Origin of the sequence: Acinetobacter sp. KAM396 (assembly GCF_021602765.1) — a bacterium.
Taxonomy (GTDB): Bacteria; Pseudomonadota; Gammaproteobacteria; order Pseudomonadales; family Moraxellaceae; genus Acinetobacter; species Acinetobacter towneri_A.
The window spans coordinates 1-50,259 of sequence record NZ_BPPH01000017.1; the positions used below are offsets into that span (position 1 = coordinate 1).

The window sequence follows — 50,259 nt, forward strand, 5'->3', positions numbered from 1 at the left end:
GGCAGAAGAAATTATTTAGACCAATCATCAAAGACTTCATTGATGACTTTATTCTCGATAAAAATCATCTGCTACCACAGAGAATCTATAAATGATAGTGCGTAAGTCCTAATGTATTAATTAGAAATTTTGTCAAATATCTTTGCTTACAAATTCTATTTTGTGCCGATATTTTCTGCATTAGACTTAAGTCTTGCCTTTCATAACAAAAATACATGCATTGGCAATATCTGCCATTTTATTGCAAAGTTTTGATGCTTTTCAGCTCAAAGTAACCGCATAAGTTTCAGACAACATATTATCTGCTATCAGTTCAGCCAATGCTTTTAAGTGTTTTTGCATTTAAAATTAAAATATAAATGAATTTCTAGGCACCCTTCATTTTTGCAAACAATGCTGGGTTGGCTGTTTTTCAGATTTTTTTGCTGTTTATCTCGTCGATTTTTTCGTCATCATTTATACACAAGCCTTACGGCTTATGGCATAATCCCAATAATTTAGTGATTTTATTTTCGGTATTTATTTTATGAATCTGGAGCGGGTTGATCTTAATCTATTAATTTATCTTGACGTATTACTTCGTGAAAAAAATGTAACCCGTGCTGCAGAACAATTGGGTGTTACCCAACCTGCAATGAGTAACATTTTACGTCGTTTGCGCAATTTATTTAATGATCCCCTGCTGATTCGATCTTCTGAAGGTATGACACCAACTGAACGCGCTCTTGAATTACAACCGCGTATCCGTGATGCTTTATCTGACCTTTCTATGATTTTGGAACCTCGTACCGAGTTCCGTCCTTATACTTCAAATCGTGTATTTCGGATTATGACTTCCGATTACGCAGAAGCCACATTAGTACCACGCTTGGTTAAAGCTTTACGCTCTGAAGCACCCAATGTGGTATTGGACTTTTTAACACCAAGTGATGTGTCTTACCGTGACATGGAGCAAGGTAAAGTCGATTTAGCGATTAACCGTTTTAATGAAATTCCTCAAAGTTTCCATCAAGTTTTAGTTTGGCGTGATAGTTTCTCTTGCCTGCTCAATCATAAACACCCTGCTGCCAATAACCTCAATTTAAAAAGCTACTTAGATGCACAACATATTTGGGTTTCTAAAACAGGTATGGGCGTTGGTTTTGGTGTGAATCCTGAAAAACAAGCAGGTCTCGGCTGGATTGATCAAGCTTTAGAGCGTATTGGACAAAAACGTAAAATTTCGGTATTTACCCGTCATTATCAAATGCCTGCACTACTCGCATCTAATGTGGATTTAGTCGCAACCTTGCCTACCCGTATTGCGCTTTTACAGGCCAAAAGCCAGAATTTACTGATTAAAGACCCGCCATTTTATATTCCAGAATTTGAATTAAAGATGGCATGGTGTCCGTTGTTACATCATCACCCTGCACACCGTTGGTTACGCCAATTAATTTTATATGTAGCGCGCCAAATGATTGAAGAAGAAAACCGTGAGTTTTTATTGAATAACTCTCAATTTTCAGCCTATTAATTAAAAATTCACTGAACTTATCGGCACAAAAGCTTATACTCAAATGAGGAATATTTAGATATTCCTCATTGTTTAATCATGATTGAATAAAGATTCAAATTGTTATATTTAAAATAATATAATCCACAGGTGGATTCGTGAGCCTCTTCCAGAATATTGTTATTATCTTCATCCTCATTGTCGGAGCTGGTTTTTTATCGCTCACTGAAATTGCGTTGGCTGGTGCACGTAAAGTTAAACTGAAAATTCTAGCCGAATCAGGCGATGAACGTGCTCAAAAAGTTTTAGACCTGCAAGAAAATTCAGCTGACTTTTTTGCTGCCTCCCAAATTGGCTTAAATGCAGTTGCCATTTTAGGTGGTATTTTAGGTGAAGGTGCTTTTCGTCCTTATTTCTACAATCTTGTAGTACGCTTTTATCAAGGGCCATGGGCTGAAACGCTTAGTTTTGCCTTGTCATTTACCTTAGTGACTTCCCTATTTATTTTATTTGCTGACCTGATGCCTAAGCGTTTGGCAATGATTGCCCCTGAAAAAATTGCGATATCGGTGATTAACCCGATTCAAATTTTTATTCGGGTATGCAAGCCTTTGGCATGGATGATTAATGCGATTGCCAATGTGTTGTTCCGCTTATTTAAAGTCAATACCACGCGCGAAGACAATATTACGTTTGATGATATCTCTGCAGTCATGGATGCTGGTGCTCAAGCAGGTGTTTTACAAAAGCAGGAACATCACTTTATCGAAAATGTGTTTGAACTTGAAGAACGTAACGTACCTTCGAGTATGACCACACGTGAAAATGTGGTGTTTTTTACTCTAAAGGAATCAGAAGCCAGTATTCGTCAAAAACTTGCAGAATATCCTTATTCGAAATTTTTAGTCTGCAGTGAAAATATTGATGATGTGATCGGCTATGTTGATGCTAAAGATATTTTGGTCAGAATCCTGAATAATCAATCTTTACTACAACTGAATGAAAGCACCATCCGTAATGTATTAACCATTCCAGATACACTCACGCTGTCTGAAGTATTAGATCGTTTCCGCTCGACCAAAGAAAAATTTGCCGTAGTGATTAATGAATATGCATTGGTTGTAGGCGTAATTACCCTGTCTGACATTATGATTACTGTGATGGGCGATTGGGTAACACCTATTGAAGAAGATCAGCAAATCATTAAACGTGATAACCACTCTTGGTTAATTGATGGCAGTACGCCAATTGAAGACATTAAACACGCGCTGCAAATTGATGAAATGCCAGATGATGAAAATTATGAAACCATTGCAGGTTTTATGATGTATAAGCTACGTAAAATCCCGCGTCCTGCCGACTCTGTACATTTTGATGGTTATAAATTTGAAGTAGTCGATGTCGATCATTTTAAAATTGACCAACTTTTAGTGACACGAATTGTAGAAACGCAAGAAATACAAGACAACACTGAAGCAGATGGATAGTGAGATTCACTGTATTCGTAAGGACCTGATCTGCATCCACATTTTCTAGTATTTACAAAAAAGCACCACATCAAAATAAGCGGTGCTTTTTTCAAATCTTAACTGATACATCTAAAATTCAGCTGAGTATTTATTTAATATTTACTGATCAATTCATCTAATACCGCTTGATAGTGTATCGCAATATCTTCAGCTAAAATTTTATAGACATTGTCGAATTGCACCATCGGCCAACCCTCCTTCCAGAAAGGAAAAATATTGTGCAAATCATGCGTCACCACAGCATCTTCACGCATAATTGCTTGTGCAACCTGAGCCAATACTTGCGCGGTTTCTGCACCATCGATGGCTAAATAATCAATTCCACGTGCTTTTAAAATACGTACACGGTCTTTTTTATAACGGATTTTTTTCATTTGCGCTTCGTTTAACTGCAAAGCCAAACTTACCGCTTCTACAAATTTGCTCTCAAATGACTGATTCAATGCCACCAACGCTGCTTTATGCGCTTCCTGACGACCTGCTTTCCCACCATTACGGATAATTTCTTTTGCCTCTGTGTCTAACTCATCGCTTTTCATAGACTGCAAAATGTCGAGTATTTCGATATCACTTAATGATTCAGGAGATTGGTCAATCATGTACTGTCCTTGGACAAAAATAGCAAAACGCTATTTTCGCATAATTTAGCTAAAAGCTCGACACATTCCGAAGCAATTGTTCACACCCTGCTGTGCTGTACCTATTACAGTGCAGCAGTTTAAAATCTATCTTTCAGTTTTGATCGGCTTTGTTGCACAAAGATTTCATAACTATATGATTTTAAATGTTTTGATTATTTCTTATCCAAAATTAAATTTATTTAAATCTGATGCTTACATATTTATGCAACAAAGCCAAATAATTGCTAAAACTGATTCAAAATTTTTTTTAAATTCTCTATAAAATACGCATAAAAAAACTGACACTCAGTCAGTTTTTTTTGCATGTTGATTTTAAATTTGGAGTCTTTAAATCACTTCCACCACTACTTTACCCACGTGCTCGCCTGTATCCATTTCGGCATGTGCCTGTTGAATTTGATCAAACTTAAAGGTTTTATAAATCATAGGCAGACATTCACCTTTTGCTAACAATGGCCAAACGATCTCTTGCAACCCTTTGGCAATTTCAGCTTTTTCTGCAGTATTGCGGGCGCGCATGGTCGAACCAGTAATAGTAAGACGCTTCATCATGATTTGACCAAGTTTCACCTCTTTGGCTTTTGCACCCCCTAAAAATGCGATATACACCAAGCGACCATCACGGCGTAATAAATTTAAATTACGTTCCAAATACGGTGCACCAACAATATCTAAAATGATATCGACCCCAGCATTGTCTGTCGCTGCGTTAATCACTTGTTCAAAATCTTGTGTTTTGTAATTAATGGCTGTGGTGAGATGTGAAATTGCCTTTACTTTTTCATCTGAACCTACAGTTGCAAAAGTTTTTAAACCTAAGGCATTACACAGCATTAAAGCAGTTGTACCAATGCCACTGGTGCCACCATGAATTAATGCCGTTTCGCCCGCTTTGGCTTTGCCCATTTGGAACACGTTGGCCCACACAGTAAAAAATGTTTCAGGTATCGCTGCGGCTTGCACAAAGCTGACACCTGTTGGAATCGTCAAAGTCTGGCTTTCAGGTACAACACAATATTCTGCATAACCACCACCATTGGTTAAGCCGCACACAGCATCACCAACTTTAAATTGGCTGACATCTGCACCCACAGCAACCACTTCGCCTGCTACTTCTAAGCCTGGCACTTGCGTCACACCTTTAGGCATAGGATACAACCCCTGGCGCTGTAAAATATCAGGACGATTTAAACCAAAAGCATGTACTTTGACCAAAACCTCATTGGCTTGTGGCTCAGGTATTGCAACCGTTTCATAGGCTAATTTTTCTGGGCCACCTGGTTCTGTAATAATAATCTGCTGCATTGTGTTTTGTGTCATGGCAAATTCCTGATTGTTTGATGCTGATATGAATTCTGACTATTTGAACATAAAACAGCAAAGCATTAAAACCCAGATTAACTTAGGTATAATTCTCATGCCGTGGTGTTTCATGCGTGATTAAATTTTTATTTATGATTAAAGCGTGTGTGATGTCAAAAATTGTGGAATACAACGAAAATAATTACCGTGAGTTTGAATATGAAACAGGCGTTGCGGTGATTCGTTTTTATGCGACGTGGTGTACGCCTTGTGTTCAAAATGCACCATTTTTTGAGCAGCTTGCCCAACTTTTTGATGCTTCGGTAAAGTTTGGCAAAGTGAATGTCGATCAATCTCCAATTTTAACTTTGCGTTATCAAGTCTTTGGTTTACCGACCACTCTGATTTTTAAAGATGGGCAAATTGTTGAACGACTGTCGGGCAATGTTTCTGTCGTACAACTTCAACAAAAAATTCAGAGCTATCTTTAAGCCATGTAGAGTAGCGTCAACATATTAAGTTTGAATTACTACCTGATCGCGTCCTGCATGTTTGGCTTGATACAAATGCGCATCTGCAGCTTTCATAAAATCATCCACGTGCGTATACGCTTGTGCGCGAGTCATCCACGCTACACCGATACTTAAAGTCACATATTGTTTATGGTCTTCTCGTGCTACATGCTCAAAAGCTGCATCACGTACAGCCTGCAAGACCTTTTGCATGAGTGGTGCAATCGCAGGTTGCGGAATATCGTGCAGTAAAATGGCAAATTCTTCACCCCCATAACGTGCCACAAACGCATTTTTAGGCAAAGTATCTTGTAAAACTTTAACTAGGTTTTGCAGAATTTGATCGCCTTTTAAGTGCCCATAATGATCATTGTATTTTTTAAAATAATCGACATCGAGCATCGCAAAAACCAAAATATGTCGCTTATTTTGCAAGGTTTCAAAATACAAACGCTGAATTTCTTCATTTAATGCACGGCGGTTATACGCCTCCGTTAATGCATCAGTATTAATCTGTATTTCCAGTTTTTCATTCAAAAGACTGAGTTGTTCAGTGCGTTCCTGCACTTTTAAATCTAACGAGTTGTTTAAATGAATCAGCTTTTGGTTCAAGCGTTCAATGCGCAAGTTATGGTAGGCATAATTTCGTGCCTGCTGAAACATGATGAGCAATGCATAAATACTGGTCGAAATAAATGATAAATGAATGGAATTGACCAGATTCAGCATTAATAAAAAATCATGAATAAATGTGCCACATAAAATAATCACTGCCCAAAAATTGATTTTGGAATAATGCTCTCCTGAACGCAGAGTTTGATAAAACCCATAGGCAAAATTTGCCAAAACCAGCACAAAGAAAAAAGAACTATAAAATGCGAACTGCTGAAAAATAGTGGGTTCTGCCCACAGCGTCACCCCAATATTAAAGCTTAATAACAGCATTGCCGCGCTATATACCCAACGATGTAAATAGCGCGAACTGAGCAAAAACATATAACTCAGGAAAAATAAAATCGCGAGAAAACTAAATAAATATTCGAGCCTTATTCCCCAAGACCAACTTAAATTCAGGAAAGTGGTGTAAGCATAGGGCGGAGAAAATAAATTATGTAATGCTAGAAAAACAATAAACAAGCCAAAAATAAACATAAGCTTGGTCTTGCCGCCATTTGCAAGACTAAATGCCGAAAACATCAAGGTAAACAAACCAACACCAAGTACTGCCCCAGAAATCATGGCAATACTCATCATCAAACGCTGATACTGTTGATTGATGGTACGACTTAAACCAATTTTCATTGGATTTTTTAAACCACCTTGCAAGCTTTGAAAACTAGACGCTTGAATGGTTAGGGTAAAATATTCACTTTCAGGGACAAAATATGCAATTCGTGGGGCATTTTCGGTTTCGTGATGACTTGCATCTACACCGACTGTCCCAACACGCACCAATGGATCGCCATTTAAGAATACCCGATATGCGCCATACTGGTTGGGAATCCAAATCGCAATACTTCTGCCTAAAAACTCTTTTGGAATTTGAAAGTGCCCAATAAAAGTGCCATACGTATTGGCATTGCCCATTAAATCTTCAAATGAAGCAGGCAATTCAACGGTATTCGATGTCAGTACTGCACTGGGTTCTTGAATCAATTGTTGCGGATAAAACAACCATTGCCCACTCAAAATACTCGTTTTATCTTCAGTAAATTGAACTGAATTGAGCAGTTGTTGATGTAGATAATAAGATTTAGGTGCAGACTCATATTGTGCCAACACACACTGTGGAGTGAGTACACTAAACAGTAAAATCAAGAATAATAATGCACGTATGTGCCACATCCGAATGAATTTCAAAAATGCAAAAACCCTATTGTGCTTATTTTTCAATCTAATCGTTCTTGCACTAAATTTAAAGTAAAAAAATTAAGTCATTCATATTAGACCGTACTGACATTGGATGAATGACTTAAATTCTAGCTGTATGGCTAAATTAAACAGGATTTATTGATCGCGTGTTTTCACATCATACAATTCAATTTCAAAAATTAAATTCGAATTGGCAGGAATGATATTGCCCATTTTGCGCTCACCATAAGCCAAATGCGCAGGTACCACAAGTTTCCGTTTACCACCCACTTTCATCCCCATGATGCCTTGATCCCAGCCTTTAATGACACGACCTGTACCAATCACGGTTTCGAAATAGCTGCCGCGGTCCAAGGATGAATCAAACTTTGTGCCATCTTCCAACCAACCTGTGTAATGCGTAGTAATTAAAGCGCCTTTGACCGCTTCTTTACCCTCGCCCACCACCAAATCAATAATTTCTAATTCCGCACTCATGTTCATCTCCAAATATTTACACTTCGATGTTTAAGATAATTGCCAACTCGGGTAAGTGTTATTGTAACTGTATCCACTCAATCTGCGCCTGTGCTTGAGCGCCAATCAATGTCCATTCACCATCCATCACATTCAACTGCAACTGCATGGTACGTTCGCATAAAGCTTGAATGGCTTCAGTACTCGCTTGCGATAATTGCCATACTTCAACATTATTTAATGTTTTGATTTTACTATTACGTTTATACCACTCATCTACCGATGAACCATAGGCAATAATCGCAACTTGCTTACAACGTGCACTGGCTTTTTTGACTTTATCTTCATCTGGGCAACCGACTTCAATCCACTTGATTAACTGCCCTGTTAAGTCTTTTTCCCACAAAGCAGGCTCATCGGTTTCAAACAAATCTTTGGTGAATTCCAAAGCTTCATCTGCATAACGTGCGAATGCCAAAATACGCACCATCAAACGCTCAATGGTTTCAGAAGGATGTAATGCCATGGTTAGTTGATAGTCACCATATTGATGCACATCCATATTAGCAATGTTCAAATCTGCCTTATAAATTGTCGCTTTTAGCGCCATTGTCTATTCCTAAAACCATGTTCAAATTTGCCGCTAAGCATAATAGATTTTCTGGGATTTTGCTTTATCGTTTGCCCGAGAGCACATAGATTTCATTCAAAAGCTGTAGCAGCATCAACCCGACACGCCAATAACGCAGCCTCAAACTGTAACCAATCCCGCTCGGTTTGATAAATAATTTCCACTCGATTGTCTATCCCTTCATCGGTAGATTGATAGTTAAATTGCTGGGGATTGAAGTTAAAACTTTTCCAGCCCTGATTGCTATAAAAAATCCCTTTAATGCGTAACCAATCTTGCTGTTCACAGAGTAAATCTAGAAGTGGATAAAAATCGAATTGCCAGCGTTTAGGGAATTTCCAGCCCGCTACCGAATAACCCTGAGCAGTTTCTACATAATGATATGGCAACTGTTTAATTTCTGGTTCAGACGTATTTGCAGCTGGAATCAGCGTTTTTTGTAATTTTAATAAAGGCTGAATTTTACGCTGTGTGCCGACATACAGCGTATCAATTTCAATCAAAGCCAGATTACCCTGTTCCGCTTTCAACCATTTTTGCGCATAGGCTTGATATTCGTGTTGCAACTGCACCAGCGCCTGCTCATCTGCCACCTGCATTTGATCTGCATGTGACACCACAATAATTTGTGCAGCTTTGAGCTGATCGGCATACAAGTTTTGCTGCGTCCACGCCTGATCATGCAAACGCGAACCATCGACCACCGTAACCAAGGCACGCATCGATAAATGGGTATGCCAATGTGGTTCAGTCAATTGTTCCACGAGTTGCGCAGGATGCCCCAAACCTGTCGGTTCAATGAATAAACGGTCAGGCTTCGCTTCAGACAATAAACGCGACAAGGCAATTTGCATAGGCAACTGACTGCTACAACATAAGCAGCCGCCCAATAATTCTTTGACCTGATAGCCTTGTTGCTGAGGTAAAAGTTGTTGATCGACACCGATTTGTCCAAATTCATTCATCAGCACCGCCCAGACTTCATGTTCAGGTTTTTGGATGAGTAACTGTTTCAATAATGTGGTTTTTCCTGCACCGAGAAAACCAGAAATAATATGCGTCGGGACTGCTTTTTGTGGTGCAATTAATTTCAAAATAAGCTCACTTTATTGAGTTTCAAACAACTCAAGCATGCTAAGCAAGTTTAGCGATGAGATCAATCTGAATCTAAACACACACAAATTTATCCAATTGTTGATATTCATTGATGTCGTGACTTGAAAAATTTTCTTACATTTATTGCGTAATGATTTGCCACTTGTTTTAGCAGATTCACCAAGTTTTAGTCGCTTGATGTTATGTTTTATTGCTAACCCTGCAGTTTTCTTGCATAAAATACAGTCATTTTCGCTAAATTTGGCTACTTTTATTTAACAAAAATTACCAAAATTAAACCTGTTCATCATCATTGTGCGATTCAAGTAACCATCTTTGTTTTGCTTTGTTGCAAGCATTGATCCTACACCAAGGCTATTAGGATGAGTTCCTGTTCAGCTCGTTCAAATCAGGTGATGACTGACTTGAACACTTTAGCCGCATTAAGTTTTTTTATTTCATGCTTTTGCTGAACATTTTGATCATTCGTGAAAACTTTAAATAAGGATGCCAAACCATGAAATTGACACAAATTTTACTCACTTCAACTTTTGCTTTTGCCACTGCAACCACTTTTGCAGCACAGGCTGAATCGAAAGTTCAAGAACAGGAAAAAGTGATTGTTTCAACGCAGGAAACTGTGGCTGGACCTGCTTCAGAACAAGCTGCTGCACAACCTGCATCTGAAGCTAGCACTGAAACACCAGCAGCATCGACCCAACAACCTTAAAAAAAGCGATACATTTTAAAATGTAAATTAAATACAAAAACTGAGTTTTAAGCCACTCTCTCGGTTTACTCAGTTTTTGTTCATCCATAAGGCTAATCAATACCAAGCTTGAGCAAAGTTAAAAAAATAGCCGCAAAAAAACCCGTATGCAATTGCAAACAGGTGTTCAGCTGAGATTGACGAAAACTTAGTTTTTTTCAGTTTTCTTATAAATACTGCAAGATGGATGATGATTTTCTTGCAAACGCGCAACTTTGCGTTGCTCCGCTGCTTCAAAGCGGCATCGTTTCCAGTCGTTATCTAATTTCAACGCAGGGATTTGTTTTGGTTTACCATTTTCATCCACTGCAACCATAGTGAAGTAACAGCTGTTGGTATGGCGCACTGTACGCTTTTGGATATTTTGCGCTTCTACACGAATCCCAATTTCCATTGAGGTACGACCGACGTGGTTCACACTGGCAAGGAAAGTCACTAATTCCCCTACATGAATCGGTTCTTTAAAGTTCACTTTATCAACCGAAAGGGTCACCACATAACTACCCGAATAGCGGCTCGCACATGCATACGCCACTTGATCCAATAGTTTTAAAATTGTTCCACCATGCACATTCCCTGAAAAATTTGCCATGTCGGGTGTCATTAACACGGTCATGGTCAATTCTGACTGGTCATCTAATACAGGGGCAATTTGATCTAATGGTGACATTGCGTTCTCTAGACTCTTTTAAAGACAGTAAGATATGAGCGTATTATTATATCGTGTTTATAAAAGTTTGAATGTTCATTTCGGCAACAAGTGCATCATTATTATTTATATTGTTAATGTGAACATTTATTTAGAGTTATAAGACTAAAGCCTAAGACACCCAAGCTGTTATTTTTTAATTCATTTCTTTAATTAGAATATTTGTTCAAATTGAATATACAGTAAATACCATCGCTTCAAGTGTTCAAAAAACAAACTAAAATCTTTTATTCAATGGATTAATCAAGCAAATTTCGGCTATTTTACCCAAGAAATTTCATTTAGTGAGAGCATTCAAGCCAAGCGCAGCATTTCCTGCGATACATTACTATAAATCAAAGTTTGCTCGGAACTTAAGGCAGCTTTAAATACATAAGAACCATCTGGATTAATCTTCTTCATTGTAAAAATACCCTACTACATCTTGCTAAGTATCACCTGCTGTCCAATTTCAAAGTCGTACAGTAAGTACCTCTCAATTTTATAAAGATTTAAGCTGCAGCTCTAAAATGTAGGCTGTTTTGCAAGCATAGACAATTCTTAAACTACTTACACCAAATTCCTTAAAGTCCGAAGAGGATTAATGGAAACGATGCGAAATAACACGATAGAAATTGATTTTAATTCTAAATAGCTCATCTCAACTTTTAAATATCAAACACTGAAAAAGGTATAAATACAAACAAGCTCGAATTAAGTTTAATTTTATTAACCACTTAATAAGACCTAAATTAAATCTATTTATTTCATGGACGCTACCTCAATGAAGACTCTGGACAGCTATTTAAACTGTCCATAAAGCCCAAACTTATTACTCACTTTATAGTCTATAATTCTATGTCCATGCGCATAATGATGCTGTTGATAGACCTGATCAATTTTATTTAATTGCGCTGCGGTTGCTTCTGCACCTGCTAGCATCGTCGCTTCGCGCCCTTTTACATCAAAAATATGGGCTTTTTCACGTAAATCGGGTTGAATGACCACATCTGCCAGTTTCAACTCTTCATTGGCCAAATGTTTTTGCATAATATTAATATTTTGGTTAAACAATCCCCACACATTACTGGTTTCAGTATGAATAGGCTGCGCCAAAATATTCACGGCAATCACTATATCTGCCCCTAAATCACGTGCGACTTTGACAGGCACAGGGCTCACCAAACCACCATCAACATATTCATGTTCTGCAATTTTAGTGGGTACAAACATGCTCGGGATAGACACTGACGCACGCACCGCTTGCCCCGTATTACCATAATTAAATACGACTTTTTTGCCTTCTTTTAATTCTGTTGCCACCACATACATCGGGATTTTAAATTGCTCCAAACGGAGTTGATCGACTTGTGCGTTGACATAATTTTCAACTTTTTTGCCATCAAAAAAGCCTTTTAAATCCAAAGTCACATCCCGCACATCATTAGCTTTCATATTCATAGCAATTTCACGTAATTGCTGCGCATTTTTACCGCTGGCATAAATTGAACCGACAATGCTGCCTGCGCTACTACCCACAATAAAATCAGGATGAATACCATACTGTTCAAGTACTTCAATTACTCCAATATGTGCATAGCCACGTGCGCCACCACTGCCCAAAACCAATGCGACAATTGGACGTTTTTCTTGTTGTTTTAATTGCCGAAAATCAATTTGATTCAGGCGTGACTCTGCTTCAACCATGGGCTGCGACTCAAGTAGAGTTTGAGTCGAAAATTGCTGCTGTGATGGCACTGCCTGACATCCCACCATCAACAATGCTGTAAGAGATACATACCCAAATTTCATAATGACCTTCTTGAATCCATAGGTTTCAGTCGATATTTAACCGCCAATCGTGTCAAGGTTGATCAGCCTACTTGATACAGCAACCCTCTTAACGTCAACAGTTATGCTATCTGTTTTTACCTTGCATGAGCGCCCATAGTCTATCTATTATTTTAACCGATCCTTGTAGTAATTCGTTAAACTGTCACGTCTAGCCACTACAGTGGCGCACAATTTGAATCTATCTAAAATAATATGCAACCACCTTCTTATTCCCTATTATTCTGGATTTTTTTGCAATTAGGCGGTCTATCTTTTGGCGGGCCCGCAGCGCATTTGGTATTTTTCCATCAGCGTTTTGTGCAACAACTGAAATGGCTAGATGAGTCCCAGTATTCACAAATTGTCGCACTTGCACAACTCTTACCCGGCCCAACTAGTAGTCAGGTGGGTTTAGCGATTGGTTATTTGCAAAAAGGCTATTGGGGTGCAGTCCTAGCGTGGTTGGGTTTTACCCTACCTTCAGCGTTGTTTATGGCTTTGGTTGCAGTTTTGGGACATCAATATTTAGATGTACTGTCGTCAAATAGCTTTCACAGTATTCAACTGATCGTATTGGCCGTGGTGGCTTGGGCATTTTGGCAAATGCTGCACAGTTTTTGTAAAACGGTTTGGCAATATACCTTAATGCTCGCTTCTGCCCTATTTATTTATATGGTGCCCTTGAGCTTCAATCAAATTGTGGTGATTCTGATTGCAGCTTGTTTGGGCATGTGGATGGCCAAACGTACAACACCCACTGCAACGCTCTCATCCGCCAATACAACGGCGACAGATACACATTTTACTGCGGCACACCTACCCCAACACCGTCGTTATGCTGCATTTTGGGTAGTACTTTTTGTTGCACCTTTTATTGTGCTATCCGCGCTAAACTAGCTACAACCTCATTTACTCTATGCAGCCAATTTAAGTTTCTATAAAGCCGCATCTTTGGTCTTTGGCGGTGGGCATGTCATTTTGCCTTTATTACATCAAGATATTGTTAGTACAGGCTTAGTCAGCAAAGAACAGTTCGATTTAGGTTATGCCATAGCGCAATTGGTGCCTGGCCCACTGTTCAGCTTTGCAACGTATTTGGGCAGTTTGATTCCAATGACAGAATCTATGCTGCTGAATGCGACTTTAGCCACGTTGGCAATTTTTCTGCCATCTTTCTTTTTGGTATTTGCGACTTTGCCTTATTGGTCTTGGTTGATGCAGCAAGCTTATATTCGTCATGCCGTAACAGGTATTAATGCAGCGGTAGTCGGTTTGCTGCTGTATATGGTGCTCGAAATGGCACAGCGTTATGTTTTGAGTATTACTGATCTGCTGTTTATTGTTTTGGTGATTGGATTATTAAAATCCAAACTACCTGTTTGGCTCAGTTTAATTGGTAGTTTCCTGGTCTATACAGGATTCTTGCATTTCATGGCTTAAATTAAAATGCGATAAATCAAATAAAAATGCCAGTTCAATTGAACTGGCATTTTTTGTGGATGATTGAATCAAGCCTGAATGCTTTGGAGCTTAGCTACCAAAGAATTTTAGAATAGATTGAATCACCGCAACGTTAATTAAATCGACAAAGAATGCACCACACAGTGGCACAATCAAGAACGCTTTATAAGATGGACCATACATATTGGTAATGGCCTGCATATTGGCGACTGCTGTTGGCGTTGCCCCCATCCCAAAACCACAGTGTCCTGCTGCCAACACGGCTGCATCGTAGTTTTTCCCCATAAGACGGAAGGTCACAAAAGCTGCATATAACGCCATTGTGAGTGCTTGCGCACCTAAAATCACCATCAACGGACCTGCCAAATCGGCCAATTGCCATAGTTTGAGTGACAACAACGCCATCGCCAAATATAACGATAAAGATGCATTCCCAAACACATCAATCGCACGGTCAAAAATATTAACTTTAAAAATACTTTCTAAGACATTACGCAGAACCACACCGCCCGCCAATGCCCAAACGAAAGTTGGTAATTCAAACATCGTACCTTTGGCAGCGCCTGTCATAAATTCGGCAAATGCCAAACATCCAGCAAATAAACCCAAAGTAGTAATTGCGTTATCTGCTGTAATTAAACGAACCTGATGCGGATATTCAAATGGAATAAACTCATTGGAATCTTGATCCGCAGGCGTATTATCGCGTTTTTCAATTTGTTCGTCGGTACGTGGTACAGCCAATTGATGACGGTTGATTAAAGTTTTAGCCAGTGGACCACCAATTAAACCACCAATAATTAAACCAAAGGTCGCACTTGCCATGCCCAGTGCCAAAGCACCTTGAATACCATATTGGGTTTCTAAAATTTCACCCCACGCACCTGCTGTACCATGACCGCCAGTTAAAGTAATCGATCCTGCAATTAAACCAATTAGTGGATCAATACCTAACAATGTTGCAAGACTAATGCCGACAATGTTTTGCAACACAATAAATGTGGAAATTGCTATCAAGAAAATAATTAAACCGATTCCACCCTGACGCAATTTTGTGAAGTTCGCGCTTAAACCAATCGAGGCGAAGAAAATAAGCATAAAGCTAGTTTGCAATGCGCTACTGGTGGTAATGCTATAACCCCAAAATTGATTCACCAACAATGAAACAATAGCGGCAACCAAACCACCTGCAACAGGTTCAGGAATATTATAGCGTTTTAAAAAATCAATTTTATTGACTAAAAGTCGCCCTAAGAGCAGGACGATGACCGCAGCAATCAGCGTATAAAACGCATTAAAAGTAAATTCCATGGCAATATCCATATAGTGATTGCAGATTGTTTTTAATACGATGAAGAGCTGTCTATGCAAACCAAAGCATTTGCATCACTATGACTCTAAATCAACTAAAAAATGCCGCAATACAAAGTATGTAAACAGTATCGTATTTGACCGAAGTTTAAGAGGTATGCATTTCGCTCAGCCAACCCATCCTTTGGTTTCACTCAAGCGTTATCATCTGCGTTTGCCTAGAACAGAAGAAAAGAAAGACAAAAGACAGCATTTTCACTTTCGGGGTGACTTCGAGTGCAAACAACTGAATCAGCTTAACACTGAGAGGTAATCTCATATAAGCTCCCAAATATCTGAGGTGGATAAATACCTTCCGATAAAGATATTCAACCACTTGACAAAAAACAGCAAGATTAAAGGTCGATCATTATGCATTTTTTTTGACAAAAAGCTGCTATTTTCTGCGGTTTTTTCTAAAAATTTTAATGATTGTGTTCAGCTATAAGAGAAAGTTACAACATTCCTTTAAACTGGATAAAATTTAAGTTATTGAGTGAATAACATAAATTTTCAACAAAAAAAACAGAGCTTAAAATTAAGCTCTGTTTTGGATTGTGCTTAAAAGGAGTGACTTAGAAGCTATAACGCGCCATAAAGCCTACTCGGTCGTCACTGAATTTATCGCCAGCAAATGTTTCACGCTCACCGTTGATATACTCAATACCTAAATCGACTGGTTTTACAGGTGAATAGATAAAGTTAATCCACGCTTGTTGTACTTTCTCATTAGCACCAGAATTATTTGCTGCACGCGCATAGTCTGTACCATCATCGGCAAATAAAGCACCGTAGGCTAAAGTTGAACGTAGTTGTGGAGAGAACTTATAGGTTGCACCCACTTGTACACCAATCGTTTCATTTTGCTCAATTTCACCATTAACTGTATTTACGTAAAATGCAGAGTTACTACCATATAAGTAGTTGCTGTTACCTTTTACATAAGATACGTCTGCAGATACTTTTAAAGGTTCCGCAACTTGATAATTCGTACCTAGAGCTGCACCCCAACCAGTTTTATCATCATTTACTGCTTCTGATTTGTAATGTTCAACCAATGCACGTGCAGAAGCTGTTCCTTTACCTTCTGCAAAGCCTTGAACTACTTTAGCAGTCAATACAGGAGCTCGGTAAGTTACGTCAGAGCTAACATTTTTCTTCTCTTTAGTATCATATATTTGTGAAGAACTATTCCCTTCTTCAGCAGAAACAAATAATTCAGTTGCAGGTGCTAATTTGTAGTTGTAACGAACTTGCGGTATACGTGTTGTACCACCACCAATATTTGTCGCAAAGTCAATCATTTCTGGTGCATGATTTGACAAGAAGTTCGATGTGGTTTGACCGAATAACCAGTTGTTTAAAGTTAAATAAGCGTGGCGAATACGTAAGTTTTCTGACTTAGCATTGTCCGAACTTGCAAAATCAACTTCAACTTTACCGCCCACTTTGTTATCACCAACAGGTGTATTAAAGTCTAAACCTAAGCGGGTGACTTTTGCGGTAGCACGTAATTTGTCACTTGCTTCTTCTTTACTTGTATGTGCTGAGTTAAAGTCATTATCCGCACCTTTAATAATATAGTTTGCATCACCACGGATCGAACCATAAATAGAAACATCTGCGCCAGATTTAGACTTTAAGCTGCTTAATGCACTTACAGGTGCAGCAGGCTTCGCCTGTTGTACTTGGGCAATTTGAGTTTGCTGCTGTTGTTGTACTTGCTGTTGTTGCTGAATTAATGATTTTAACGCTTCTACTTCTTGACGAAGTTCTTGAATTTGTTGTTGCTCAGTTTTTGCTGCGTGTGCAGTACCTACCATGAATGTTGTAACAGCAATAGCTAAACCTTTGATCACAAATTGACCGTTGAGTAATTGACTCATTTATCTCTCCAAAATAAAACAACGCTGCATCCGTGCATGATGATTTTGTTCGTCATCTATCGATTTCACATCGAATTATAAAAATGGCTTAAAAATCAAAACACTTTTGCCAAATAGTCCAAGACACTCAAATATTTCAAATTGTGTCATTTATTACAGGCTTCAATCTATCAAGTTATGACGTTTATTAAAATCAGTTTTCCCGAATAAGAAATCATAATTAATCATGATTATAGATTAAAATAATTAAACCATATAAAATTCAATACTTTAAATAGGTTGATTTTTCAAGAATTTACCCCACTATTAGACTATTGTATATATTTCAGTTCTGTCTAAAAGCCCGATTTTTACGAAAAAAATTACCATTTGAAAAAGTATTGACCTCAACTTAATCTGGTTGGGGTTGTAAAATATGAAAAACGGCAAACATCCCCGACCCAATAAATAGCAGCATTAATACCGCCATATTCAGCAAAGCACTGCCTGTTAAAAAGTTAAGTAATACCCCACCAATCAAGCCACAAAAGAATTGCACACTGCCCATGATCGCACTGGCTGTTCCAGCACGTGGGCCTTGTTTTGCCATTGCCAGCGCCATGGCATTCGGGCCTGTAAAACCTATCCCAGACACTGCAAGAAATAAACCGACCATCACCAATGCCAAAGGTGCATACCCCAAACTACCTGCAAGCAGTAGAATGACCGCACCACTCAGTTGAATCATGCTGCCCAATTTTAAGCGTTGTAACACACCCAATTTGCCACTGATTTTTTTATTCAAAGCCGAAAACAGCATAATACCAATCGCATTGGCACCAAACACATAAGCAAAAGCTGTTTCACTCAAGCCATATTGATCCATCATGACTGCACTTGAACCGCTGATATAGCAAAACAATGCCCCACCAGTCAGACAGCCTGCCAACATTCGAAAACGAAAATCACGATCTTTTAAAATGGCAAAATATAAGGTCAGGACTTGCTGAAAACTCAACCTTAAACGGCGTTCTTTAGCTAAAGTTTCTTTAAAAAAGAAATGCACACATAAACAGCAAATAATTCCAACACAGGTCAGTACCACAAAAATGGCTTCCCAATTCATCCATCTAAGCACCCATGCACCCAGCGTTGGTGCAATAATAGGCGCAATGGTCATCACAATCATCATGCTCGAAAAAGCTTGAGCGGACGTTTGCAAATCCAAGCGATCACGAATGGCTGCTCGTGCAATCACCACGCCCACACAACCGCCCAATGCCTGCAAAATACGTGCAGCAATCAATCCCCATTCATTGTGTGCAAACACGCACAACATACTCGCCAGTGAAAACAATACCAAGCCAATATATAAAGGCGGCTTGCGTCCAATCCGATCACTCAGCGGCCCATAAATCAGTTGTCCCAATGCCAAACCTAAAAAATAAGCAGGCAAACTGTTTGCGACCATTTGGGTCGATTCACCAAACTCGCTTGCCATTACTGGCAAGGCAGGCAAATACATATCAATCGACAAAGGCCCAAGCGATGTCAGTAACGCCAACAACAAAATCCAGGCTGTCGAATATTGCTGCATGTTGGGTTCTGGCGCAGTTGGTGGCGTACTATTTGAACTTGGTAAAATTTTGGATATGCTCATAATTTTAAGGTGGAATGACAAATGTATAGAGAAGCTTGCACGCTCCATACTATCATTTGTAGTGATTAAAGATGAATTTTCACATATTAAATTCTCTAAACACTCATCTACAGTTACAATGTACGCAAGCTTTCATTTCATAGCATAATCACTGTTTAGAAAAAATTTTTTAAAGGAACGATGTTGAAACCTTGGCTGATTAAGCTCAAACAAGCGACCTATAACACCACATTTATGTATAACATCCGCATGCTCATTGCATTTGCGGGAACTGCTTTTGTTCCCTATTTTATGGGAATGCAAGTTGCCACCATTCCTTTAACTTTAGGTGTGGTTGCCGCAGGTTTGAGTGATATAGATGACCGTTTTTCGGTACGTATCCTTAATCAGCTCTATACTTATATTGGGTTCTTTGTTACCGCCACTTCGATTCAGTTTTTATTTCCGCACCCTATTTTATTTGCCACAGGCTTAATCCTGTCGTGTATTGTCTTAATTTTGCTCGGTTCGCTCGGACGGCGTTATGCCACCATTTCTTATGGCTGTTTGGTGGTATCAGTTTATGCCATGCTAGGTGTCAATCTATTTGATGACTGGTACATGCAGCCACTACTTTTGGTCTCGGGCGCAATCTGGTACGGCGTAATTTCAACCATCAGCTTTTTACTGTTCCCTGTTCGTGCTTTACAAGACAAACTTTCGCTCAGTTATTCTTCTCTGGGCGATTTTTTATTTGCCAAATCTAATCTATTTGATGTGGATATGACTGCATCTAGTTATCAGCAAAGCATCATTGATTTATCACTTGAAAATGGCAAATTAATTGCGATTTTTAACGACTTAAAAACTGCTTTGCTGACGCGTTTAAAAGGTGACCGCGGGCAAAAAGATACCCGACGCAGCTTACAGTATTATTTTGTCGCACAAGACATTCATGAACGTGCCGACTCTGCACATATTGATTATCAAAAACTGGCGAAAATATTTCAGCACAGCGATATTTTATTTCGATTCCAGCGCATTTTGTCTATTCAAGGTAAAGCCTGTAAAGATTTAAGTGAAAGTATTCTGCATCGTAAACCTTATGTGCATAACAAGCGTTTTAAACATGCTTTTGAAAATCTTAAACAGTCTTTAGAAAAGCTGCGCAGCGAGCAGCAATACGACCAGGTTTGGATTAATGCACTGTTTGCCTTATATCAAAACCTAAAATCAATTGACGCTCAACTGCGTAATCTTGAAACCGAACGTAATATTAAATTGGATAAATCCAAGCATATTGAACAACAACTCATAGATGACGACTTAAAAAGCTGGGATGATATTGTCATCCGTATCAAACAGCATTTAACCCCTGAATCTGTCTTGTTCCGCCATGCCATTCGTTTGTCAATTGTACTGTTAATTGGCTATGTTTTTGTACAAGTCACCAATATTCAATATGGCTACTGGATTTTACTCACCGCCTTGTTTGTGATGCAGCCTAACTTTAACACCACCAAACGGCGTTTACGTTTGCGTATTATTGGGACACTGGCAGGGATTGTGGTCGGCTACACCATTTTATATTTTGTGCCATCTGTAGAAGGGCAATTGGTAGTTTTAATTATTAGTGGCATGTTGTTCTTTGAATTACGCAGTAAACAATATGCACAAGCGACTGCTTTTATGACTATTTTGGCGCTGATGAACTTTAATCTTGAAGGTTTGGGCTTTGCCGCAGCTGTACCACGTATGGTCGACACCTTAATTGGTTGTGCACTGGCATGGTTTGGCGTAAGTTTTATCTTCCCCGACTGGAAATTCCGTCGTCTATCACGCACGATTCGTCGCTCACTCACCGCACAATGTGACTATTTGGCAGAAGTGATTGAACAATATAAAAATGGGCGCAATAACGGCTTGAATTATCGTGTGGTGCGCCGCGCTGCTCACAATGCCGACGCAGAAGTTGCTTCACTGATTTCAACACTCGCCACCGAACCTGATTTTGATCCTGATCAAAAAGCTCAGGCCTTTGAGTTCTTGTGTCTGAATCACACTTTTATTAGTTATATCGCTGCACTGGGTGCGCATCGTGACAAAATTGAAGATCAGGAAGTCTTGGAACTGCTCGATCAAGCGATGGACGATATTCAAGGTGCTTTACTCAACGATGAAACGCCTGATTTAAGCGCACATAACATGCTGCAAACGATTCGTCAGCTTTTAAGTCAAAACAATGAGCAAGATCAAAAATCATTGATTATTTTGCAGCAATTATCTTTGATGATGAGTATCTTGCAGCAATTAAGTCGCCTAAAACAAAGTTTAAGCCACGAACATGATCAGGATGCAACTGAACTGGCGTCTTTATAAATCATTCTGCAAAGGATCTATGTCTACTTTCTCAGCCTTAGCACAATATGTATTCATCGACCTTAGCATGATTTTGCGACAATATACTCACTGAATGACAGCAATTAATGCTAAACTTTTTATAGTTTTAAATTTGTTAGTTTCACTATGACCGCGAAAAGTTTATACGCCTACACACTACAGCCTGTAATCTACGAAGTTTCTGAAGAAGAACAACGTCACGCTCAACTGGTAATATGGCGCAGTACCAATAAAATTAGCATGAAAGCATGGATTATTATGGGGGTGATAGTCGCCCTTTCCATTTTAGGCATTCTGCTATTAAAAAATTATTCGACTATTTTCTGCTGGGTCGCCATTGTCTGTGTGGCACTCTACCTGCTGGTGCGTAAATACGGCTTGGAATGGTACGTTAAACGCAAAATGAATGAATTTCCTGTTCAAGAAATTAAAGGGATTCGTTTAGGCGTACAACCACACGGAATCGTAATGCGTCAGCAAATGGGCGCTCAAGAAGGCGTGGGTGCAATCGGCTGGAAAGATGTATATGAATGGTACAACACCCCTGAATTTATTTTGATGAACTTCAAAGTAAAAGGTCAGCAAGGTGCTTATATTCTACCTAAGCGCATGGACAGCAAGAACTTTTCGTTCAACACCATTCGCAAACATTTAACCGAAGCTGCAGGCGAAGCCAAGCAAATCTAAATATCCCGATCTAAAAATAAACCTCTATCCCCTGCGATGGAGGTTTTTTTACTTAAAATCAAAATAATGAACGATAATGAGAATAAATAGCATTTGCATTAACTTTGTATCTAGATTATTCTTCTGCAAAATTTGTGCTCAACCCGCATTCATCATGTTAAAAAAAACTTTTTTCCAAATTCACTGGTTCCTTGGCATTACAGCAGGGCTTATTTTGTCACTCATGGGTGTCACTGGGGCAATTTATTCCTATGAACAACAAATTCTAAAATGGTTGAATCCAGACAGTTACCAAGTTCAAGTTGAGCAGAAACCCAAACTTACTCCTGCAGAAATTTACACACATTTTCAGCAAGTCCAACCAAATTATAAAATTAACAGCATTACCATTGCCCAAGATCCTGCAGCATCTTCAAGCATCAATATTGCGAAAGAAGGCGCCAGACGCGGTCAAAATATCATGATTAATCCCTACTCTGCAGACATTTTACCTGAAGTGAAAGGGCGTGATTTTTTTCAATTTATCCAACAATTACACCGCAATTTAACCGTAGGGCCTATTGGTAAGCAAATTACAGCCGCATGTACCCTCATGTTGTTGTTCTTTGTGTTAAGTGGCATTTATCTGCGCTGGCCGAAACGCCATTCATTCAAACAATGGTTTGCGATTAAACCACAACTCAAAGGTCGCAATTTTATTTGGGACTTACATGCTGTGGTCGGTACATGGGTAGTGATCTTCTATCTTGTTATGGCATGCACAGGGCTATATTGGTCGTATGATTGGTGGCGCAATGGCATGTTTAAAGTCATGGGCGTAGAAAGACCACAAGCACAATTACAAGCAGATGGACGCAATAAAAAAGAAAATCAAAATAATCAAACACCTCATCAAGCAAGGCAGACACAAGTTGTGGAACATGGCCCAAATATCACGGATCCTACCAAAAAAAATACACTGGATCAGGCACAAATTAATCTTGCTTTGACGCAGGCATGGCAACATTTCCCGCAGCAGTTAGAGCAGGATTATTCGAGCATCACTTTTAATATGCCTAAACACGCCAATAGTGAAATTGAAATTAACTTTGTCGATGTCATTCCACAACATGAACGTGCCCGCAATAGCGCAACTTTTGATTATCAACAAGCGCGTATTACTCAACTTGAATTATATGCAGACAAACAGCTTAATGAAAAAATCATGAGCAGTATGCTGCCTGTGCATCGCGGTAGTTTCTTTGGACCTGTTTATCAATTTTTAGCCATGCTTGCTGCCTTGATGATGCCGCTGTTTTTTGTCACAGGCTGGATGCTATATTTAAAACGTCGTAAACAAAAGCGTTTGACTCTTGCTGCACGTCAAAACCAAACTCAATTGAAAATTGACCCAAATGCTGAACACTGGCTCATCGTCTATGCCAGCCAAACAGGTACTGCCGAACAATTGGCATGGCGCACTGCAACCAGTCTGCAAGAGGCACATCAACCTGTCACAGTCAAAGCTATTCAAGAATTGCAGATAACTGACCTCAAAAACCATACTCAAATTTTATTTGTTGCCAGCACATACGGCACAGGAGATGCACCCGATTTATCCTCTAACTTTGTGAAAAAAATCATGTCCCAAAGCTTAGATCTCTCTCATTTACGTTATGCCGTTTTAGCCCTAGGCTCCAAAGAGTATCCTGACAGTTATTGCGATTTTGGACATCGTCTTGCTGCATGGCTGCAACGCAATCAGGCTCACGCTTTGTTTGACACTATTGAGGTAGACAATGCCAATTCTGCTGATGTACAGCGTTGGAATCAAGCATTGGCACAGGTGACTCAGCTTGAATTACAAAGCATGCAAATTGACAAAACCTTTGATACATGGCGTTTGCAACAACGTGATTTGCTAAATCCGAATAGTTTGGGTTCACCTGCGTTTAATATTGAACTTGTACCGCAGCACGAAGCACATTGGGCTGCAGGTGATATTGCTGAAATTCAACCAGAAAACAGTTCTGTACGGATTCAGGATTTTTTAAAACAACATCAACTTGATGCCAATACTATTATTGCTGATGGTCAGCAAACCCTAGCACAGGCTTTGGCATATAAAGACCTGACAACCCCTATTCAGACATTTAAAACTGTCGATGAATTATTGGCACAACTTTCACCCTTACCTAGTCGTGAATATTCAATTGCCAGTATTCCTTCACAACAGGTTTTAAGACTTGTGGTACGTCAAAAATTTGATGCTCAAGGTGAGCTGGGCTTAGGTTCAGGTTGGTTAACTGCCCATGCAGCAATCGGACAAAATATCGCACTACGCATTCGCAATAATCCATCTTTCCATTTAATTGATGATGACCGCCCAATTATTTGTATTGGCAACGGCACAGGACTTGCGGGTTTAATGAGCTTATTGCATGCACGTACCCGCCTGAATTACACCCAAAACTGGTTGTTTTTTGGTGAACGCCAGCAAGCGCACGATTACTTTTATCAACGCACCATCGAGGCTTGGCAAAGCACAGGCGTGCTACAACGGCTTGATTTGGCTTTTTCCCGCGATCAAGCCGATAAAGTCTATATTCACCATAAGTTACGTGAACAGGCTGAAGATTTAAAACGATGGGTTGAACAAGGTGCCGTGATTTATGTTTGCGGTAGTATTCAAGGCATGGCCAGTGATGTCGACCAAGCTTTAAAAGATATTTTGGGTGAAAATCAACTAGAACAATTACGTCAGCATGGACGTTATCGCCGAGATGTGTATTAATCTCAACTTGTAATTCACCTAATTTTACCCATAGCCTCAACCGAAACATACTTCAGTTGGGGCTAAATTTTTAAGCAGCTTCGGCTATACTGTTTACACAGCATCATAGCGCAATACAGTTATGCAAGGCATGCAAGAAAGTCACGTACAGCCGCAATCAAGTCCATTCAAAAGAATATTAAGTAGCCTAATTGGATTAATTTTAGTTTTGGATGGTGTCTATCTCATCAACTTAAAGAAAATTCATTTCGGCACCGTTTTACCTTTGTTAATAGGCACGATGCTGCTGTGTTATGCCATTTTCTATACTTGGATTCAAAGCCACTTAAAACAACATACACGCTTAGATTGGTTATGGAAATTCGGTTGGGGCATATTTTGGTTATGGTGCATCAGCCTATTGATCTTTTTTGCTTATATTCATTTCAGTACACAGCAGCAAAATACTGCAAGCAACAATGCCAAAGTGGTGATTGTACTCGGCAGTGGCATAGAAAATGGACAACCATCGCCCACGCTCGCCAAACGGCTAGATACCGCAGCAGCTTATGCCTTAGAACATCCACACAGTTATTTAATTGTCAGTGGTGGCCCCGCTTTTGCGGAACAACTCACTGAAGCGCAGGTGATGTCCAACTATTTACAACAACGCTATGCAATTGCAGCATCACGCATTATCTTAGAAACCCAAAGTACCAGTACGGCACTCAATTTAAAAAACAGTCAACCTTTGCTGCATCAAATCGGCACAGATAAAACCCAACCAATTACGATTGTCACGAGTGATTTTCATACCCTCCGTGCAGCAGCTATTGCTAAACGACAGGGATACACACAGTTCAGTATGTTGAGCGCATCAACACCGCTCTATAGCCGCTATAACGCGTGGTTACGCGAATATTTTGCTTATATCAGTGGTTGGCTGCTCAATGAGTATTGAAAAATAAAATCTAACATGCACATCGCTTAATTCAAACGAATTGAGCGTGGCAAAGGAATTTGCATCTCTTTAAAAAATTCAGGTTTTTGTATATACACCTGATACAAATAATTTTTTAGATCTAGCAATAACTTTTCAGGAGCAACCAATACATTCTGCCCTTCAGGGCTTAGATTCATAGAAACATTAGTGGCTTCCTGACGTAAAAACGGAATCACTTTTTCAATAAAATCTTTCAGTGAAATTTCTTCAACTTGATAATTGGCCCAATTGTCTTTGATTAACAGTTTAGCTAGACTTTTATTTTGCCATATTGCAAAAGCACGCTGCCCTGTAGGGGTAGCACAAAGCGCCCAACCATCTTCATACAATGCAAAAACATGCCCCTGAGAAACAATGGTTTCAATAAATTGCTTGTAAATATCTTGCACATTATAAATTTGCGGCGCTTGCTTAGATGCAGCTTTTCGTTGATAAGGATTTCTCATAAGTCACGGATATTAGTATTATTATAAATAAAAAAAATTCTAGGCGAATTTATTGCAATATGCAAGAAATATGAGATGAAGGTGTATGAAAAGATATGGTGGGCGCTGACGGGATCGAACCGCCGACATTCTGCTTGTAAGGCAGACGCTCTACCAACTGAGCTAAGCGCCCTGAAGAGAAAAATAACATTGTTATTTTACGTTGCAAAACAAGCGAAGTGCATAGTCTTGAACTTTGAAACTCACTTTTCATATCAGGGAATGAAAAATGGCGCAGCGGACGGGGCTCGAACCCGCGACCCCCGGCGTGACAGGCCGGTATTCTAACCAACTGAACTACCGCTGCAACGGTAATTGCATTAAGCAATTAAGGGCTTTTTTGTATGTATGTCAAGCATCTATACTAAAATATGGTGGGCGCTGACGGGATCGAACCGCCGACATTCTGCTTGTAAGGCAGACGCTCTACCAACTGAGCTAAGCGCCCTAAAAAGATCAAAACAGCATTTTGTTCTGATTTTGCAAAACTGTCAAATTTTGCATCATTTAAGTTTATATCTATCAGTAAACTTAAACTTCTCTTTTGAATGGCGCAGCGGACGGGGCTCGAACCCGCGACCCCCGGCGTGACAGGCCGGTATTCTAACCAACTGAACTACCGCTGCATCGCAAAAGAATCTGGTGGGCGCTGACGGGATCGAACCGCCGACATTCTGCTTGTAAGGCAGACGCTCTACCAACTGAGCTAAGCGCCCTCAAAAGAAATTTATGTAAATGGCGCAGCGGACGGGGCTCGAACCCGCGACCCCCGGCGTGACAGGCCGGTATTCTAACCAACTGAACTACCGCTGCACTTACACAAAGTCACTCTTGTGGTACAAACGATGGTTAAAGAATCTTAAGTGGCGCAGCGGACGGGGCTCGAACCCGCGACCCCCGGCGTGACAGGCCGGTATTCTAACCAACTGAACTACCGCTGCACGTAAGAATCTATAACGTAAAGGCTTGGTGGGCGCTGACGGGATCGAACCGCCGACATTCTGCTTGTAAGGCAGACGCTCTACCAACTGAGCTAAGCGCCCTTAACGTCTTTATCGTTTGTGAGGTGCATTATAGAGAATCTTTACCGCCTGTCAAACGCTTTTCGGCTTGTTTTCAGTTTTTTGTGATCGAGTGATTAAAAAATAGGTGATCCGCTATAAAAACAAACAAATTCTGCAGGTTATTTTAGTTTTCAAACAAAATTAATGTGCTTTTCAACTTGTTAGCGCTGCAATCTACCTGCTCAATCAGCCAGCTTTTAGGTAGTGATAGATGCAACATTATTCATCTAAATTCACCTCGCAAGCACCATCAACTAAGTAAACCTAAACTATTTAAATCCAGTTTGTGTTCAGAAATATAAACCAGCGCTTTTTCTGGTATCAGTTCAAACAATTCTAAAATATCTTGGTTACGCATCCGAATACAGCCATGCGATGCAGGAATGCCCATTGGTTCTGTGTCTGGTGTGCCATGTATATAGATATAACGCTGAAAAGTATCGCAGCCGATGCCCTGATTAAAACCCTCTTGCAGACCACTAAGCCATAAAATACGGCTTAAAATCCAGTCCCGTTCAGGAAATTGTTCGGCTAAATCTAAATTGTAAATTTCACCCGTAGGTTGACGCGCAATGAACACTGCATTTTCAGGTTCATTTTCACCAAATTTCAAAGCGACTTCATGCCAACCACGCGGTGTTTTACCACTATTTTCAGTTTCACCAATGCCATTCACCCCACTAGAAATGACATAAAATTTCTGATGCTTAGGCAAATATAAAGTTTGCTCGGACAAATCAATCAAAATATCTGCTTGTGTATATAAAAAAGTCATTGCGTTACCCTATTCTTCTTCTTTCTTAAGCGGCTGTGGTTCAGGACGTAACCACAACCAAATACACACCACCAACATGGTGGTATTGGTAAAAACTTTGACCGCAACAGGCGCAGTTGTAAACAGCATGAGTACGGCACTGATACTCATCATGATCGTTGCTAACCATTTGGCTTTACGCGGTACTGTGCCATTAGCACGCCAATCCCTGAGTGTACTGCCATATTTAGGATGATTCAGTAACCAGTTATCCATTTGCGGCCAACCACGTGATGATGCCCAAGCTGCTAAAATCAAGAAGACAGTAGTAGGCATACCTGGTAACAATGCACCAATAAAGCCAAGGATGACAAAGATCACCACTAAACCTCGCCATAACAAGCGTTGCATACTACTGTCCTAAACTTCGAATTGCGGTAGTATAAAGCGTTTTTTAATTTTCCGTTGTAATTCTGCATTTTTCAGCATGGATTCATAATGATTGAGTTGCATCAACCAGAGCTTCTGCCCGAAGTATGGCTGACCTACAAAACCCCGCTTATCCGTCAGTTGGCTTTTAGTGTGGCAAGTCCGAATATTTTAAGTGCTGTGCCTGAGCAATTGCCCATTCAACATACTTTTGAATTCCATTCAGATACTTTTTGGCAACACCATTATCACGCTTATCAATCACGTTTAGCCTATTTAGATTCACATCCCGAAGCGGTGTACGATTTTTTAAATCAACTGAAAAGTACCCGTTTAGGCTTACGCTTTGAAATGTTGATGTGGTTTTGGCTGCGTGATCGTGACTATCATCCCTTCGAATTATTGGGGCACAGTATTCAAATTATTGATGGTGCTAAAACTGTGGGTGAACTGGATTTTTTACTGCACAACCATGACACGCAGCAGGTTGAACACTGGGAAGTCGCATTAAAATACTACTTAGCCGAAGCGGATTGCTCTTTGGCACACTGGTATGGTTTAAACCGCTCCGATACTTTAGCGCGTAAACTGAATCACTTTAGTCAAAAGCAATTTCAATTTAAACAAGCTTTAGATGTATCAATTGAACGTCGCTTTGCCGTACTCAAAGGACAATTGTATTTCGCCACGTATCACTTGGCAGAATCATCTACAATACTTAGCCCACACTGGGTCAATAGCGCTCGTCGTTTAGGGCTTTGGGGGAGTGATATTCCGGCGCCAGCAGAACAGTTTTATCGCCTTCAACGGCATGAATGGATTTGCCAAAATGCTCAAGCCAGTAGCCTACCGAATCAATGGTGGACCGATGGTTTATATTTTCAGGCAGCACATTCACAATTTTATATGTACCGCGCTGCACCCTTGATTAGCTATCTTCCATTAACACGCTGAATAACAGTTTCAACATTTTATTACGCAAGCACCATAAAAGTTACCTATTTATTATTCTGATTATTTTCTATGCTTAAAAACACATCAAAATAATCTATCTAGCGCATATTGGAGATGAACATGAAAAAAATTTTAGCGACTTCACTGTTATTGACCTTTATTTTATCGGGTTGTAATACAATTAAAGGTGTGGGCGAAGACGTGTCTTCTGCAGGTCATGCGGTCAGTAATACTGCTGAAAAAACCCAACAAGAAATTCGCAAATAATTCTGAGTATTTCAGGAATATCTTCACAAAAACTACAAAAAACCTTGTTCTCGGACAAGGTTTTTTCACGCTAAAATTTCACTTTTGTTGCATTATTCCCCTATTATTAGCACTTACTCTTGATAAACGTCTGAAACTCTCATGACCTCTTCTGCTACTCTGGATTTAAGCCTTCAGCTTTTACGCCAACCGTCTGTCACTCCTGTTGATCACAACTGTCAAAACCTCATGGCAGAACGCTTAGAAAAAATTGGATTTAAGATTGAATCTATGCGTTTTGACGATGTAGATAACCTCTGGGCGCGTAAAGGTACAGAAGCACCTGTCTTTTGCTTTGCAGGTCATACAGATGTTGTACCGACAGGCAATTTAGACGCATGGAATACCGATCCATTTGTACCTGAAATTCGTGATGGCAAACTTTATGGTCGTGGCAGTGCCGACATGAAAACAGCATTGGCAGCCATGGTCGTTGCCTCTGAACGCTTTGTTGCTAAACATCCTGATCACAAAGGTTCAATTGCCTTTTTAATCACCTCAGATGAAGAAGGCCCATCCATTAACGGCACCGTAAAAGTCGTTGAAACTTTAGAAGCACGTCAGGAAAAAATGACTTGGTGTTTGGTCGGTGAACCTTCAAGTACGCATAAACTTGGCGATATTATTAAAAATGGGCGTCGTGGTTCACTGAATGGAGTCTTGACTGTAAAAGGTAAACAAGGTCATGTGGCTTATCCACACTTGGCAATTAACCCGATTCATACCGCGTCTAAAGCAATTGCAGAACTGTGTGAAACGGTATGGGATTATGGCAATGAATATTTCCCTGCCACCTCATTTCAAATTTCAAATATTCAAGCAGGGACAGGTGCAACCAATGTTGTCCCTGGCAACATGACCGTGACCTTTAACTTCCGTTATTCGACTGAAGTGACGGCAGATGAACTAAAAGCACGTGTGTTGCAAATTTTAGATCACCATCAAGTCGATTATGATATCGAGTGGACACTTTCAGGTTTGCCATTTTTAACCCCTGTGGGTGAATTGGTCAATGCTGCACGTCAGGCCATTCGCAATGTCACAGGTGTTGAAACAGAATTATCGACCAGTGGCGGCACTTCCGATGGTCGTTTCATTGCGCCAACAGGGGCGCAAGTGTTGGAGTTAGGCCTACTCAATGCCACCATTCACCAAGTTAACGAGCACGTTGATGTGGCTGATTTAGAACCCTTAGCGGAAATTTATGAGCAGATTTTAGAAGTGTTACTCACTTAAATCGAATAAGAGTTAGTTACAAAAAACAGAAAAGGAACTCTATTGAAGTTCCTTTTCTGTTTTACAACATAGAAAATTGCGGTTAAGCCGTTAATTTTTCTTGAATGTATTGCAAATTTGGTACATGAAAGACCTGCTCACCCATACGGACATATTGGAATACAGCAGGATCAGTCGTGTTTTGTTGGTCATCATCTACCACTTCAGAAATACGCAAGCGCAGTGTTTTAGGCATTTCATTGCACATCAAAGCAAAACGCTGCTCCATTTCATCGCCTTCAATCACCAGTGCCACGCCCATTTTTTTCTCTGGGTCATTGACCGCATAAACAGGCAATTGCGAGTCGTGCCATTCCACAGTTTTAACTTGAGTGGCATTATCTAGTGCGGATAACACAATATTTTGAGGTATCAGCATCGGGTGTTTACCATGACATTCAACAATATAAGCATCAATAAAACCCGTAGAAACGGTAATTAAATGGTGCAACTCTTGTTGACTAATTTGCCCAAGTAAATTAGGACCATTCGTCTGACTCATCGTTTACCCCTGACTGACTGCTAATAATTGTTCAATATTGGCAAGTAATTCTGCCTCTTGGAACGGTTTACCCATGTAGTGTGTCACACCTAAGCTAAACGCGCGCTCACGGTGTTTTTCACCTGTACGGGACGTAATCATGATGATTGGCAGGTTGCTATGCATATCGTGGTGGCGTACGAGGTTAGTTACCTCAAAACCATCCATACGTGGCATTTCAATATCCAGCAACATCAAGTCAGGTTTGACGTTTTCAAGCTGCTCCATGGCATCGATACCATCTTTGGCGGTCACGATGTCATAACCTTGACGCTCAAGCAGACGTGAAGTTACTTTACGTACGGTGACTGAGTCATCCACAATCATAATTAAGCGGCGTGTATCACGACGTTGGATATCACGTTGATCGCTGGCTTGTTTAGTTCGGTGCGTTGCAAGAATTTGACGGGCTATATTCTGACCATCCAAAATCAAACAAACTTGACCATCACCCAAAATGGTTGCGCCTGCAATTGCACCAATGCTTGAGAACTGTTGTCCAATTGGCTTCACAACAATTTGACCACGCGAACCAATCAACTGATCAACTAGTAAGGCAATACTTTGACCTGTACTGCCTTTAATTAACAGAACTGGTAGTGAATGACCCACATGGCTTAAACGCGGCAATGGCTGATTACCAACGAACTCAGATAAGTAACGTAACTTATAGTTCTGGTTATCAATTTGGAAGAAATCTTCATTGCTGTTGAAGTAAGATTCCAAGGTCGTTGGTGCTATACGTACAATACGGTCAATTTGCGCTAACGGTACAGCAAATTGTTGATCACCAACTTTTACCATTAAGGCATCAGATACCGCAACCGTGGTTGGTACGCGAATACTGAAGGTTGTACCTTGACCCAATGTTGAATCTACTGATACGTGACCACCAAGTGCCTTAATTTCACTTTGTACCACATCTAAGCCCACACCACGACCTGAAATTTGTGTAACCGATTTTGCTGTCGTAAAACCTGGGTGGAAAATGTATTGCAGAATTTCATTTTTATCTAAATTCTGATCAGCTTTGATTAAACCTAAGCTCAATGCTTTTTCTTTAATCTTGGCATCATCAATACCCTTACCATCATCCACAAAAGTCACCACAACATCTGTACCTTGGCGGGTGATGTTCAGTTCAATTTTACCAACCTCAGATTTATTAGCAGCAGCACGTTGCACAGGGTCTTCAATACCATGGTCTACCGCATTACGCAGCATGTGTTCAAAAGGTGTCACCAAACGTTCTAGAATAGTACGGTCTAATTCACCTTCAGTGTTATTAACCACCAATTCTGTCGGACGGTTCAAGGTCGATGAAGTCTGACGCACAATACGTTGTAAGCGTGGCAATAAACGCGAGAATGGTACAAGGCGTGTACGCATCAAGCTTTCTTGAATTTCGGCCTGAATACGTGATTGTTGTAATAACAAACCTTCGGCATCACGGATTTTGTCAGCCAATGTGCTCTTAAAGTCCACCAAGTCCGATGCAGATTCTGCCAGAGATTTAGACAACTGATTCAACGATGAATATTGGTCCATCTCTAATGGGTCAAAGTCTGCATAACGTGAGTTTTCAGAACCATGTTTGGCAATAATTTGCGATTCTAGCTCGCCTTCCATTCGACGTAACTGATCGGCAAGTCGTTTAATCGCCAATTCCATCTCATTCAACGTACCGCCCAGTTGCCCTAGCTCCATTTCAATACGTGAACGGTTAATCGAGTTCTCGCCTGACAAGTCAATCATCTTCTCGACTAAATCGGCCGAGATACGAATCATCTCATTGCTGTTATCTAGTTTTGTGGTTTCGCCCCACTCACCTGACATTGCAGGTGGTTCTGTACCATCACCCTGAACAAACTCATAACTACGGCTTGGTGATAACAAGTCGTTATGCGTTAACCGCTCAGGCAATTGTGCAGATACATCTACAAACTGCATCGCCGATAAGCTAGATTTTAAACTGTCATAATCAGTGTAATCTGCTTTGAAAATTGCATCACGCAACCATGCTAATGTGGTTTGCAGCAAGGCATCATAAACATTTGAGTTAAATTGATGCACTGCAAACTGTTCAAAGGCACTTTCAAGTTGATAGGCAATTTGCGCAACAGATTCAATTTCAGCCATACGTGCACCGCCTTTTAAGCTGTGCGCCGCACGTTGTAATTGAAGCAAGACACTACGGTCATTACGCTGCTCAAACCATTGTTTCAAGCGCTGATCTGCAGCATCCAAAATTTCTTCCGCTTCTTCTCGGAAAGTTTCAACCACAATTGAATGTAATTGCTCATCTTCAGATTCAGCATTTGCTTCAAGACTTGCCTCATCAGCAATAGCAATATCATCTTCAGCTAAATCTGCAGTCGTGTCTTGCAAGGCTTCTGCCGCCAACTCAGGCTGTGCATCAACCTCTTCTGCTTCGATCGTCTGTTCAGGCTGCGCTGTACTTATAGCACTTACGACTGACACATTTGCATCGCCTTGTGCCAAGCTGACAATGTTGCCTAAAATCGCAATTGACTCTGTCGCAGCATAGTCCACACGCTCATCGCGAATGGTCTGAATACGGTCTGCAATATCATCTTGCACCAAACGGATAATTTGAATTAACGCAGGTGAAACAACAATCTGGTTGTTAATGATACGCTCGTAAATCGACTCGAGGTTGTGTGCAATTAAACCAATATGCGTCGCAGAAATCATATTTGCGCCACCTTTCAAAGTGTGCAAATAACGCATTAAGTTGTTTAAAGCCGAAGTGTCGCTGGCGTCTTTTGACCAAGTATTGACATCTTCATCCATACCCACCAAAAGCTCTTCAGCTTCTTCCAAAAAGATATCCAGCAATTCAGGATCGAAGTCTTTATTGGCATCATCGGCATGCATGTTTTGTTGATCTGATGCAATACGTTGTGACAATTGCGCTAAATTCACCGTGCCCGAACTTTCGCTAGCAACTACAGCAGACGCCACATCAGGTTCTGCAACAACTGCTCTTTCTACAGCATTGTCGCTCACCGATGTTTCTGCATCTTCAAGTGCAATTGCATCAATGTCTTGCTGCACGAATGCAGTTAAGTCATTTAAGGTTTTCTGAATATCTTCAGTAACCGTAACACGCTGTCCCGCAGCCAAGGTATCAAATAAATGAATAAACTCTTGGTGCGCCTGTGCAAATAACTCATAACCATATTCAGAGTTAAGCAAAATTGGCTTAGCTAAAACACTGTCGTAAGCTGCTTTAAGTTCTTCAGTAAATTGATGGATACCCACTGATGCACGGTTATCAGTATGCTCTACCAATAATTGCGCTTGTGCGCTGAGTTCTTCTAAATAGCTTGGGAATTGCGCTTGCGCCAATTTATCAAATTCAAATTCAGCATCAAGTAAACGATCAATATTCAGTTCGATGAGTCTCGATACCAAACCTTGAGGATTAGAGTCTTCTGTATCGCTGGTGCTAAAGCCGTAGCTATCCCATGCTTTACTAAAAGTTGCATAGATAACATCTAAACCATCACAGTAACCTTGGCGAAGTACATGCAGATAATCACGGACAAATTCTGCGTATTGCACCAACAGCGCAGTTTCTTTAGAGGTGGATTCAATTTCATCTTGCACAAATGTTTTAAACAAGTTTTCAACTTTAGAACTGGCTTGAAAAACTTGATCAATTTGCGCCATAGACGAACTGCCGCGCAGTGTATGTAAAGCACGGATTAAGCCATTATAGTCTTGTGAGTGAATCTGATCTTGCGCCAAGAACTGATCAATGGTCGCTAAATGCTCTTCAGCTTCTTCCACAAAACTAGCCAGAGTTTCAGCCAATAGGCTCGCATCAGCAGCCGCTTCTTGTGCAACTTCTGTCTGAGACATTTCTTCAGCTGTCATTACATCTTCAGATGATTCAACTGCTGTTTCAACTGCAGCATCCGCCAACTCTAGTCCTGTCGGCATATCAGTTGCAGTCAGTTGATCCGCTAGAACTAGCAACTCTTCCAGTGCAGGTTCAGGAGTTTGGTTTTGCTGTAATTGTTGTCCTAAAAGCACCAATGGGCGTAAATCAAGATCAATTAAACCGACTTGTTTAAAAATTGGATAAAGCTTGTATTGATAAAGATTGAAAACAGTTTTTGCGTATTTTTGAATATCAGTATTGAGTGTTACCGTACCCGAAAGCACACGGTTTAAAGTATCTTCAACCGTCCATGCCAATTCGCCCGCAGACTTCGCACCCACCATGCGACCCGAGCCTTTTAAAGTGTGAAAGTGACGACGAATAGTCACTAAAGTTTCTTGATCTGTTGGGTTGGCAAACCAAGTTGTAAATAATGGATTTAATTCTTCGAAGATTTCTTCAATTTCTTCGACAAAAATTTCAAGAATTTCTGCATCTTGCTCAAGATAACTATCTTCAAGAAGCGTCATTGTTTCGACTAAATTTTTTAATATTTCTTTCATAGCTAAGGCTTCTTACGTTTTCAGCACCAAAAGGTACTTCAACTTAATTGTAACCATCCTGAATGCCCCTAACCCAAAAGTTAAGTTCATCTTTGCGATGCTTTATCTCTGAATGATGGTGTACCCATAACTGTGTATAGGTACACCTTTCCCCAAGCTGGAATCCCGCTTATTCAGGTAGTTTAAAGTCAGTTACAGATTCACGTAATGATTCTGCCATGTTGGCTAACTCAGATACCGAACGTGCAGTATCAAAAGTTGCACTGGTCGTTTGTGAGGTAATTTCCTGTACAACGTTCATCGTGGTTGCAATGTGACCAGCAGAAGCCGACTGAAGTTTTGCAGCATCCGAAATGTTAGAAATCAATTTCGCAAGGTTGCTCGATACCGTTTGAATTTCATCCAGTGCAACACCCGCATCCTTAGATAAGTTCGCACCACGTACAACTTCAGATGTGGTTTGTTCCATCGAAATTACGGCTTCGTTGGTATCGGTCTGAATGGTTTTTACCAGTGTCTCAATCTGCTTAGTTGCAGATGCTGAACGTTCCGCTAGACGCTGTACCTCGTCGGCTACGACTGCGAAACCTCGACCAGCTTCACCCGCCATAGATGCCTGAATTGCTGCGTTTAATGCCAAAATGTTAGTTTGGTCAGCAATATCATTAATTAAGGCAACAATGTTACCAATCTCTTGTGAAGATTCACCCAAACGCTTAATACGCTTTGAGGTTTCTTGAATCTGCTCACGAATAATATCCATACCTTCGATTGAACGGTTTACAACATCTGCACCATTCGATGCAATATGTACTGATCGTTCTGCTACCGCTGCTGATTCTTCGGCGTTGGCAGATACTTGGTCAATTGACATAGCCATTTCATTAATAGCGGCAGATGCACCTGCAATTTCTTGCGCCTGATGCTCAGATGCTTCTGCTAACTGGTTGGTAATGTTCTGTGTGGTTGCCGTATATTGTGCAACTTCGTGCGATGTTTCGTGAATACGAGATACTAGGTCACGTAATTGGTCAATCGCAAAGTTAATCGAGTCGGCAATAGCACCGGTGAAGTCTTCCGATACTGTTGCATAAGAACGCAGGTCACCATCCGCAAGGTCAGCAATCTCATCAAGTAAACGTAAAATCGCGTTTTGGTTACGGTCATATTCATCTTGTAGACGAACCACTCGAGCTTTATCGGCTTCACCACGTAAACTAAGTAACTTGAATACACAGAACAAGAATGCAAGTAATGCTGCAATCAATCCAATTGCAGGAATCGCAATCGACCAACCCGAACTGCCAGACAATTTATTTAAATTGGTTAAAAGTTTATCTGACTGGTCAAAAATAGAAGATGATGCCTGACGTACTTTTACAATTTGTGATGAGTTCTTTAAAACCGTTGCAGCCGCAGATTTCAATACATCTTCATATTCTGCTTGAATGCCTTCTAATGAACTACGTAAATCTTCTTGAGTAATACGCTGTACGCCCAGTTCTGCACTACCATTTAACTGCGCTGCTAAGTAAGCACCAAACGTTTCTGTATCGGCACTAAAGTCATCTGCAGATTCACGAGAACTGTCTGTACCTGTCAATACAGAACTGATTGAACGTAAAATACGCTCTGCAATGAACACTTGGTTCTTGGCAATAACCACTTGGCTACTTGGCATGTCTTGACGTGCCATTTGGTCAACCATCAAATTATATTCCGCCTGAATACCTGGAATGGTTTCACCAATTGCAATGCTCGTGTCATAAAGCTGGTTAATAATTTTTTGTTGTGAAGCAATCAAATCAATATTTTCAGAAATTGATTTCCACTGTGTTTCTACTTCGCGCAAGGTATCTGTATTTGCATGAATGTCTTTCACTGTTTCTAAATTAGCAGCAAAGGCTTTTTGTGAATCTGTTAAGTTTTTAATCGATTCAGGTGTACCTGATGCCGTGGCTTCAGTTGCTTGACGTGAAATGGTTTGTGATAACAGACGTAATTCACCCAAACTACGGGTAAAGTCGTTATTACGCGGCACACTATAAAAAAGGTATAGCAACAGGAAAAGCGATAAGAGGATACAAAAAGCTGCACCTAAAATAAGTGGCTTAGATTTTTCTGTTTCGCCAAATACACTCGCAAACTCTTCTGTTCGCGCCTGTAGTTTTGCAAAAAAACCTGGACCACTTGCTTTACGGACGGTTTCTTCGCCTGAATTTTTCTTTTTAAGTTTAAAGCCCATGCAGCTTCTCCCCGATTGACGCCTTCATTTTTAGGTGCGCGACAGTTAATTTATAAATTTTATAGATGCGTTCATGTATTTTGGGTTTTGCAATAAACGACTCAATAAGAAAACATGCCATTGTTGGTTATGTTGGTGAAAATACCCCTGACAATATTCTTGTAAATTACTATCTAAATCATTGTGTTTAGAAAAGAAACTTTTCTTATTAAAGTGCTGTATACCCAAAACTTGATCTACAACTAAACCGACATAATGGTCATTATGACTAATACACATTACCTTTTGAGTAGGTGAATATTGGCTACTTTGCCCAGAAACATAATGTGCCAAATCTGAAACTGAAAGTAATCTTCCTCGAATATTCGCTAGACCCACTACCCAAGGCTGGGTATTAGGTACTGGCGTGTATTTCGGTGGATAAATCACCTCAGAAACTTCTCCTAATGGAGCAACGAAATATTGCCCCATCATTTCAAAAGCAATACCAGACCAGCGGTTTACCTCATTTTCGGTACTTACGTAGTTTTTGTTTCCACGTTTAGATAGCCGAAGTAATTCAATAAAACCATTTGCAGCCATAACTTATCCTGCATTAAGGTGTTGATTAATCACATCAATTAATTGTTTTTCGTCAACAGGCTTAGTTAAGTAATCGCTTGCACCTTGGCGTTTTCCCCAAACACGATCGGTGGCCTGATCTTTGGTACTCACAATTACAATTGGAATATGTTTAGTAGTATCACCACGCGAAATTTGACGTGTTGCCTGAAAGCCGTTCACGCCTGGCATAACTACATCCATTAATATTAAATCTGGTAATTCAGCTTGGGCCATGGTCACGCCATCTGCCCCATTCGTTGCTTCAATGACATCAAACCCACGCTTGGTCAAGATTTCTCTAAAGCGGAATGTTTCTGTAGGTGAATCATCTACAATAAGAATACGAGCCATTATTTTCCCCAATAAATCTATCTAACTAACTAATAATTATGCTGTCACGTGGTTACGAATGGCGTTTAATAATTCATCTTTACTAAATGGTTTAGTCAGATACTCATCAGAACCCACAACACGTCCTTTAGCTTGATCAAATAAACCATCTTTACTAGATAGCATAATCACAGGAATGTTTTGGTAATTTTGCGAGTTTTTAATTAAGGCACACGTTTGGTAACCATCTAGGCGCGGCATCATAATATCTACGAACACAATATCAGGATTTGATTCTGCAATTTTGGATAAAGCTTCAAATCCATCTACTGCGGTAACCACTTCGCAACCTTCTCGTTGTAAGAGCGTTTCGGCTGTACGGCGAATGGTTTTTGAATCATCAATCACCATGACTTTTAGATTTTGGAATTTATCGTCCATTCAATGACCCTTCCCATTTTGTTTGTACAAGCAACTGAGTAGAAATTTTTACACATTGATCGTATTTTTAACATATCTTTACTTGTAGTTTCAATGAACATATTTAGCTCGAAGCTACACTTTTACACCATTATCACCAAATCACTCACACTTTCTGGTGACCATCGATATTTTTTTATCGGTTGTGTTTTTTTAATTTCTAATTTTGATCTAATATAACACTATATATTACGTTTAATTTAAGTAATTTAGTCAACTTTCATTTGGGGGACAACGTGAGCACTTATTTTGCACAATTACTCGCTGTCAAATTAAAACAAAACAAAAAGTCGTTCAAAATGGCGATGCTAGCGTTGCTTCTGTTTCCCTCTGCTCAATTGATGGCTGAAACTCAAAATAAAGCAGTATGGTATCGTTATTATGATCAAAAAGGCGTAGCCAATATTAGCAGCAATGTGACCCCCAATCATATCCGCTATGGCTATGAGGCTTTGGATCGGAACATGCAAGTGATTCAGCGTGCTCGTCCCTATAATACTGAAACCGATATTAAAAAAGCACCACAACGTGCTGCTCAAGCACGTCAGAGTGAGTCGGACCAGCGTCTAAAAAAAGCCTATACCAACAGTCAAACTGCCACCATTAAGAGAAATAACACTTTAGCGCACATTAAAAAGCAAATTAGCTTTCAACAAGAACAACTCAAGCAACTCCAAACTGACCGTATTAGTTTTAAACGTCAGGAAATGGAGTATTTACGTAAAGTTAAGCCTGTACCACTACAACTGAAAACCAATTTAGACAATAACTTAAAAAATATTGAATTAAAAAAAGACATGATTCAATCTTTACAAACAAGCTATCGAAATACCCAAGCAGAATACGACAGAATTATTCAACGCCTCAAAGCCCTAGAATAGGGCTGGCTTTTTTTGCGTTGTCATTTTGACATTAAAATAAGGACAAATATGCATGCACATTGCACAGCGTATCTCATTCATTTTTAATCAACAACCTTTGCCACTTCTTCGGATCAGTACACTTGGGTTATGTGTATTTCTTTCTGCCTGCCAAAAAAATGAAACAGAAAATGTTGCTCCCACACCAGAAAAAATAGAATTAATTCAACAAGATTTAGTGACACCCCAACAAGGCAGTGCCATTAGTAAAACTGCCTTTACAGGCACAGTACGTGCAGTCAATCAAAGCAGTATTCAAGCACAGGTGACTGCCACAGCAACTTCAGTCTATGTCAAAGTGGGCGATAGCGTACAACGTGGTCAAACCTTGCTACGCTTGAATAATCAGGATAATGCTGCACGTTTGGCTCAAGCTCGCGCCAATTTAGCTGCAACGCAAGCACAAGCCAACCAAGCTCGCAACATGATGCAACGAAAAAAGCGTTTGCTCGATCAGGGTTTTATTTCGCAAGTGGAATATGAGCAAAGTCAGCTAGATTACCGTGCACAAATGGAAAGTGTACGCGCGCAACAAGCCAATGTTGATATCGCTTTAAAAGCCGATCAAGATGGCACAATTACCAGCCCTATTCATGGCATCATTACAGAACGTCAAGTTGAGCCTGGGCAAACTGTGGCTGCAGGACAAACCTTATTTGAAATCGTCGATCCGAAGCAATTAGAAATTCAAGCAAAATTACCAAGCGAATTACAAGCCGCACTCAAAATTGGTCAAAAAATTGAATATCAACTTCAAGGCCAAGCAAACATATTTAATGCACAAATTAGTCGCGTTTCCCCTGTAGCAGATTTAGCCAGTCGTCAAATTGAGTTTTTTGCGACCCCGCTTGAGCGTCTTCCTTCTTTAAGTATTGGGGCATTTGTGGATGGTCATATTTTAGCGAAAAGCACTATTTCAGGGCAAATCATCCCACTCAATACCATTCACGATATCCAAAACAAACCTTATGTTTGGGTGATTCGAGATCAAAAAATTGCCCGCGTGGATATCACAGTTTTAGAACAGCGCTATAGTGACAATACTGCTGTGATTCAAGGCTTACAGAGCAGTGATCTAGTCAGTCGAGTGGTGTTCAACCCCGATCAAATTCAGCAGCAGGTGATCATTCAAAATAACCCTCAATAAATTGAATTTCATCTCAATGCAGTAGTGCAGATGTCCAATAAATAAAAAATCAGGATCGTTGTTATGTGGTTTACCCGAGTTAGCGTCAAGTATCCCGTTTTTACCATCATGATGATGTTTTGTCTAATGGTGCTTGGCTTGGCTTCATGGCAACGTATGGGCGTGGAAGAATTTCCTGACGTCGATTTTCCGTTTGTAGTGGTTTATACCAGTTATCCGGGTGCATCACCTGAAACAGTTGAATCTGAAATCACCAAGAAAATGGAAGATCAGATCAACACCATTTCTGGACTCAAACAACTGGTTTCACAATCCAGTGAAGGGTTATCTACCATTATAGCCGAATTTAATTTAGATGTTCCTTCGGCAGTGGCAGCACAAGATGTACGCGATAAAATTTCGTCTGTCAGTGCAGGCTTTCGAGATGAAATTCAAGACCCTGTGGTGGAGCGCTACGACCCCACTGCTAATGCGGTTCTGTCGATTGTCTTTGAATCCTCACAAATGTCCTTGCGGGATTTAAGTTCCTATTTAGATCAACAGGTTGTGCCACAACTGCGCACTGTGTCTGGCGTCGGAACTGTCAATTTATTGGGGGATGCACAGCGACAAATTCGAATTGAGGTCGATCCACAAAAATTAATGAGTTTTGGCTTAGGTGTGGATCAGGTGATCAATACCCTCAAAGCTGAAAATATTGAAGTTCCAGGCGGTACACTCAAACAAGCCAATAGTGAATTGGTGGTCGAAATTCAATCCAAAGTCATTCACCCTCTGGCTTTTGGCGATTTAATTATTGCCAATAAAAATGGTGCGCCAATCTTTTTAAAACAAGTGGCTACAATTCAAGACAGTCAAGCAGAGCTGGAAACCAGTGCGTTTCTAAATGGGCAAACTGCGATTGCTGTCGATATCTTGCGTAGCTCAGACTCTAATATCATTGAAGTGGTCGATAACACCTACAAAACCTTGGAACGTATTCAAACCCAACTGCCTGCAGGCATGACTGCAAAAGTCGTGGCGGATTCTTCTAAAGGGATTCGAGGCAGTATCCGTGATGTAGCGCGCACCATTATTGAGGGTGCGATTCTAGCCGTCCTGATTGTACTATTGTTTCTCGGTTCATTCCGTTCTACCGCCATTACAGGATTGACCCTGCCCATCGCCCTACTCGGTACACTCACCTTTATTTGGGCATTTGGCTTTACCATCAACATGATGACCTTACTGGCGCTCTCGCTCAGTATTGGCTTATTGATTGATGATGCAATTGTGGTTCGTGAAAATATCGTGCGTCATGCCGATATGGGCAAAGACCATGTCACTGCTGCTTTGGATGGCACCAAAGAAATTGGCTTGGCGGTTTTAGCCACCACGCTAACCATTGTTGCGGTATTTTTACCTGTAGCATTTATGGGCGGGATTATCGGACGTTTTTTCTATCAATTTGGTGTAACCGTCAGTACTGCCGTACTGATTTCCATGTTTGTCAGTTTTACCCTAGACCCAATGCTGTCTGCACATTGGGCAGAAAAACCCAATCCCAATAAACAACCTGGACGGGTAAAACACTTCTTAAACTGGATTTCCAACAAACTCGACAATTTAAGTCATCATTATGAAAAACTTTTAAAATTAGCGCTACGATTTCGTGTTAGTACCTTATTGATTGCCGTAGCTTCATTATTTGCCGCACTCGGATTATCTAAACTGATTGGTACAGAATTTGTACCTGTACCTGACAAAGGTGAAATTCGGATTAAATTTGAAACACCTGTGGATGCCTCACTTGAATATTCACAAACAAAATTAAAACAAGTAGATCAAATCATTCGTCAACACCCTGAAGTTCGTGCAACTTACGCAGCCATTAACAGCGTGACAGATCGCGGGAAAAATCATATTAATTTACGTGTAACTGTCAGCCCACGTCATGAACGTGAACAAACATTGACAGAACTCAATAACGAATTCCGCCAGCGTCTACAAAGTATTGCAGGCATCACCATCACCTCTGTCGCATCTGCCGATGAAACAGTTTCGGGGGGGCAAAAACCTGTGATGGTGTCCATTAAAGGTCCTGATTTAGCAGAGTTACAAAAAATTTCTGACCGCTTTATGAAAGAAATTGCTCAGGTGGAGGGTATTGTCGATTTAGAAAGCTCGCTAAAAGCCCCTAAACCTACATTAGGTGTTCATATAAACCGCGTGCTTGCTAGCGATTTGGGGCTATCGGTGAATCAAATTGCCAATATTATCCGACCACTCATTGCAGGGGATGATGTCACTACATGGCAAGATGAACATGGCGAAACCTACGATGTTAATGTTCGCCTTACAGAAAACCGTCGTAGCTTGCCGAGCGATGTGCAAAATATGTATTTAACTTCACAAAAAACTGATGCCAATGGACAAAATATTTTAGTACCTTTAGCGAGTGTGGCAAAGTTTGAGGAAAGTTTAGGTGCAGCACAAATCAACCGCCGTGATTTAGCCCGTGAAGTTTTGGTCGAAGCAAACACCGCAGGACGTCCTGCAGGTGACATTGGTGCCGACATTCAAAAAATTCAGGACAATTATAAATTACCTGTAGGTTATAGCTTCGATACACAAGGTGCCAATGCTGACATGGCTGAATCTGCAGGTTATGCGCTGACTGCAATTACCCTATCTATTGTGTTTATTTATATCGTTTTAGGTTCACAATTCAACAGTTTCATTCACCCTGCAGCGATTATGGCTTCTCTGCCTTTATCACTGATTGGGGTATTCTTGGCACTGTTTATTTTTAACTCGACCATGAACCTGTTTTCTATTATCGGTATTATTATGCTGATGGGGTTGGTCACCAAAAATGCGATTTTACTGATTGATTTTATTAAAAAATCCATGGATCAGGGCGAATCACGTTATGATGCAATTATTACTGCAGGGAAAACCCGTTTACGCCCTATTTTAATGACCACCAGTGCAATGGTGATGGGAATGGTGCCACTCGCACTTGGCTTGGGTGAAGGCGGTGAACAAAGTGCACCAATGGCACATGCAGTCATTGGCGGAGTGATGACATCTACCCTGCTCACCTTGGTGGTCGTACCTGTTATTTTCACCTACTTAGATGATTTTAAAAATTTTATGTTACGTCAAACACGTAAACTGATCTCTTAAAGTCTCACACAAATTCACACAATCGTCGGTCTAAATTTAACGCAAGTTTAGCCCGATTTTTATTGTATAATCTGGCTTTTAAAAAATTCCATTTAACGCTTCATTTTTTAGGACAGTTTCCATGCGCGCGAGTCGCTTTTTATTTGCTACGTTAAGAGAAACCCCAAACGATGCCGAGGTGATTTCTCACCAGCTGATGTTACGTGCGGGTATGATTCGTAAATTGGCTTCAGGTTTATATACTTGGCTGCCAATGGGTGTACGTGTGCTAAATAAAGTTGAAGCTATTGTTCGCGAAGAAATGAACCGCGCAGGCGCATTAGAAACATTTATGCCTGTCACTCAGCCGGCTTCACTTTGGGAAGAATCAGGGCGTTATGTGCAATATGGTCCTGAATTACTGCGCTTCAAAGACCGCCACGACAATCCTTTTGTACTTGGTCCAACACATGAAGAAGTCATTACTGATTTGGCACGTAATGAATTAAAAAGCTATAAGCAATTGCCAATTAACTTCTATCAAATTCAAACTAAATTCCGTGACGAAATTCGACCACGTTTTGGGGTAATGCGTTCACGCGAATTTATTATGAAAGATGCTTATTCTTTCCATACCAATCAAGCCTCCCTACAAGAAACCTATGATGTCATGTACGACACATACTGTCGTATTTTCTCACGCTTAGGTTTAGACTTCCGCCCAGTACAAGCAGATACAGGTTCTATTGGTGGTTCTGGTTCACATGAATTCCACGTTCTAGCTTCAAGTGGTGAAGATGATATCGCCTTCTCTACAGAATCTGATTATGCAGCCAATATTGAAATGGCTGAAGCCATTTTGGTGGGCAAACGTGCTGCTGCAACGCAAGAACTCAACATTGTAGATACACCAAACCAAAAAACCATTGCGGAAGTTTCTGCATTTTTAGGCACAAATAGCAACCAATCAGTCAAAGCGCTTTTGGTTCAAGGTGTTGCTGATGAGTCAGGTCAAGTGCCTGTGATTGCATTATTCTTGCGTGGTGACCATGAACTCAACGAAATTAAAGCAGAAAAGCATTCACAAATTGCTGCACCACTTACTTTTGCAACCGATGCACAAATTGCAGCGTTAGGTTTAACTGCTGGCTTTGTGGGTCCACAAGGTTTGGTCGAAAAAGGCATAACTGTGATTGTAGACCGTGCTGCATCGGTATTGTCTGACTTCGTTGCAGGTGCAAACCAAGTTGATCAACACGCAACAGGTGTAAACTGGGAGCGCGATGCACAATATACTGAAGTTTATGATTTACGTAATGTCGTTGAGGGCGATCCATCTCCCGATGGGAAAGGAACTCTGCAAATTAAACGCGGTATTGAAGTCGGTCATATCTTCCAGCTTGGTACTAAATACTCAGAAGCGTTGGGCTGCAAAGTATTAGGTGAAGATGGCAAACCGTTTACTGTTACCATGGGATGCTATGGGATTGGTGTTACCCGTGTGGTTGCCTCTGCCATTGAACAGAACTTTGATGATAAAGGAATTATTTGGCCTGCAGCCATCGCACCATTTGAAATTGCGATTGTGCCAATGAACGCACATAAATCACCACGTACATTAGAAGCAGCAGAAGCACTTTATGCTGAACTTCAAGCCGCAGGTTATGATGTATTACTGGATGATCGTAATGAACGTCCAGGGGTGAAATTCTCTGATCTTGAGCTTACAGGTATTCCGCACCGTATTGTGATTGGTGAGAAAGGTTTAGATGCAGGTACTTTTGAATATAAAGGTCGTCGTGATGCTGAATCTAGCAACCTAACGAAAGAAGAATTACTCATCAAAATTGCTAAATAAGGTTAAACACTAAACATAAAAAAAATCCCGCACAAGTTGCGGGATTTTTTCATTTGGGATTAACAGAATTTCATACCACCATAACAGTTAGGGGTAACGTTTTGGTTATTTAAAAGCTTATCCTTTAATGTAATCGTAGCTGGATTTCCTGTTGCATAATTCGTAAATTGACCTACATTAATATTCAATTTTTTTTCAACAGCTACGCCAGCCAAAGAACCTAAAGCCTCAAAAGCACCAACATCAATTGGTTCGGATTTATTGAGCAAATAGTCACTAATCGCTGTAGCTACTTGTGGTAATACCGCAGAAATATCAACCTTATCTGTTGTTGCTAAATATCCCAGTTGTATAGGTTCTTTAAAAGACATCCACCACCCTTGTTGAGCAACATCACCCTGATCGGCTCCTTGCCAATGCACAGGTTTACTTTGCAGAGATAAATACCCTCCTGTGCCATTGAGTGGAATATTGTGAATCATATTCAAAGCTTGAACAAAAGTAATATCCATATTAAGTTCATCCAAACTCGAGCCTGCTGCCATTTTAAAGAATGAGTGTGTCCCAAGAGAACCAAATAATAAAGCAGGGAATTCTACATAAAGCTGGTCTTGAGAGAAATCAGGAGTTCCTTGAACACTACCCGGTAAACTCTTACCCGGCTCTGCAACAGCTAAAGGAATAGAAGGAATAGAAGAGCGAATACCACTCACTTTGGCAGCAGTCATACGTTGACCCGTAACCACCGTTTCTGGCATAGTAAAATCTACTTTCATAGAAGGAACTGTAATCCCTGTATGCCCTTCTGTTCTAACACCATTTGTAAATGGCTTACTATGAAACTGTCTTGTTTGCCCCAAAGCCTTTAAACGACCAGAAATAATTTCATCATCGGTCATACCAAATGTCGCTTGCTCAGTAAATGAATGACCTTGAGTTTGTGCCATTTTCATATAACCACTAAAACTTTTAATCCCGTCATTGGGGTTTTGTAGGTTATCTGTACCCAAAGTCAGTAGACCTAAAATTTCTTCAGCACCTAAGCGAAAACCAACCACTTCACGTGTTGACGCACTATTTCCACTAATCGCAAATTCAATAAATGGATTAGTAATTTGCGCACTAGTACCCGCACGTTCACCATTAAACTTTGGACTACCTGTTGAATCATAAGATTCATTCAAGCCACTTAATGCAATATTGGAAATATCAATATCACATCCCGCTTTACTACCAATCGCATTATTTACACCACCACAACCCAATTGTAGCGTTTTAATGTTGGCATTGAGCTCCATGAGTGCATCAACACTCAGCTTATAAAAGTTGAGCCCTTGTGATTGATCTGTCGCAGTCATCAGGTTCAAAAGTGCCTGACCTTGTACATGAGATAACTGATCATCATTTAAAGCCTGCATCGCTTGAGCAGAATTGAATGAAAAAGCTGTACTTAAAATAGATGCAACTAAAATTGTTTTTTTCATTTTATTTCTATCCTTTAGCGTGGCGTAATGCCGAATGTGCTGCGCATGGTTCCACCTGTAAGCGCGACAGATGCGATTTTCTGCATATTGCCATTGGTAGACATTGCAAAGTTTGTTTTAAAGGGTTGAGCAATATCATTTTTATAATTAAATTTAACTTGATTGTCTAAAGTGACCGTATCTGCACTGACGACTACTTTTCCTTTAACACCTATATGACCTTCCATTCGATTCAAGTTTATTGAAGAAGTTTGAACAGTTTCATTATTCACTTGATCTTCATTAATCAAACTAAAATAACTACCTAAATTCTTGGGATCTGCCTGTTCTGTGCTATCTAGACTTCTAAACTTAAAGTTCGCATCAAAAGACAAAAAGTTTGAGTTCGGATTAGTATCGGTTGGATCCATTCCAGGAATCACCAACAACTCACCATTTCCATCTAATTTAAAAGCGATTGTGGTCAACACATCATCTTTCTTAGAGAAATTATCATAAGGTATAAAGCCACCGCATTTAGTTGATCCTGTGACGCAGTTGTATTTTGAACCCGGTAGTTGTCCAATCGCTAACTCAGCTTTTGCTGCAACCAATAAATGATCTGCACGAATATAAATCCCTTCATCTTCATAACCAATCACACCATCGGACTGAATTAATGCATCAATATTTCTTAAACCAGCATAATAGTTGACAGCTTCACCAGCATGCAGGCTTTTTTGCCCATCAATTAAGATAATAGAAGTGGTACTTGGTAACCCAGTTTTTGAATCAAATGCCATAACCTTCGGTAGAAACAATAGCGTTATAACCAATTCCGGTTTTGTTCGTTCCATCATAAGGTGACAGATATTGTTTACCCGACAAAGCCACATTGGCATTTAAATTATAAATTGGAATCCCAATACCCCAAGAACCACCATCTCCTGTCAATTCATTTAAAGAGTTGTCAGAAATAATTCTAGCTTTGGCTGCAATAGACTGAAAGTCCATGCCACGAACAGCGATCAGTGAAAACTGGTCACCTTCAAGCTTACTCGATAGCAACTGGTTTAAAATAGGACTGGTTGCACCAATAGTATTTTTAATATTTTCATTGACTAAAAAATTGAGGTTTTTCGCTTGTACGGTATTAATATAAATATCGCCAAAATCGATAAAGGCATTTTTATTGTGTAAATTACCTTGTGCATCACGTGTGGTTAGCGGTCTTAAATTCGAAAATTCAACCGCATAACTGCCTTTTCCTGTGTGCCCAATTTCTAAAGTTGTTGGTAATTGCCCTGTGGCCAAACCTGTCGTATTTTGATTGGTAAAATCGGCAGATAAGCCTAAATGCAAACCACCTTGTCCCACCACAGTATCGTAGCCTGTAACTGCGGTATTTTTAGTTTCAATTACACCATTGACCTTATTCGAAACGTCAAAATTGGCAACATTTTTTTGATGCCCATTAAAAAACAATTTCGCATTGCTTACCGCACCTGATGCACCAAAGCGAATTAAATTTTTATCATCATAACGCAAGTCAATATTGACCCCAGGGTTAGTTGCATTTTGTCGGCTACTAGCAACATCACTTAAGTCTTTCACTCGTCCAAGATTCACAAAATGGTCAGTGGTGCCATTTTTAGTGGTAAAGACCAATCCCTCATCGGCATCAATGTACATATAGAGATGGATCCGTAAATTTGAACAACTCCTATAAGTGATATTCTGCTCCTCAAATGATGTTATAAACATCAATATATGGAGTATTTTATGGCACGTAGACCAAGAAGAAA

36 protein-coding genes, 8 tRNA genes and 2 pseudogenes are annotated in these 50,259 nt (G+C 40.2%); 16 read left to right on the plus strand and 30 right to left on the minus strand.

Annotated elements, in window-relative coordinates:
- Nucleotides 1-526 precede the first annotated feature (526 nt).
- Both L6C30_RS09505 and L6C30_RS09510 read left to right on the plus strand, forming a co-directional pair.
- On the plus strand, nucleotides 527-1,516 hold the full coding sequence (locus tag L6C30_RS09505) for a LysR family transcriptional regulator (protein ID WP_019837830.1): 990 nt from the start codon (nucleotides 527-529) through the stop codon (nucleotides 1,514-1,516).
- A 137-nt stretch (nucleotides 1,517-1,653) separates the two neighbouring features.
- Complete coding sequence (locus tag L6C30_RS09510; protein ID WP_236163147.1) at nucleotides 1,654-2,982, plus strand: hemolysin family protein; 1,329 nt, start codon at nucleotides 1,654-1,656, stop codon at nucleotides 2,980-2,982.
- 134 nt (nucleotides 2,983-3,116) lie between these two features.
- Here the strand turns inward: L6C30_RS09510 and L6C30_RS09515 are convergent, their stop codons facing one another.
- Nucleotides 3,117-3,623 (minus strand): hypothetical protein, encoded by a 507-nt coding sequence (locus L6C30_RS09515; RefSeq protein WP_230245181.1) that lies wholly within the window; start codon nucleotides 3,621-3,623, stop codon nucleotides 3,117-3,119.
- 369 nt (nucleotides 3,624-3,992) lie between these two features.
- Complete coding sequence (locus L6C30_RS09520) at nucleotides 3,993-4,985, minus strand: NAD(P)H-quinone oxidoreductase (RefSeq protein WP_236163148.1); 993 nt, start codon at nucleotides 4,983-4,985, stop codon at nucleotides 3,993-3,995.
- 152 nt (nucleotides 4,986-5,137) lie between these two features.
- Between L6C30_RS09520 and L6C30_RS09525 the strand changes: the two genes are divergently transcribed.
- Nucleotides 5,138-5,458 carry a co-chaperone YbbN gene (locus L6C30_RS09525; protein ID WP_070152704.1) on the plus strand — a complete coding sequence of 107 codons (321 nt, stop codon included), beginning with the start codon at nucleotides 5,138-5,140 and terminating at the stop codon, nucleotides 5,456-5,458.
- Nucleotides 5,459-5,482: 24 nt separating this feature from the next.
- On the opposite strand, the gene L6C30_RS09530 is transcribed toward L6C30_RS09525, so the two are convergent.
- The 4 genes from L6C30_RS09530 to L6C30_RS09545 all read right to left on the minus strand — a co-directional run bounded on the left by L6C30_RS09530 (nucleotide 5,483) and on the right by L6C30_RS09545 (nucleotide 9,532).
- Nucleotides 5,483-7,324, minus strand: a complete 1,842-nt coding sequence (locus L6C30_RS09530; protein WP_236163149.1) for a GGDEF domain-containing protein — start codon at nucleotides 7,322-7,324, stop codon at nucleotides 5,483-5,485.
- A 162-nt stretch (nucleotides 7,325-7,486) separates the two neighbouring features.
- Nucleotides 7,487-7,828: an FKBP-type peptidyl-prolyl cis-trans isomerase gene (locus L6C30_RS09535; protein ID WP_070152560.1), complete on the minus strand. Its 342-nt coding sequence runs from the start codon at nucleotides 7,826-7,828 to the stop codon at nucleotides 7,487-7,489.
- Nucleotides 7,829-7,886: 58 nt separating this feature from the next.
- The gene (locus L6C30_RS09540) at nucleotides 7,887-8,417 is read right to left on the minus strand and encodes a YaeQ family protein (protein WP_070152563.1); all 531 of its coding nucleotides are present in this window, start codon (nucleotides 8,415-8,417) and stop codon (nucleotides 7,887-7,889) included.
- A 92-nt stretch (nucleotides 8,418-8,509) separates the two neighbouring features.
- Nucleotides 8,510-9,532, minus strand: coding sequence for a GTP-binding protein (locus L6C30_RS09545; RefSeq protein WP_070152566.1), 1,023 nt, complete (start codon nucleotides 9,530-9,532; stop codon nucleotides 8,510-8,512).
- A 518-nt stretch (nucleotides 9,533-10,050) separates the two neighbouring features.
- On the opposite strand from L6C30_RS09545, the gene L6C30_RS09550 reads away from it, so the two are divergent.
- Nucleotides 10,051-10,263 carry a hypothetical protein gene (locus L6C30_RS09550; protein ID WP_070152569.1) on the plus strand — a complete coding sequence of 71 codons (213 nt, stop codon included), beginning with the start codon at nucleotides 10,051-10,053 and terminating at the stop codon, nucleotides 10,261-10,263.
- A 187-nt stretch (nucleotides 10,264-10,450) separates the two neighbouring features.
- Here the strand turns inward: L6C30_RS09550 and L6C30_RS09555 are convergent, their stop codons facing one another.
- The gene (locus tag L6C30_RS09555) at nucleotides 10,451-10,972 is read right to left on the minus strand and encodes an acyl-CoA thioesterase (protein ID WP_070152572.1); all 522 of its coding nucleotides are present in this window, start codon (nucleotides 10,970-10,972) and stop codon (nucleotides 10,451-10,453) included.
- A gap of 819 nt (nucleotides 10,973-11,791) precedes the next feature.
- Complete coding sequence (locus L6C30_RS09560) at nucleotides 11,792-12,802, minus strand: patatin-like phospholipase family protein (protein WP_236163150.1); 1,011 nt, start codon at nucleotides 12,800-12,802, stop codon at nucleotides 11,792-11,794.
- A gap of 234 nt (nucleotides 12,803-13,036) precedes the next feature.
- Between L6C30_RS09560 and chrA the strand changes: the two are divergent.
- Nucleotides 13,037-14,263 (plus strand): annotated as a pseudogene (gene chrA / locus L6C30_RS09565) (chromate efflux transporter).
- 90 nt (nucleotides 14,264-14,353) lie between these two features.
- Here the strand turns inward: chrA and gltS are convergent.
- The 3 genes from gltS to L6C30_RS09580 all read right to left on the minus strand — a co-directional run bounded on the left by gltS (nucleotide 14,354) and on the right by L6C30_RS09580 (nucleotide 19,096).
- The gene (gene gltS, locus L6C30_RS09570; RefSeq protein WP_236163151.1) at nucleotides 14,354-15,595 is read right to left on the minus strand and encodes a sodium/glutamate symporter; all 1,242 of its coding nucleotides are present in this window, start codon (nucleotides 15,593-15,595) and stop codon (nucleotides 14,354-14,356) included.
- 614 nt (nucleotides 15,596-16,209) lie between these two features.
- Nucleotides 16,210-17,520, minus strand: a complete 1,311-nt coding sequence (locus tag L6C30_RS09575) for a DcaP family trimeric outer membrane transporter (RefSeq protein ID WP_236163152.1) — start codon at nucleotides 17,518-17,520, stop codon at nucleotides 16,210-16,212.
- A gap of 391 nt (nucleotides 17,521-17,911) precedes the next feature.
- Nucleotides 17,912-19,096 carry a multidrug effflux MFS transporter gene (locus L6C30_RS09580; protein ID WP_236163154.1) on the minus strand — a complete coding sequence of 395 codons (1,185 nt, stop codon included), beginning with the start codon at nucleotides 19,094-19,096 and terminating at the stop codon, nucleotides 17,912-17,914.
- Nucleotides 19,097-19,342: 246 nt separating this feature from the next.
- Between L6C30_RS09580 and yccS the strand changes: the two genes are divergently transcribed.
- The 4 genes from yccS (at nucleotide 19,343) to L6C30_RS09600 (ending at nucleotide 25,938) form a co-directional block, all read left to right on the plus strand.
- Nucleotides 19,343-21,517 (plus strand): YccS family putative transporter, encoded by a 2,175-nt coding sequence (yccS, locus tag L6C30_RS09585; protein ID WP_236163155.1) that lies wholly within the window; start codon nucleotides 19,343-19,345, stop codon nucleotides 21,515-21,517.
- Nucleotides 21,518-21,664: 147 nt separating this feature from the next.
- Complete coding sequence (locus L6C30_RS09590; protein WP_019837484.1) at nucleotides 21,665-22,225, plus strand: YcxB family protein; 561 nt, start codon at nucleotides 21,665-21,667, stop codon at nucleotides 22,223-22,225.
- Between the two features lie 154 nt (nucleotides 22,226-22,379).
- Complete coding sequence (locus L6C30_RS09595; protein WP_236163153.1) at nucleotides 22,380-24,998, plus strand: sulfite reductase flavoprotein subunit alpha; 2,619 nt, start codon at nucleotides 22,380-22,382, stop codon at nucleotides 24,996-24,998.
- 121 nt (nucleotides 24,999-25,119) lie between these two features.
- Entirely contained in the window at nucleotides 25,120-25,938 is an 819-nt protein-coding gene (locus L6C30_RS09600) for a YdcF family protein (RefSeq protein ID WP_230245192.1), read from the plus strand.
- A gap of 26 nt (nucleotides 25,939-25,964) precedes the next feature.
- Here the strand turns inward: L6C30_RS09600 and L6C30_RS09605 are convergent, their stop codons facing one another.
- The 11 genes from L6C30_RS09605 to L6C30_RS09655 form a co-directional block, all read right to left on the minus strand.
- Complete coding sequence (locus L6C30_RS09605; protein WP_019837487.1) at nucleotides 25,965-26,426, minus strand: DUF2750 domain-containing protein; 462 nt, start codon at nucleotides 26,424-26,426, stop codon at nucleotides 25,965-25,967.
- A 96-nt stretch (nucleotides 26,427-26,522) separates the two neighbouring features.
- Nucleotides 26,523-26,598 (minus strand) — tRNA-Val (locus tag L6C30_RS09610).
- Nucleotides 26,599-26,695: 97 nt separating this feature from the next.
- Nucleotides 26,696-26,772, minus strand: a tRNA-Asp gene (locus L6C30_RS09615).
- A 65-nt stretch (nucleotides 26,773-26,837) separates the two neighbouring features.
- Nucleotides 26,838-26,913, minus strand: a tRNA-Val gene (locus tag L6C30_RS09620).
- A gap of 101 nt (nucleotides 26,914-27,014) precedes the next feature.
- Nucleotides 27,015-27,091: transfer RNA gene (locus L6C30_RS09625), tRNA-Asp, on the minus strand.
- Nucleotides 27,092-27,105: 14 nt separating this feature from the next.
- Nucleotides 27,106-27,181 (minus strand) — tRNA-Val (locus tag L6C30_RS09630).
- Between the two features lie 20 nt (nucleotides 27,182-27,201).
- A tRNA-Asp gene (locus tag L6C30_RS09635) sits at nucleotides 27,202-27,278 on the minus strand.
- Nucleotides 27,279-27,329: 51 nt separating this feature from the next.
- A tRNA-Asp gene (locus tag L6C30_RS09640) sits at nucleotides 27,330-27,406 on the minus strand.
- 26 nt (nucleotides 27,407-27,432) lie between these two features.
- Nucleotides 27,433-27,508, minus strand: a tRNA-Val gene (locus tag L6C30_RS09645).
- A 271-nt stretch (nucleotides 27,509-27,779) separates the two neighbouring features.
- Nucleotides 27,780-28,304, minus strand: coding sequence for a cell wall-recycling L,D-carboxypeptidase ElsL (elsL, locus tag L6C30_RS09650; protein WP_019837488.1), 525 nt, complete (start codon nucleotides 28,302-28,304; stop codon nucleotides 27,780-27,782).
- A gap of 9 nt (nucleotides 28,305-28,313) precedes the next feature.
- On the minus strand, nucleotides 28,314-28,694 hold the full coding sequence (locus tag L6C30_RS09655; protein ID WP_019837489.1) for a YbaN family protein: 381 nt from the start codon (nucleotides 28,692-28,694) through the stop codon (nucleotides 28,314-28,316).
- Nucleotides 28,695-28,781: 87 nt separating this feature from the next.
- Between L6C30_RS09655 and L6C30_RS09660 the strand changes: the two genes are divergently transcribed.
- The 3 genes from L6C30_RS09660 (at nucleotide 28,782) to dapE (ending at nucleotide 31,208) form a co-directional block, all read left to right on the plus strand.
- Nucleotides 28,782-29,666, plus strand: a complete 885-nt coding sequence (locus tag L6C30_RS09660) for a DUF1853 family protein (RefSeq protein ID WP_236163208.1) — start codon at nucleotides 28,782-28,784, stop codon at nucleotides 29,664-29,666.
- A 120-nt stretch (nucleotides 29,667-29,786) separates the two neighbouring features.
- Complete coding sequence (locus tag L6C30_RS09665) at nucleotides 29,787-29,933, plus strand: entericidin A/B family lipoprotein (protein WP_236163207.1); 147 nt, start codon at nucleotides 29,787-29,789, stop codon at nucleotides 29,931-29,933.
- Between the two features lie 141 nt (nucleotides 29,934-30,074).
- Nucleotides 30,075-31,208 (plus strand): succinyl-diaminopimelate desuccinylase, encoded by a 1,134-nt coding sequence (dapE, locus tag L6C30_RS09670; RefSeq protein ID WP_236163206.1) that lies wholly within the window; start codon nucleotides 30,075-30,077, stop codon nucleotides 31,206-31,208.
- A gap of 82 nt (nucleotides 31,209-31,290) precedes the next feature.
- Here dapE and L6C30_RS09675 read toward each other — a convergent pair whose 3' ends face one another.
- From L6C30_RS09675 to pilG, 6 genes are all read right to left on the minus strand, one after another.
- The gene (locus L6C30_RS09675; RefSeq protein WP_236163205.1) at nucleotides 31,291-31,749 is read right to left on the minus strand and encodes a hypothetical protein; all 459 of its coding nucleotides are present in this window, start codon (nucleotides 31,747-31,749) and stop codon (nucleotides 31,291-31,293) included.
- Between the two features lie 3 nt (nucleotides 31,750-31,752).
- A complete protein-coding gene (locus L6C30_RS09680) occupies nucleotides 31,753-36,261 on the minus strand; it encodes an Hpt domain-containing protein (RefSeq protein ID WP_236163204.1) in 4,509 nt (1,502 codons plus the stop codon).
- Between the two features lie 169 nt (nucleotides 36,262-36,430).
- Entirely contained in the window at nucleotides 36,431-38,506 is a 2,076-nt protein-coding gene (locus L6C30_RS09685) for a methyl-accepting chemotaxis protein (protein ID WP_236163203.1), read from the minus strand.
- Nucleotides 38,507-38,551: 45 nt separating this feature from the next.
- A complete protein-coding gene (locus tag L6C30_RS09690) occupies nucleotides 38,552-39,088 on the minus strand; it encodes a chemotaxis protein CheW (RefSeq protein ID WP_019837496.1) in 537 nt (178 codons plus the stop codon).
- A 3-nt stretch (nucleotides 39,089-39,091) separates the two neighbouring features.
- On the minus strand, nucleotides 39,092-39,460 hold the full coding sequence (locus tag L6C30_RS09695; protein ID WP_019837497.1) for a PleD family two-component system response regulator: 369 nt from the start codon (nucleotides 39,458-39,460) through the stop codon (nucleotides 39,092-39,094).
- A 36-nt stretch (nucleotides 39,461-39,496) separates the two neighbouring features.
- Nucleotides 39,497-39,880, minus strand: a complete 384-nt coding sequence (gene pilG / locus L6C30_RS09700; RefSeq protein WP_004975524.1) for a twitching motility response regulator PilG — start codon at nucleotides 39,878-39,880, stop codon at nucleotides 39,497-39,499.
- A 338-nt stretch (nucleotides 39,881-40,218) separates the two neighbouring features.
- On the opposite strand from pilG, the gene L6C30_RS09705 reads away from it, so the two are divergent.
- From L6C30_RS09705 to L6C30_RS09720, 4 genes are all read left to right on the plus strand, one after another.
- Nucleotides 40,219-40,800, plus strand: coding sequence for a hypothetical protein (locus L6C30_RS09705; protein WP_236163209.1), 582 nt, complete (start codon nucleotides 40,219-40,221; stop codon nucleotides 40,798-40,800).
- 52 nt (nucleotides 40,801-40,852) lie between these two features.
- Nucleotides 40,853-41,986 (plus strand): efflux RND transporter periplasmic adaptor subunit, encoded by a 1,134-nt coding sequence (locus L6C30_RS09710; protein WP_019837499.1) that lies wholly within the window; start codon nucleotides 40,853-40,855, stop codon nucleotides 41,984-41,986.
- Nucleotides 41,987-42,049: 63 nt separating this feature from the next.
- Nucleotides 42,050-45,154 carry an efflux RND transporter permease subunit gene (locus L6C30_RS09715; protein WP_236163202.1) on the plus strand — a complete coding sequence of 1,035 codons (3,105 nt, stop codon included), beginning with the start codon at nucleotides 42,050-42,052 and terminating at the stop codon, nucleotides 45,152-45,154.
- A gap of 121 nt (nucleotides 45,155-45,275) precedes the next feature.
- Nucleotides 45,276-46,991, plus strand: coding sequence for a proline--tRNA ligase (locus tag L6C30_RS09720; RefSeq protein WP_236163201.1), 1,716 nt, complete (start codon nucleotides 45,276-45,278; stop codon nucleotides 46,989-46,991).
- Nucleotides 46,992-47,050: 59 nt separating this feature from the next.
- On the opposite strand, the gene L6C30_RS09725 is transcribed toward L6C30_RS09720, so the two are convergent.
- Nucleotides 47,051-48,475 (minus strand): hypothetical protein, encoded by a 1,425-nt coding sequence (locus L6C30_RS09725; RefSeq protein WP_236163200.1) that lies wholly within the window; start codon nucleotides 48,473-48,475, stop codon nucleotides 47,051-47,053.
- Nucleotides 48,476-48,489: 14 nt separating this feature from the next.
- Nucleotides 48,490-50,149 (minus strand): annotated as a pseudogene (locus L6C30_RS09730) (hypothetical protein); the annotation flags it as partial.
- Nucleotides 50,150-50,259: the final 110 nt, after the last annotated feature.

Bases quoted from the DNA above. Each gene is read 5' to 3' on its own strand.
- L6C30_RS09725 (WP_236163200.1), bottom strand. From the start codon at position 48,475: ATGAAAAAAACAATTTTAGTTGCATCTATTTTAAGTACAGCTTTTTCA.
- L6C30_RS09655 (WP_019837489.1), bottom strand. From the start codon at position 28,694: ATGCAACGCTTGTTATGGCGAGGTTTAGTGGTGATCTTTGTCATCCTT.
- L6C30_RS09535 (WP_070152560.1), bottom strand. From the start codon at position 7,828: ATGAGTGCGGAATTAGAAATTATTGATTTGGTGGTGGGCGAGGGTAAA.
- L6C30_RS09515 (WP_230245181.1), bottom strand. From the start codon at position 3,623: ATGATTGACCAATCTCCTGAATCATTAAGTGATATCGAAATACTCGAC.
- L6C30_RS09590 (WP_019837484.1), top strand. From the start codon at position 21,665: ATGACCGCGAAAAGTTTATACGCCTACACACTACAGCCTGTAATCTAC.
- L6C30_RS09550 (WP_070152569.1), top strand. From the start codon at position 10,051: ATGAAATTGACACAAATTTTACTCACTTCAACTTTTGCTTTTGCCACT.
- L6C30_RS09685 (WP_236163203.1), bottom strand. From the start codon at position 38,506: ATGGGCTTTAAACTTAAAAAGAAAAATTCAGGCGAAGAAACCGTCCGT.
- L6C30_RS09720 (WP_236163201.1), top strand. From the start codon at position 45,276: ATGCGCGCGAGTCGCTTTTTATTTGCTACGTTAAGAGAAACCCCAAAC.
- L6C30_RS09540 (WP_070152563.1), bottom strand. From the start codon at position 8,417: ATGGCGCTAAAAGCGACAATTTATAAGGCAGATTTGAACATTGCTAAT.
- L6C30_RS09665 (WP_236163207.1), top strand. From the start codon at position 29,787: ATGAAAAAAATTTTAGCGACTTCACTGTTATTGACCTTTATTTTATCG.
- L6C30_RS09605 (WP_019837487.1), bottom strand. From the start codon at position 26,426: ATGAGAAATCCTTATCAACGAAAAGCTGCATCTAAGCAAGCGCCGCAA.
- elsL (WP_019837488.1), bottom strand. From the start codon at position 28,304: ATGACTTTTTTATATACACAAGCAGATATTTTGATTGATTTGTCCGAG.
- L6C30_RS09675 (WP_236163205.1), bottom strand. From the start codon at position 31,749: ATGAGTCAGACGAATGGTCCTAATTTACTTGGGCAAATTAGTCAACAA.
- L6C30_RS09595 (WP_236163153.1), top strand. From the start codon at position 22,380: ATGTTAAAAAAAACTTTTTTCCAAATTCACTGGTTCCTTGGCATTACA.
- pilG (WP_004975524.1), bottom strand. From the start codon at position 39,880: ATGGACGATAAATTCCAAAATCTAAAAGTCATGGTGATTGATGATTCA.
- L6C30_RS09555 (WP_070152572.1), bottom strand. From the start codon at position 10,972: ATGTCACCATTAGATCAAATTGCCCCTGTATTAGATGACCAGTCAGAA.
- L6C30_RS09680 (WP_236163204.1), bottom strand. From the start codon at position 36,261: ATGAAAGAAATATTAAAAAATTTAGTCGAAACAATGACGCTTCTTGAA.
- dapE (WP_236163206.1), top strand. From the start codon at position 30,075: ATGACCTCTTCTGCTACTCTGGATTTAAGCCTTCAGCTTTTACGCCAA.
- L6C30_RS09705 (WP_236163209.1), top strand. From the start codon at position 40,219: ATGGCGATGCTAGCGTTGCTTCTGTTTCCCTCTGCTCAATTGATGGCT.
- L6C30_RS09505 (WP_019837830.1), top strand. From the start codon at position 527: ATGAATCTGGAGCGGGTTGATCTTAATCTATTAATTTATCTTGACGTA.
- L6C30_RS09560 (WP_236163150.1), bottom strand. From the start codon at position 12,802: ATGAAATTTGGGTATGTATCTCTTACAGCATTGTTGATGGTGGGATGT.
- L6C30_RS09600 (WP_230245192.1), top strand. From the start codon at position 25,120: ATGCAAGGCATGCAAGAAAGTCACGTACAGCCGCAATCAAGTCCATTC.
- L6C30_RS09660 (WP_236163208.1), top strand. From the start codon at position 28,782: ATGATTGAGTTGCATCAACCAGAGCTTCTGCCCGAAGTATGGCTGACC.
- L6C30_RS09715 (WP_236163202.1), top strand. From the start codon at position 42,050: ATGTGGTTTACCCGAGTTAGCGTCAAGTATCCCGTTTTTACCATCATG.
- L6C30_RS09575 (WP_236163152.1), bottom strand. From the start codon at position 17,520: ATGAGTCAATTACTCAACGGTCAATTTGTGATCAAAGGTTTAGCTATT.
- L6C30_RS09695 (WP_019837497.1), bottom strand. From the start codon at position 39,460: ATGGCTCGTATTCTTATTGTAGATGATTCACCTACAGAAACATTCCGC.
- gltS (WP_236163151.1), bottom strand. From the start codon at position 15,595: ATGGAATTTACTTTTAATGCGTTTTATACGCTGATTGCTGCGGTCATC.
- L6C30_RS09530 (WP_236163149.1), bottom strand. From the start codon at position 7,324: ATGTGGCACATACGTGCATTATTATTCTTGATTTTACTGTTTAGTGTA.
- L6C30_RS09580 (WP_236163154.1), bottom strand. From the start codon at position 19,096: ATGCAGCAATATTCGACAGCCTGGATTTTGTTGTTGGCGTTACTGACA.
- L6C30_RS09525 (WP_070152704.1), top strand. From the start codon at position 5,138: ATGTCAAAAATTGTGGAATACAACGAAAATAATTACCGTGAGTTTGAA.
- L6C30_RS09520 (WP_236163148.1), bottom strand. From the start codon at position 4,985: ATGACACAAAACACAATGCAGCAGATTATTATTACAGAACCAGGTGGC.
- L6C30_RS09710 (WP_019837499.1), top strand. From the start codon at position 40,853: ATGCACATTGCACAGCGTATCTCATTCATTTTTAATCAACAACCTTTG.
- L6C30_RS09690 (WP_019837496.1), bottom strand. From the start codon at position 39,088: ATGGCTGCAAATGGTTTTATTGAATTACTTCGGCTATCTAAACGTGGA.